General features: G+C 61.6%; 53 protein-coding genes, 1 tRNA gene and 2 pseudogenes (2 of these 56 only partly in view). 34 read left to right on the top strand and 22 right to left on the bottom strand.

Annotated features, from left to right (window positions below):
- From SSA02_RS05100 to SSA02_RS05135, 9 genes are all read right to left on the bottom strand, one after another.
- Positions 1–1,639, bottom strand: the 5' portion of a protein-coding gene (locus SSA02_RS05100; protein WP_147092869.1) for a terminase large subunit. It extends 62 nt beyond the left edge of the window; only the first 1,639 of its 1,701 coding nucleotides appear in the window; the start codon lies at positions 1,637–1,639; its stop codon lies off the left edge, out of view.
- Position 1,640: 1 nt separating this feature from the next.
- On the bottom strand, positions 1,641–1,991 hold the full coding sequence (locus tag SSA02_RS05105; protein WP_147092870.1) for a hypothetical protein: 351 nt from the start codon (positions 1,989–1,991) through the stop codon (positions 1,641–1,643).
- A 117-nt stretch (positions 1,992–2,108) separates the two neighbouring features.
- Positions 2,109–2,435, bottom strand: coding sequence for an HNH endonuclease signature motif containing protein (locus tag SSA02_RS05110; RefSeq protein ID WP_147092871.1), 327 nt, complete (start codon positions 2,433–2,435; stop codon positions 2,109–2,111).
- Between the two features lie 114 nt (positions 2,436–2,549).
- A complete protein-coding gene (locus SSA02_RS05115; RefSeq protein ID WP_147092872.1) occupies positions 2,550–2,993 on the bottom strand; it encodes a DUF6362 family protein in 444 nt (147 codons plus the stop codon).
- Between the two features lie 295 nt (positions 2,994–3,288).
- A complete protein-coding gene (locus SSA02_RS05120; protein WP_147092873.1) occupies positions 3,289–5,139 on the bottom strand; it encodes an ATP-binding protein in 1,851 nt (616 codons plus the stop codon).
- Entirely contained in the window at positions 5,126–6,151 is a 1,026-nt protein-coding gene (locus tag SSA02_RS05125) for a DUF7146 domain-containing protein (protein WP_147092874.1), read from the bottom strand. Before SSA02_RS05125 ends, SSA02_RS05120 begins: the two co-directional genes overlap by 14 nt.
- 1 nt (position 6,152) lies before the next feature.
- A complete protein-coding gene (locus SSA02_RS05130) occupies positions 6,153–6,323 on the bottom strand; it encodes a helix-turn-helix domain-containing protein (protein WP_186807684.1) in 171 nt (56 codons plus the stop codon).
- Entirely contained in the window at positions 6,323–6,652 is a 330-nt protein-coding gene (locus SSA02_RS12700; RefSeq protein WP_186807685.1) for a hypothetical protein, read from the bottom strand. The genes SSA02_RS05130 and SSA02_RS12700 overlap by 1 nt, the downstream gene beginning before the upstream one ends.
- Before the next feature lie 3 nt (positions 6,653–6,655).
- Positions 6,656–7,123 (bottom strand): hypothetical protein, encoded by a 468-nt coding sequence (locus SSA02_RS05135; RefSeq protein ID WP_147092876.1) that lies wholly within the window; start codon positions 7,121–7,123, stop codon positions 6,656–6,658.
- Positions 7,124–7,569: 446 nt separating this feature from the next.
- Here SSA02_RS05135 and SSA02_RS05140 point away from each other — a divergent pair, with 446 nt between their 5' ends.
- The 6 genes from SSA02_RS05140 (at position 7,570) to SSA02_RS05165 (ending at position 10,537) form a co-directional block, all read left to right on the top strand.
- Entirely contained in the window at positions 7,570–7,965 is a 396-nt protein-coding gene (locus SSA02_RS05140; RefSeq protein ID WP_186807686.1) for a helix-turn-helix domain-containing protein, read from the top strand.
- A gap of 303 nt (positions 7,966–8,268) precedes the next feature.
- On the top strand, positions 8,269–8,523 hold the full coding sequence (locus SSA02_RS05145; RefSeq protein ID WP_147092878.1) for a hypothetical protein: 255 nt from the start codon (positions 8,269–8,271) through the stop codon (positions 8,521–8,523).
- 112 nt (positions 8,524–8,635) lie between these two features.
- Positions 8,636–8,953 (top strand): hypothetical protein, encoded by a 318-nt coding sequence (locus tag SSA02_RS05150; protein ID WP_147092879.1) that lies wholly within the window; start codon positions 8,636–8,638, stop codon positions 8,951–8,953.
- Entirely contained in the window at positions 8,950–9,264 is a 315-nt protein-coding gene (locus SSA02_RS05155) for a hypothetical protein (protein WP_147092880.1), read from the top strand. The genes SSA02_RS05150 and SSA02_RS05155 overlap by 4 nt, the downstream gene beginning before the upstream one ends.
- Positions 9,261–9,527, top strand: coding sequence for a hypothetical protein (locus SSA02_RS05160; protein WP_147092881.1), 267 nt, complete (start codon positions 9,261–9,263; stop codon positions 9,525–9,527). The genes SSA02_RS05155 and SSA02_RS05160 overlap by 4 nt, the downstream gene beginning before the upstream one ends.
- Positions 9,524–10,537, top strand: a complete 1,014-nt coding sequence (locus SSA02_RS05165) for a tyrosine-type recombinase/integrase (RefSeq protein WP_147092882.1) — start codon at positions 9,524–9,526, stop codon at positions 10,535–10,537. The genes SSA02_RS05160 and SSA02_RS05165 overlap by 4 nt, the downstream gene beginning before the upstream one ends.
- A 66-nt stretch (positions 10,538–10,603) precedes the next feature.
- Here SSA02_RS05165 and SSA02_RS05170 read toward each other — a convergent pair.
- The 8 genes from SSA02_RS05170 to hisB all read right to left on the bottom strand — a co-directional run bounded on the left by SSA02_RS05170 (position 10,604) and on the right by hisB (position 15,354).
- Positions 10,604–10,679: transfer RNA gene (locus tag SSA02_RS05170), tRNA-Glu, on the bottom strand.
- Between the two features lie 45 nt (positions 10,680–10,724).
- The gene (locus tag SSA02_RS05175) at positions 10,725–11,114 is read right to left on the bottom strand and encodes a histidine triad nucleotide-binding protein (protein ID WP_147092883.1); all 390 of its coding nucleotides are present in this window, start codon (positions 11,112–11,114) and stop codon (positions 10,725–10,727) included.
- 3 nt (positions 11,115–11,117) lie between these two features.
- Complete coding sequence (locus SSA02_RS05180; RefSeq protein ID WP_147092884.1) at positions 11,118–11,588, bottom strand: phosphoribosyl-ATP diphosphatase; 471 nt, start codon at positions 11,586–11,588, stop codon at positions 11,118–11,120.
- Between the two features lie 59 nt (positions 11,589–11,647).
- Positions 11,648–12,409 carry an imidazole glycerol phosphate synthase subunit HisF gene (gene hisF, locus SSA02_RS05185; RefSeq protein WP_147092885.1) on the bottom strand — a complete coding sequence of 254 codons (762 nt, stop codon included), beginning with the start codon at positions 12,407–12,409 and terminating at the stop codon, positions 11,648–11,650.
- Positions 12,409–13,734: a 1-(5-phosphoribosyl)-5-[(5-phosphoribosylamino)methylideneamino]imidazole-4-carboxamide isomerase gene (hisA, locus tag SSA02_RS05190; protein WP_147093375.1), complete on the bottom strand. Its 1,326-nt coding sequence runs from the start codon at positions 13,732–13,734 to the stop codon at positions 12,409–12,411. The genes hisF and hisA overlap by 1 nt, the downstream gene beginning before the upstream one ends.
- Positions 13,735–13,775: 41 nt before the next feature.
- Complete coding sequence (gene hisH / locus SSA02_RS05195) at positions 13,776–14,417, bottom strand: imidazole glycerol phosphate synthase subunit HisH (protein WP_147092886.1); 642 nt, start codon at positions 14,415–14,417, stop codon at positions 13,776–13,778.
- A complete protein-coding gene (locus tag SSA02_RS05200; protein WP_147092887.1) occupies positions 14,414–14,716 on the bottom strand; it encodes a hypothetical protein in 303 nt (100 codons plus the stop codon). The genes hisH and SSA02_RS05200 overlap by 4 nt, the downstream gene beginning before the upstream one ends.
- Before the next feature lie 41 nt (positions 14,717–14,757).
- A complete protein-coding gene (gene hisB, locus SSA02_RS05205; RefSeq protein WP_147092888.1) occupies positions 14,758–15,354 on the bottom strand; it encodes an imidazoleglycerol-phosphate dehydratase HisB in 597 nt (198 codons plus the stop codon).
- 77 nt (positions 15,355–15,431) lie between these two features.
- On the opposite strand from hisB, the gene SSA02_RS05210 reads away from it, so the two are divergent.
- The 5 genes and pseudogenes from SSA02_RS05210 to SSA02_RS13035 all read left to right on the top strand — a co-directional run bounded on the left by SSA02_RS05210 (position 15,432) and on the right by SSA02_RS13035 (position 20,067).
- Positions 15,432–16,040, top strand: coding sequence for a nitroreductase family protein (locus tag SSA02_RS05210; RefSeq protein ID WP_147092889.1), 609 nt, complete (start codon positions 15,432–15,434; stop codon positions 16,038–16,040).
- Positions 16,037–17,305, top strand: a complete 1,269-nt coding sequence (ubiM, locus tag SSA02_RS05215; protein ID WP_147092890.1) for a 5-demethoxyubiquinol-8 5-hydroxylase UbiM — start codon at positions 16,037–16,039, stop codon at positions 17,303–17,305. The genes SSA02_RS05210 and ubiM overlap by 4 nt, the downstream gene beginning before the upstream one ends.
- Before the next feature lie 926 nt (positions 17,306–18,231).
- Positions 18,232–18,522 (top strand): SDR family oxidoreductase, encoded by a 291-nt coding sequence (locus tag SSA02_RS05220; RefSeq protein WP_264884141.1) that lies wholly within the window; start codon positions 18,232–18,234, stop codon positions 18,520–18,522.
- 53 nt (positions 18,523–18,575) lie between these two features.
- A pseudogene (locus tag SSA02_RS12875) lies at positions 18,576–18,744 on the top strand (IS3 family transposase); the annotation flags it as partial.
- Between the two features lie 204 nt (positions 18,745–18,948).
- Positions 18,949–20,067, top strand: coding sequence for an acyltransferase family protein (locus SSA02_RS13035; protein ID WP_186807687.1), 1,119 nt, complete (start codon positions 18,949–18,951; stop codon positions 20,065–20,067).
- 12 nt (positions 20,068–20,079) lie between these two features.
- Here the strand turns inward: SSA02_RS13035 and SSA02_RS05230 are convergent.
- Positions 20,080–21,028 (bottom strand): annotated as a pseudogene (locus tag SSA02_RS05230) (IS630 family transposase).
- A 264-nt stretch (positions 21,029–21,292) separates the two neighbouring features.
- Here SSA02_RS05230 and SSA02_RS05235 point away from each other — a divergent pair.
- Complete coding sequence (locus SSA02_RS05235; protein ID WP_147092892.1) at positions 21,293–22,030, top strand: SDR family oxidoreductase; 738 nt, start codon at positions 21,293–21,295, stop codon at positions 22,028–22,030.
- 256 nt (positions 22,031–22,286) lie between these two features.
- Here SSA02_RS05235 and SSA02_RS05240 read toward each other — a convergent pair whose 3' ends face one another.
- Positions 22,287–24,899: a DUF3772 domain-containing protein gene (locus SSA02_RS05240; protein WP_147092893.1), complete on the bottom strand. Its 2,613-nt coding sequence runs from the start codon at positions 24,897–24,899 to the stop codon at positions 22,287–22,289.
- A 92-nt stretch (positions 24,900–24,991) separates the two neighbouring features.
- Entirely contained in the window at positions 24,992–26,065 is a 1,074-nt protein-coding gene (locus SSA02_RS05245; protein WP_147092894.1) for a quinone-dependent dihydroorotate dehydrogenase, read from the bottom strand.
- Between the two features lie 229 nt (positions 26,066–26,294).
- On the opposite strand from SSA02_RS05245, the gene SSA02_RS05250 reads away from it, so the two are divergent.
- The 7 genes from SSA02_RS05250 (at position 26,295) to SSA02_RS05280 (ending at position 32,844) form a co-directional block, all read left to right on the top strand.
- Complete coding sequence (locus SSA02_RS05250) at positions 26,295–26,591, top strand: hypothetical protein (protein WP_246103648.1); 297 nt, start codon at positions 26,295–26,297, stop codon at positions 26,589–26,591.
- Between the two features lie 384 nt (positions 26,592–26,975).
- Positions 26,976–28,811 (top strand): phosphomethylpyrimidine synthase ThiC, encoded by a 1,836-nt coding sequence (gene thiC / locus SSA02_RS05255; protein WP_147093376.1) that lies wholly within the window; start codon positions 26,976–26,978, stop codon positions 28,809–28,811.
- Positions 28,812–28,889: 78 nt separating this feature from the next.
- Positions 28,890–29,219 carry a DMT family transporter gene (locus SSA02_RS05260; protein ID WP_147092895.1) on the top strand — a complete coding sequence of 110 codons (330 nt, stop codon included), beginning with the start codon at positions 28,890–28,892 and terminating at the stop codon, positions 29,217–29,219.
- A 394-nt stretch (positions 29,220–29,613) separates the two neighbouring features.
- The gene (locus SSA02_RS05265; protein ID WP_147092896.1) at positions 29,614–29,886 is read left to right on the top strand and encodes a hypothetical protein; all 273 of its coding nucleotides are present in this window, start codon (positions 29,614–29,616) and stop codon (positions 29,884–29,886) included.
- Entirely contained in the window at positions 29,886–30,413 is a 528-nt protein-coding gene (locus SSA02_RS05270) for a CvpA family protein (protein WP_147092897.1), read from the top strand. Before SSA02_RS05265 ends, SSA02_RS05270 begins: the two co-directional genes overlap by 1 nt.
- A gap of 55 nt (positions 30,414–30,468) precedes the next feature.
- Positions 30,469–31,896, top strand: a complete 1,428-nt coding sequence (gene purF / locus SSA02_RS05275; RefSeq protein WP_147092898.1) for an amidophosphoribosyltransferase — start codon at positions 30,469–30,471, stop codon at positions 31,894–31,896.
- A 168-nt stretch (positions 31,897–32,064) separates the two neighbouring features.
- Positions 32,065–32,844: an acetoin reductase gene (locus SSA02_RS05280; RefSeq protein WP_147092899.1), complete on the top strand. Its 780-nt coding sequence runs from the start codon at positions 32,065–32,067 to the stop codon at positions 32,842–32,844.
- A gap of 9 nt (positions 32,845–32,853) precedes the next feature.
- On the opposite strand, the gene SSA02_RS05285 is transcribed toward SSA02_RS05280, so the two are convergent.
- Positions 32,854–33,567 carry a TetR/AcrR family transcriptional regulator gene (locus SSA02_RS05285; RefSeq protein ID WP_147092900.1) on the bottom strand — a complete coding sequence of 238 codons (714 nt, stop codon included), beginning with the start codon at positions 33,565–33,567 and terminating at the stop codon, positions 32,854–32,856.
- Positions 33,568–33,778: 211 nt separating this feature from the next.
- Between SSA02_RS05285 and SSA02_RS05290 the strand changes: the two genes are divergently transcribed.
- The 9 genes from SSA02_RS05290 (at position 33,779) to SSA02_RS05330 (ending at position 49,527) form a co-directional block, all read left to right on the top strand.
- Complete coding sequence (locus SSA02_RS05290; RefSeq protein WP_147092901.1) at positions 33,779–34,942, top strand: efflux RND transporter periplasmic adaptor subunit; 1,164 nt, start codon at positions 33,779–33,781, stop codon at positions 34,940–34,942.
- A 10-nt stretch (positions 34,943–34,952) separates the two neighbouring features.
- Positions 34,953–38,108, top strand: coding sequence for an efflux RND transporter permease subunit (locus SSA02_RS05295; protein WP_147092902.1), 3,156 nt, complete (start codon positions 34,953–34,955; stop codon positions 38,106–38,108).
- Positions 38,105–39,649 (top strand): efflux transporter outer membrane subunit, encoded by a 1,545-nt coding sequence (locus SSA02_RS05300; protein WP_246103649.1) that lies wholly within the window; start codon positions 38,105–38,107, stop codon positions 39,647–39,649. The genes SSA02_RS05295 and SSA02_RS05300 overlap by 4 nt, the downstream gene beginning before the upstream one ends.
- A gap of 34 nt (positions 39,650–39,683) precedes the next feature.
- Positions 39,684–40,046 carry a hypothetical protein gene (locus tag SSA02_RS05305; RefSeq protein ID WP_147092903.1) on the top strand — a complete coding sequence of 121 codons (363 nt, stop codon included), beginning with the start codon at positions 39,684–39,686 and terminating at the stop codon, positions 40,044–40,046.
- Between the two features lie 124 nt (positions 40,047–40,170).
- The gene (locus SSA02_RS05310; RefSeq protein ID WP_147092904.1) at positions 40,171–41,457 is read left to right on the top strand and encodes a TolC family protein; all 1,287 of its coding nucleotides are present in this window, start codon (positions 40,171–40,173) and stop codon (positions 41,455–41,457) included.
- Positions 41,454–42,632, top strand: a complete 1,179-nt coding sequence (locus SSA02_RS05315; protein ID WP_147092905.1) for an efflux RND transporter periplasmic adaptor subunit — start codon at positions 41,454–41,456, stop codon at positions 42,630–42,632. The genes SSA02_RS05310 and SSA02_RS05315 overlap by 4 nt, the downstream gene beginning before the upstream one ends.
- A gap of 2 nt (positions 42,633–42,634) precedes the next feature.
- On the top strand, positions 42,635–45,844 hold the full coding sequence (locus SSA02_RS05320; protein WP_147092906.1) for an efflux RND transporter permease subunit: 3,210 nt from the start codon (positions 42,635–42,637) through the stop codon (positions 45,842–45,844).
- A 157-nt stretch (positions 45,845–46,001) separates the two neighbouring features.
- Positions 46,002–47,057 carry an NAD(P)-dependent alcohol dehydrogenase gene (locus tag SSA02_RS05325; RefSeq protein ID WP_147092907.1) on the top strand — a complete coding sequence of 352 codons (1,056 nt, stop codon included), beginning with the start codon at positions 46,002–46,004 and terminating at the stop codon, positions 47,055–47,057.
- 190 nt (positions 47,058–47,247) lie between these two features.
- Complete coding sequence (locus SSA02_RS05330; RefSeq protein WP_147092908.1) at positions 47,248–49,527, top strand: glycosyltransferase; 2,280 nt, start codon at positions 47,248–47,250, stop codon at positions 49,525–49,527.
- A 16-nt stretch (positions 49,528–49,543) separates the two neighbouring features.
- Here SSA02_RS05330 and SSA02_RS05335 read toward each other — a convergent pair whose 3' ends face one another.
- Positions 49,544–50,353, bottom strand: a complete 810-nt coding sequence (locus SSA02_RS05335) for a DeoR/GlpR family DNA-binding transcription regulator (protein WP_147092909.1) — start codon at positions 50,351–50,353, stop codon at positions 49,544–49,546.
- 282 nt (positions 50,354–50,635) lie between these two features.
- Here SSA02_RS05335 and SSA02_RS05340 point away from each other — a divergent pair, with 282 nt between their 5' ends.
- The 6 genes from SSA02_RS05340 to SSA02_RS05365 all read left to right on the top strand — a co-directional run.
- Positions 50,636–52,213: an FGGY-family carbohydrate kinase gene (locus SSA02_RS05340; RefSeq protein WP_147092910.1), complete on the top strand. Its 1,578-nt coding sequence runs from the start codon at positions 50,636–50,638 to the stop codon at positions 52,211–52,213.
- 134 nt (positions 52,214–52,347) lie between these two features.
- A complete protein-coding gene (locus SSA02_RS05345) occupies positions 52,348–54,015 on the top strand; it encodes a glycerol-3-phosphate dehydrogenase/oxidase (protein WP_147092911.1) in 1,668 nt (555 codons plus the stop codon).
- 259 nt (positions 54,016–54,274) lie between these two features.
- Positions 54,275–55,039, top strand: a complete 765-nt coding sequence (locus SSA02_RS05350) for a triose-phosphate isomerase (protein ID WP_147092912.1) — start codon at positions 54,275–54,277, stop codon at positions 55,037–55,039.
- The gene (locus tag SSA02_RS05355) at positions 55,036–55,863 is read left to right on the top strand and encodes a DeoR/GlpR family DNA-binding transcription regulator (protein ID WP_147092913.1); all 828 of its coding nucleotides are present in this window, start codon (positions 55,036–55,038) and stop codon (positions 55,861–55,863) included. The genes SSA02_RS05350 and SSA02_RS05355 overlap by 4 nt, the downstream gene beginning before the upstream one ends.
- Positions 55,864–55,885: 22 nt before the next feature.
- Positions 55,886–56,353: a D-erythrulose-4-phosphate isomerase gene (gene derI, locus SSA02_RS05360; RefSeq protein WP_147092915.1), complete on the top strand. Its 468-nt coding sequence runs from the start codon at positions 55,886–55,888 to the stop codon at positions 56,351–56,353.
- Between the two features lie 31 nt (positions 56,354–56,384).
- Positions 56,385–56,986: the 5' portion of a substrate-binding domain-containing protein gene (locus SSA02_RS05365; RefSeq protein ID WP_147092917.1), read on the top strand. It continues 325 nt past the right edge of the window; only the first 602 of its 927 coding nucleotides appear in the window; it begins with the start codon at positions 56,385–56,387; its stop codon lies beyond the right edge, outside the window.

Below are 56,986 nucleotides of genomic sequence, written 5' to 3' on the forward strand. Positions count from 1 at the left end.
GGTTACGGCTCATCAGCGTGACGGCATTGAGCAGCGCCATCAGCGGGTCGATCTTGAGATAACCCGACGCCTGTTTGGTGATGATGATGGCATTGCCCCTGGGCTCCACCTTCGCGTTCGAGACGGCCCAGGCCATGATCGGCCTTGCCCCGTGGCAGAGCGTGCCATCTGCAAGCTTGCGCTCGGCGGTCTTGATGGCGCCCGAGAGCGTCCAGCCCTGCGAGATGCCCACCACGCGCTCATGCGCGATGCCGATCTGGGCCAGTGCATCGACAATGGCACCCACGCCCATCGGGTCGAGCCCCACGATCGCGAGCTTGCCGCTCCGGTCGATCGTGCCGAGGACCGCCACCAGCGCGTCGATATCGGTGCCGGGCGCGGCCGTGATGACGAGATCGCCCTGCGTTTCGAAGTCGCGCAGCTGGCTGGCCTCGCGCTTGCGCAGCGCCAGCACGCCCTCGAACACCCAGCTTTTCTGCCAGTGCAGCCACTGGCCGGTTATACGGTCGCGCCCGAGAACTGCGAGCGACAGCAGATCGTCGAGCCCGCCGCCGTCGATGCCCGCCACGATCACCTCGCAGCGTTCGATCAGGGCCTCGAGGGTGAGCGTGTCGTCGCCTGCGCCCTGCCAGTAATCGGCACCGACCCAGCGATCGGAGCGCAAGGCCAGGCCGATCTCGACATTGAGATGCTGCGAGGCCCAGCTGGCCAGCTCGCCCACGCCTTTCTCGCGTGCGTCCTCATACTCGCGCCTGAGGCGATCCAGCGTGATCGACCGGCCCAGATTGGGCAGGACCATCGGCCAGTATTGCGGGTCTTCCCAGGGCGCGGCCTCGCCGGGCAGTTTCGAGGGCTGCTGGATATCGGGCGGTAATTCGTACAGGACCGGCAGAACCGGCTGATGGCGTTTGCCGTCGCGGATCTCGCGGGCACGGATCAGGTCCTGCGCGAACACGCCCCTTGGCGGCCCGTCGCTCTGGGTGGTGATGATGGCGAGGAACGCCTCGGGCTGAGAGATCATGCCGCCGCGTATCTGGCGCATGACGCTGCCCGCATCGTTGCGCATGGCGATGACATGCTGCTCATCCACCAGCACGCCTGCGGGCTTTACGCCGGTCATGACGTCCGGGCTGAACGCCTTGACCTGCAGGGTCGCCCCGCTCGAGCGGAAGGTCAGACGCTTGAGATGCGTTTGCGCGTGAAACCGCCTCATCAGCGTGCGGTCGTTCTGCACCATGCCGAGCGCCTGGCTGAAGGCAAGCTCCGCAATTTCCTTGGTTGGCGCGACGATCAGGAATTCGGCGTTCGGGCGTTCGTTGACGATCACGGCCGTCAGCATCAGCCCGGCGCCGTTCGTGGTCTTGCTGTTCTTTTTCGGCACCAGGAGGAACAGCTCCTGGATGGCGCGCACACCCGTGTCAGGATCGAGCGCGCCGAACAGGGCAGAGACGATTTCGCGAAACCAGTCGCCGCAGGCTTCCGCCATGGCGGGCGTGCCGGGCACGTCGGGGATGCGCAATCGGTCGAAGCAGCGCACGGCCCGCGCCGCAAGTTCGGGATCGACCGGCTCCAGATCAGGCAGAAGGGACTGGCCGGCACGCAGGCGCGCCTCCCAGTCCTTCCGGCTCAGATCCAGCATGTCAGTTCCTTCTGTTCATCGGGGGCAGATCGTCACCCCAGCCGTTATCGAGACCGGGCAGGGCGGGTTGATCCTCGCGCGGGGCCGCGAGGCGGGCATGGGCGTAGGGGAGCGCGGCCTTGGCGGCGTCGGCGCGGATGGCGGCGGCCAGACCGCGATTGCGGTAGATATGCGTGAGGAAGGTCAGGGGCGAGCAGGTCTCGAGATCCTTCAGGGTCATGCCGCTCAGGGCATCCCGATCGGGCGCGAGCGCGGAGGGGTCGACCACGAGCGGACCGTTCCAGTCCACCTGCTTCCTGTTCCGGCTGCCCTTTTTGCGTCCGGCGCCGGGACGTGCGCCACCGTGGGCCATTTCTGCCCCCTTTCCTTGATAACTTGATTTCCTTGATAGACCGGAAAATCTGCCGCTGAGCCCTGCGCGGTTGGGGGGGGCAGGATCCGGCCGGACTTTCGACCTGCCCCCTCGGGGTCAGCGGGTCGGGGTTTCGCGAGTGCGGGCAGCCCGGACGCGGGCGGTCTTGGCGCTATGGCAGGAGCCGCAGAGCAGCCGGACGTTACCCGGATCGAGCGGCGCGCCGCCGTCTTTCAGTTCATGGATATGATCGCCGAAGATCCGGCAGCCCGTGCGGCCGCAGGCCTGGCAGCGTCGGCCACGCTGGGCCAGAAGGCGGGACATGAGGCCACGCCATTCGGATGAGAGATAGATGGTTTTTGTCTGCTTGGGCGGCGCCATCGCGATACCGGTTTCGACGCTGCGAACCGCTGGCGTGAGACATTGCAACCGCTTGAATGCCATTGGTCATCACCCCGCGAAACAGGCGTAAAAAAAGACGCCTGCCCGAACGGGTAAGCGTCTCGCGACAATGCCATGTTCAATACTGCAAAAACCGGCAAAAGCGGCATAAAAAATTCACGTCGACGCAATTTTTTTTGCAATCACCTCGCAGGCCTCACGGTGCATGCGTTTCACGGTCCTTTCGAATCGGCCCAGCTGGGCCGCGATCTTACCCCAGCTCCAGCGGTTGCAGCCTGATATGGGATGCACGATCAGCCTCATGTTGATCACCCGGCGCAGCCTGATCTGCGAGGCATCGATCAGGGAAAGCCAGCCAAGAGCGATATCCATGCGCCGGATCTGCTCGGCAGTAGGGGGCGGCATGAAGGCTTCCATCTCGCGGAACCAGTCGAGATCCTCCGGGTCGAACACGACGTCGGGCCATTTGACGCAATGCGTGCTCGGCCTGGTGCCCGTGGCGGGAAGGGCTGCGAGCGTATCCGCTGCCTCCGCGAGCCACTCCGCAACCTGATCGGCAATGTCCCGGGAGTGATCGAACAGGACGTATTCCGGGGTCATCTCATTCTCCTCCGGGCCGCTGGAGCCCACTGGCTACCGGATTGGCTACCGGGCTACGGGATTGGCTACAGGATTATATATATTTATCAGTAGTTTATAGTAGTGGTAGCCATGGTAGCCACGGTAGCCAGTATTCAAGACGCAAGAGACACGTCTCCTCTGGTGGGGAATGCGTCTATACAGGTGCAGGAAGTGGCTACGGCGGCTACGGGAGCTACGGCGTTGTTTTTATTGCTCTTTTATGGCTACCGGCTGGCTACCATTGGCTACGGGATTATGTTGAAATCTCAGTGGGTTAGACATCTTCACCCACTCCGAAGCCCAATTCGGCCGCTGTAACCCACACACAGCGGGCTGGAGTCATCGAGCCGATCTTGACCTTGCGCTTGGGACTGCGGGCCGATTCAAGACGTCGCAGTTCATAGAGCCAGCGTTGACCGGCGAATGGCGTATCATCGAACAGTCTGGTCAGCATGGCATTCCCCTGGGAAAACCAGAGTCCTGCGCCCTCGGCCTCGCGAGGATACGCCACGCCATTGCGCGCCTTGATCTCGTTCGGCCTGATAACCCGAATGCCGTATTGCCCGAGCACTTCGTCCGCAACAGAGCGCGAGAGCGGATCGATATCCGGCCTCTGTCCACTGTCATTTTCGAGAAGGCGCTCGATAAGGTCAGCTATAGATTTCCTTTCGGTCGATCGTTGCACCATGACAAGCTGCGTCATCAGGTGATTGATCATGCGGGTCGGAGCATCTTGCGTCGTAACGTCCTCCGCGTCACGCACAAATTCTGATAAAGCGCCAATGCCTATTTGTGCGCCCCGCTCATCCGGCACCGAATCCTCTGTCATGACCCACCAGCCCGCAAGGATCGCGCCCAGCTGATCCATCTCGCGGGGCTGGCAGCCGCTCTCGAGCAGGGCGGTGCGGAACGTGGCGAGCGCGACGCGGTAGCGTTCCCATCCGGCGAGGGCCCGTCCCCAGAGTGCGGCGCCGTGCTCGCGCGCCCAGGTGGCGAGATCGCGATGCTCGGCCGAATGGTCGGCCCCTTCCTCCGCCTTGGCGAGATCGATGATCGTAAAACGGCCCAGATGCTGCGCCTGCATGTCGGGCGGGTTGATCGAGGCCATGATGATCGAGCCGACCACCTCGATACTCCGGGCCACGCCATCCTTGCCGCCGCGCACGCCTTTCGTGCCTTCGCCGCCGGTGGAGGAGAGCACGAGATCCAGCAGCGCACGCGCGCCGCGCTGATCCTCGCGATCGGACGCCTCATCGATAAAGGCGGGCATAGCGCGCCCGTCGAGCCTCTGCTCCAGCCCGGCCTTCGACGTGTCATTGACGAACACATGCAAGGGCGAGGCCGCCTGCAACACGCGCAACAGCGACGATTTGCCGGATCCGGCCCCGCCGATCAGAAACCCGGCTGGCCGCCACGGGATGGACGCCCCGTAATAGGCACAGGCCAGCAGCCCGAGCACCGCAATCTCGCCGCCCGGCGTGCGGAAGTTCCAGAGCCTCCGGATACCATCCAGCAGATAACGCCCTTCCTCCGGGCCGCTGGGGCGTGCAGGCCGGGGCGATGGGGGTGCTGCGGCCCATACCTGGTTTCCGGTGCGCGTTCCTGCCTGTTCCAGCCGGTCGCCTATCATCACGGCATCGCCACAGTGAACCACCGGAAGGCCGTTTTCAGCGGGCCATACGCCGGGTTTGCGAATCATGATGTGAGACCCGAAAAGCCCGGCCCGGGCGCATTCGGCCTGCAGGTAACTGGCTACGGAGTTGATACGGAAATCCACCACCTTTTCCTCGGTGGTTTCCTGCCCGTCCTGATCCTTCGTCTTGCATTGCGCCTTTTTGGGGAAGGTCGCACGCAACCAGCCATCATTCCCTGCGAACAACCCGAGCAGATCATGACGCGAACCGACCTGCCTTGCAGTCAGCACACGCAGCTGGCCCACGCGGTCGAGGAAGAAATAGGAACCATCGAGATGACCCAGAGCGGTCACGGGGCAGGGCTCGTTTTTCTCCGGCGCGGCCGGTGGCTCGCCGCCGCCCCTGCGTCCGCCATCCGGCCGCCCGCCGTCGATTACCTGAAACGCCCGATCGGCGCGCAGCACCGCGTCGCGGATATCACTGGATTGCATCGTTGAAATCCTTCCCGCGAGGGGGCTTTGCCACCCGCACTTCGCGACCTTTGGAAAGGTGAAAGTCGATTGCCCGGTCGAGCCCGCGCCTTGCGGCTTCGTGTTCGTCACGATCGGCCAGGAGCGTGACCTTGCGCAGCTGCTCCGGCAGCCAGATGGCCGCCATGTTGCTCAGGCTTCCGGCTGCGAGGACGCGAAATTCAGGGCAGCACACGGCCACCGAAAGACAGGTCTCGATCCCTTCGCCGATCAGCACGGTTTCATCCGGGCTGGCCTTGGCAAGCGTCGCGCCCGTGTCGCCCTTGCGCAGGCGTATGGCAGCACCCGTGCAGGACCCGCGTATTTTCTTGGCGACATCGAGCCGCGCCTTGACCCAGCGGCCTTCGCTGTCCCGGGCAAGCCAGGTCTGATGCGTGGCGACATGCGCGCCTGTGGCATCGGTAAAGGCAGCCAGCATGGCAGGCAGCTCGCGCTGAACCTCATTGCAGTAATGGGCGGGGGCAAAGCGTATCGAGCGCGTGAAACGCCCGAGCGGGGCGACGTCGATGCCGCGATTGCGTATATAGGCGAGCACCGGCGAACCCTCGGTGACGGGCTCGGCCCTGAGCCACATGGCCAGCGCCTTCTTGCGCCCGTTCTGTTCGTCCTTCACCGCGTCGCGCTGGATCTTCTCCGCCGCCAGATGCGCCTGTCGTATGGCGACAGGGCCGAGATCGCCCAGCCCGAGCCAGCCATGCGCCCAGCGATACGCCTCTTTCGTATTTCCACCCGTCAGGCACGCCGCCACCAGATCGAGCGCATCGCCAAACTCACCCGAGCGATGATCGACCCAGCCTCCCGGATTCTTGCCGGTCAGATGCACGGAAAACGCGGTGCCCTTGCCGCCCGACAGGGAATCGCACCGCCAGTCTGCGCCCATGCGCTGCCCGAACGGGAGCAGCTCGCGCACCAGCTGGTCGATACGCTGGGTCAGCAGGGTTGAGATCTCGGCCGCGCCGATCTGCATGGTCATGTCATGCCGCCTTTCTCTCAGGCGATGGCATGGCGAGGCGGTGCAGCGCATAGCGCACCGTCCGTTCCGAAATGCCCAGGGCGCGGGCGATGTGCGATGCGCTGGCGCCACGCTGCCGCAGCACCGAAATGGCGGGGTCTATCCGCCTCCGGTCGAACGCGGGCCGGGCCATCAGCAGCGCTCCCGGCAAGGCCGGCACAAGCGTAGCCAACGCCCTTTTGCGGTAAACCGCGCTCCGCAATACAGGCATTTGCGGTCGACCCGTTCGATCGCCTCATGCCGCGGCGATCGCGCGCGGGTGCGGCTCGGAGGCCGATCGCCGAAGCAGGCCACGAAACGCCTGAGATGACAGGCTGGCAAGTGCTCCCAGCCCATGACCGTGCATGGATCGAGAGAGAGCCTTGCCGCGATTTTTTTCGCTCCGCCACGCTGCGCCCTCATGCGGCGCATGAGCACGGTGGCCGCTTCGCGTTCCGGCGTCATGACAGGGGGGCGGGGCATGTCTCAGCCCTCCCCATCGGCGCGGAACGCGAGCGCCTGCATCTTCTGCAGGGCGTCGGTCGAGATGCGGATCAGATGCGACAGGCGCTGCGACAGATCTTGCGCCTCGGAGCGGTCTATCCTGCCATCTGCCAGAGCCCGCAAGGCTGCCGACAGGGTTTCGCTGGCCGAGGCGGCCACGTCCCCCATGGCCGTCGCGGCGCAACCCTCGCCGAACGCGATGGGTAGCAGGGCGAAACCCGTGATCGAGGCCATGGCGGCCAGAATCACCGGCTGTTGGGCAGAGATATCGAGCGCCACCGCGACGTCGATCGGCGCGATATGGGCCGAGTTGCGGTTCTGATATTCGGATATCTGCGTCTTGCCGACGCGCGTGCAGGAGGCGGCTGCCTCAACCCCACCCACCAGCCGCACGGCCGCTTGCGTGGCCGTTTTCAGGCATGCCACATGATCCCTGTGCCGGTCAGTCATCTGCCTCGCCTCCGGAAACGCGGGGAGTCGGGAAGTTCGTTTTTCTGGTGGGACGCATTGGCGTAGGTCTCTCTGTGTCCGGGACGGCGAGAAAACTCGGGTTCTGACGATTTCGCGGAACGTTTCCGCAAGCGCGCGAAGCGCCCGCCTGCTAGTTCGGTGGCGACTGCTTGTGAGGTTCAGCCCCTCGCTCTGTTGGGTTCGCCCCCAAGCTCTCGAGCATCTCCAGCGTCACAGCGACGCCCCTCCTGTCGCCTAGCCGCATGAGTTTGGGCCATAGGCGTGCGGGAATGGTTCTTCCGGGGCGCGTCCAGTTGTGGACACGCTTCCAGTTCAATTCGAGATTTTCGGCCACTGATTGCACGCCTCCGAGGCGGTCAATCAGACAACGTGAGGTTTCCATGGGAGTCTTATATCGTCGTAACGACGATGATTGCAAGCGTCGTATGCTTGATGGCTTGTGTGAAGAGCGTTGCCATAATAACGCGATGGCACACGCAAAATCACCTAAATCGACCGAGCTCAAGGACGCGGTGCGCGAGAGGCTCGTCGCCGCGATCAGCGCTTATGGCATCTCCCAAGCCGACCTTGCACGCAAGCTCAATGTCTCATCACAGCAAGTAAACGGATATGTTAAAGGGAAAAACTATCCGGACGAGTTTTTTATCGTCCGCTTTTGCGATTTGACTGGCTGCACCCTCGACTGGCTTTATCGGGGCTTGATGTCATCTGCCATGCCGGTTGAGCTTGCTGTTCACATAGCACTCGAAAATCCCACGCTGATGCAGCGGGACAGTAAGGGGATGGCGCAGACTTCTGACCTGGTTTCGGTGGAATTCTGAATCCGCGCATGACATCACACTCTTTTTCTTTGTTAATATTTCACAAATGGTCACACAAACAGCCTCCTACCACAATATTTTATTCATTAAGCAATTGCTTCATAGAAATACTTCGTACGACAGGCGCTCTCTCGATCAGGGCGGCCAGAGGCAAGGCGCCTTTTGAAACGGTCTCAGGCCTGTGCCTCTAGGGATCACCAAGATTCGCGCGACACAGAAAGTCGTCGTAACGACGACTATTTTCGTTGATGTATCGTCGTAACGACGATATAACTCTTCTTGTTAGACGCAAGGATCAACAAAATGACAACGAAAAACTGTAACTCCTCTTATCCCGACGCTCTTTCCGCCGCTCGCGGCGCTATCGCAGATATCTGCCGTGATCGTTCGCTCACGCCGCAAGAGCAGCTGGACCTCCTCGGAGCCCTCTGCGCCGAATTCGGCTTCGAGCAGGCCGATCGCGTCACCGGTTGGAAATACCGCAGCTTCGGCATTCTGAATGCCATCTATGTTTCGGGCACTGGTCACCTGCACGATCTGGTTGGCAGCGGCGACTGATCCCGCGCCACCCGAAAGCGATCGGGGTCTCTCTCCCGGGCCCCGATCGCTTTCGCTTCATCGTCGCGACGTCCCGTGTCCTTCAAGAACTCCGCCGAAGGAGCCCCGAAGCATGACTCTCACCCCCAGCCAGCTCGCCGCCATGACAGAGCGTGCATTCTGGATCGCTATCGCGCCAATGCCGCAAGCCGATCAGCTGCATGCACTGACCCTGTTTCGCGACTGGCGCTTCGCCGCGACCCGCGCAGCCGATGGCCGCCCCCTGCAATGCGCAGCCCCATGGAAGCGCGTTGCCGCCGCAAAAGCCGCAGAGTTGCAGGGCCATCTTGCCCGCCACACCCAGCCAATCACGCCGCCCCCTTACGCTGCTCAGGTGAACGCCCTGCGCGCTTTGGCCATATCGGCATTCCACAGAGGGGCAATCCAATGACCAGCCGTGCCGAAACGAAGCGCCGCGCGTTTGCAGCCGCATCGGCGGAAATCGAGGCAACCTGCAATCGTCTGGCCTTTTCACGTCAGGATTATCTTGAACTGCTGGCCGAGCTCACTGCGGTGGCGGCCTTCAACAGTCTGGAAACGCTGCCGGGCTGGGAGTATCGCGCCCGCCTGACAATGGAAGCCATAGTGGAAGAAGCACGCGCCCGGTTGCGCGCCCTGCTGGTTGCGCAGATCGAGCGGGGTGGCTTTCGTGCCAGCTTCGGGACTGGGGCAGGAAAGGGCAGGGAGGTCCCGCCGTCATGAGATACGCGACCGCACTCAATATCGCACCGCGCCTCCTGAGCACCGATCAGGCCATAACCTATCTGGGCGGGATGATCGGCCGGGAGACATTCATGCAGCACGTTGCGCCGCATTGCCGCCGGATCATCCTGTCGCCGCGCAATTTCGGGTGGCTGCGCGAGGATCTCGATCGCTATCTCGACCATCTCGCCGGCATAGAGCGCAAACCGGACATTCTCCCCAGGCCGGAACCGAACATGCTCGAGGCGATCCTTCCGCCATGATCTTGAGGCTGCGTTACATCCAGCGCGTGAGGGACAGGAGGGGCAAAACGCGCCTGTATTTCCGCCGCCCGGGGCACAGGTCGAAAAGGCTGCCAGACGAGAGCGACCCGGGATTTCTGGCAGCGTATAACGAGGCGCTCGCCGCGGCGAAGCCCGAGATACTGCGCCCCAGAGAGCCGCCGCGCACGCTGGCGGGGTTGATCGATTTCTGGATGCGCAGCGCGCGTTACACGGCTCTCGCGGAAACAACACGCGCGACATACCGCCGTATCCTGCTGGATATACAGAAACAGGATTACGCGAATGCGTTCGTGACGGATTTCCAGCCGGTTTACGTCCGGCGCATTCTTGCCCGGCATATCGCAACCCCGGCAGCGGCCAATAACCGGCTCAAGATCCTGCGCGTGCTGTTCGATCATGCCGTGAGCGAAGGCTGGCGCCCCGACAACCCGGCCAGCGCCGTGAAGCGCCACAAGGAAAAGGCAGAAGGCGCCGTCACATGGTCCGAGGAGCAGATTGCCCGATACGAGGCACGATGGCCCCAGGGCAGCGTCCAGCGGCTGGCGCTCGCACTTCTCGTCTATACGGGACAGAGGCGGAGCGATGTGGTGCGCATGAGCGGCGCGGACCGCCGGGGCGATCTGCTGGAGGTGCGGCAGCAAAAGACAGGAGCCCGCCTCCTGATCCCGATCCATCCTCACCTCGCGCAGGAGCTCGACGCCGCACCGGCAAGCGGCACCTTCCTGCAAACTCCCGGAGGCAAGGCATATACCGCAAACGGGTTCTATATGCGCTTTCGCGACTGGCGCGCCGCGGCGGAGCTACCGGAAGGGCTCAGCCCGCACGGTCTGCGAAAGGCCGCCGCCAGAAGGCTGGCCGAGGCGGGCTGCACAACCCACCAGATAGCCGCCATCACGGGCCACGCGACTCTCGCGGAAGTTGAACGATACACGCGCGCTGTGGACCAGGAAAAACTGGCCCGCTCGGCAATCGAAAGGATCAAACTGTAAAATGAACCCGGAAAACTGTAAAACTTCGCGCAAAAATGGCGGATTACTGCGGTTTTCTGGAAGAAATGGCGTCCCATAGGGGATTCGAACCCCTGTTGCCGCCGTGAGAGGGCGGTGTCCTAGGCCTCTAGACGAATGGGACGAGGCGAGGTGCGTTCTATGATATCGATCGCACCTCGGCAAGAGGTTATTTTGCGTTTGGACGAATTAATTTCGTTCCGAGCGGTTCGCCGGCCAGAAGGTGGAGGTGATAATGCGCAACCTCCTGACCCGCATCGGCACCGGTATTGCTGATCACCCTGTACCCCGAGCCAGTCACTCCGAGACGGGTTGCGACATGCGCGATTGCGCGGGAAAGACCGGCCTGTTCCGCTTCACTTGCCCGCTCGCCAAAATCCGTCGCGCAGATATAGGAGCCCCTGGGAATGATCAGGACATGTATCCGCGCCTGAGGCGCGATGTCGGGAAAGGCGAGGGCATATTCGTCCTCATAGACTTTCACGACCGGGATTTCTCCGCGCAGGATACGTGCAAAGATATTATCGGGATCATAGGGGGCGTTCGGATCGACAGCCATGTCTCAAACGCTCCCTTCCGGGTTACGCGATGCCTTTTCCTGGACGCCGCTCATGCTCTGCCGACGACGCAACTCGGACCATACCTCTTCAGGCGTGATCCCGGCATCGACCCACATCACGATCAGATGATAAAGTACGTCGGCGCTCTCGCTTACCAGCTCGCCCGGCTTGCCCGCGACGGCCTCGATAAGGCATTCGACCGCCTCCTCACCGAATTTCTGCGCGATCTTCTTCCTGCCGCGAGAGAGCAGGCGTGCAGAGTGGCTCAAGGCCGGATCGGTGCCTCGACGGGACTGAACCGTTTCGAACAGACGGTCCAGCACCTGTGCGCCCGCAGGCGCAATCTCCGGAGCAGGAACCGGGAGCGCTTTTTTCTTGCTGGCCCCCTTTTTGGTTGCTCCGTCCTTTGCGGCCCGCTTCTTGGGGGTCGCGTCCTCGGTCTTGCGTGATCCGCGCTTTGCCGAAACTGCCATGATTCTTCCGATCTTCCCTAACTAGAGCGAGCTTGCCAACATGCCGTATGTCGCCGGGGTCACGCGCCGCTGCGAACCGGCAACCTGGCATTTTCGAGCGCGGCCTTCACCCCTGCAATCCCGAATGTCCCGAAATGAAAGACGCTCGCCGCGAGAAGGCCGCTCGCGCCCGATTGTGCGCCCTCGACGAAATGCTGCAGCGTTCCCACCCCGCCGGATGCCACAACAGGGATCGTAACGTCTCCGCAAACGGCGCGAAGCAACGCCAGGTCGAAACCCTCTCCCGTCCCGTCACGATCCATGCTGGTAAGGAGGATTTCACCCGCCCCTCGCGCCTGCATTTCCCTGGCCCAGGACACCGCGTCGATCCCGGTAGGCTCACGCCCCCCTTTGGTAAAGACCTCCCAGCCACCGCGCCCGTTCGACCGGGCATCGATCGCCACGACAACGCATTGGCTGCCAAAGCGGTTGGCGGCTTCGTTGATAAGCCCGGGATTGGAGACGGCAGCCGAGTTGACTGCGCATTTATCGGCCCCGGCCAGCAGAAGACGCCGCATATCGTCCGGCGTACGAACCCCTCCGCCGACGGTCAGTGGGAGAAAAACGCGTTCCGCCGTACGTCTTACGACCTCGAGAATCGTATCCCGGTTTTCGACGCTTGCGGTGATATCGAGAAAGGTCAGTTCATCGGCACCGGCAGCATCGTACACGATGGCCTGCTCGACCGGGTCGCCCGCGTCACGGAGCGAGACGAAGTTGACCCCTTTGACGACCCGACCATCCTTGACGTCCAGACACGGGATGACACGCAGTTTGAGCATCAGGCACCTTCAACGATGCTGAGGGCCTCCGACAGGGAAATCCGGCCATCGTACAAGGCACGCCCGACGATCACGCCCTCGAGCCCCGGAACCTCCAGTGCAACGCGGCGGAAGGCGCGAAGATGCTCTGCGGTGCCGACTCCTCCGCTTGCGATGACCGGAATATGCAGCCGCCGCGCAAGATCGGCGGTCTGCTCCAGATCGAGCCCCTCCAGCATGCCGTCCCGCGTGATTTCCGTGAAAATGATCGCTGCGACGCCCGCATCCTGCATGCGCAAGGCAAGGTCACGGGCGTTGAGTTCGGAAATCTCCGCCCAACCCTCCGTCGCGACCCGTCCCTGACGCGCGTCGATTCCGGCGACGATCCGTCCCGGAAACGCCCGGGCCGCTTCCTTGACCAGTTGAGGATCCTTCACCGCGATCGATCCCAGTATGACCCGCGCCAGCCCGGCCTCAAGCCATTTTTCGATGGCCGAGAGATCGCGAATACCGCCGCCGAGCTGGACCGGAAGATCAGTCGCGCCGAGAATCGCCTCGACGGCCGCGCCGTTTGCGGAGCGTCCTGCGAAAGCGCCGTTGAGATCGACCACATGAAGATGCGAACAGCCCGCCTGTGCGAACTCCCGGGCCTGGCCGGCAGGATCCTCGGAATAGACGGTCGCCTCGTCCATCTCGCCACGGCGCAGACGCACGCAGGCTCCATCCTTGAGGTCGATCGCGGGATAAAGCGTCAGTTTCCGGGAGGCGGGGGCGGGGAGGTCGACCAAATCGGAACTCTCTTTTTCTTCTTTGGAATATGGTTTGACCGAACTCCCCGAAAAACCGGGGGCCGGAGTCTCGATGCCGGGAGGCTGATCCAGACGCATCGTCATGAACAGACCGCGAATCACGCCGTCATGATTGCGCGCGTAGAATGGATGGATCCCCCATTCCACGAATCCGAGAGACCGGAACATCGCAATGGCCGATTTCTGGGTCTCGGGCACTTCGCAGTTCAGAACGCGACATCCGAGCCCTCTTGCTGCGGCGATCACGGCGTCGGCAAGAACGAACCCGAGCCCGCGGCCACGCATGTAAGGCGCGACGAAGTAGCCTCGTATCTGCGCCGTCTGTGCCTGGGCCTCGTTGTTTCGCGAGGGACGGACGAGCTGGGCGCAACCCTGTATCTGCCCTGTCTCGTCGCGCACCACGAAAAAACGCGTTTCCGGAACGAGGAGCAGTCCGTTGAAGTAACGCTCGAGCACAGCCCGTCCCGGAGGCGTGAGCCATCCGAGTCCGCCCCCGTCCAGAATTGCCGCCGTCGTGATCTCGCACAACGCCGCCATATCCGTTTCGTCAAGTCGCGAAAGACGCTCTGCGCGGTGATTCACGGTGACCAGCTCAGGAAATTGGCCATGATCCGAAGCCCTGTCTTCTGGCTTTTCTCGACATGAAACTGCGTGCCGCAACGATTGCCGCGAGCGACGATGGCCGGGACCAGATCGCCATAATCGGCGGTCGCGACGATATCGTCCGGGTCCCATCCCGTCAGGGCATAGGAGTGAACGAAATAACCGTGATCGCCCGGAGCGAGCCCCTGGGTGAGCGGATGCGCCCCGACGGTGAAATCGAGCGCATTCCATCCCATATGCGGGAGGCTGAGCCCCTGCGCCCGCGCATGCTCCATCAATGCGATGCTTCCCTTGATCCAGCCCAGACCCGAAGTGCAGCCATGCTCGAGCCCCTGTTCCGCCATGAGCTGCATACCCACGCAGATACCGAGGAAGGGAGTTCCCCGATCGGTCGCCTCGACAAGCGCCTCGCGCAGACCGCCCCGAAGGCCGGCAGCACAATGCGAAAACGCGCCCTGACCGGGAAGGATGATATGGTCGGCGCCGAGAACCACCTCGGGGGCGCCGGTGATCGTGACCTCGGCTTCAAGATCGAGACCGTTCACGACATGACGGGCGGTCTGGGCGGCAGAGGCGAGATTGCCTCCGTCATAATCGACGACGACGATCTTCCTCATGCCTGTTTCCCTCCCGCGCGATCGCTTGCGCGCAGCATGGCCTCGGCAGCGGAACGACCAAGCCACACGCCACAGGCCCTGTTTCCCTGGAGGCGCGACTCCCAGGCGATCAGCTCGCCTCCGAACAGGGCGAGCGTGCCATTCAGCAACGCCAGGCAAGGCAGCATCGGCACCGGAGCGAAACGCACGATTGCAGCCGCAAGACAGGCCGTGAGCGAGAAGGAGATCCAGCTTCGCGAAAGCAGGAGCCCGAGCGGACCGAGCACGAGCAGGCGCCAGTGGAAGCCCTGCTTGATCATCTGCAGATCGTCATTCGCCCGGCGGAAGCCCTGAAAGCAGATCACAGGACCCCCTTGGTCGACGGAACGACCCCCACGGCGCGCGGATCGGGTGCCACCGCCATGCGCAAAGCGCGTGCGAAGGCCTTGAACCCGCTCTCTGCTATATGGTGGGCGTTCCGACCCGCCTTGCAGGTCATGTGCAGGGCGAGCGAAGCCGCCATGGCGAAGGCCCGGTAGAACTCCTCGAAAAGCTCCGTATCCATCTCGCCGATCCGCTCGCGCTCGAACGTCACGTTCCAGGCGAGATAGGGACGTCCCGAGAGATCGATGACGACCTCGCTCAACGCCTCGTCAAGCGGTACCAGAGCGTGTCCGAAGCGCGTCACGCCGCGCTTGTCTCCCAGCGCCTGGGCGAAGGCCTTGCCTAGGGCGATACCGATATCCTCGACCGTGTGATGGCCATCCACGTGAAGATCGCCCTGACAGCGAATCTCGAGGTCGAAACCGCCATGCCTGGCCAGGGCCGTAAGCATGTGGTCGAAAAAGCCGATCCCGCTATCGAGCTCGGCCTGTCCGCTCCCGTCGAGATCGATGGAGACGAGGATATCGGTTTCACCGGTCTTGCGGTGAACGCTGGACTGTCTGGCGTCTGTCATGCTTTCTCCATAACCTAATCCCCGCGATTACGCGATGGCCTCTTGGCGAGACCGGGAGAACTTGCCATCTATCCGACATGACAAGCGCTCCTTCGGCTCCCTCCGCTCTCGACGTCCTGCTCTCCCGGGCCTCAACCGACCATCTGGTCGCGCCAGCCCCCGACAAGGCCCAGATCGCCCGCATCCTTTCCGCAGGCATCCGGGCGCCGGATCACGGGAAGATCAGGCCATGGCGTTATGTCGTGATCAAGGGAAAGCATCGCGCGGCCTTCGCCGAACTCGTCGTCAGGGCCATGATCGCCGCAGATCCCGAGGTTCCGGAGAAAAAGATCCAGAAACGTCGCGAGCGTTTCTCCGAGATGCCCATGATCATTGCCCTTGTCATGGCTCTGCGGCCGGAGGGGAAAATCCCTCTCGACGAACAGAAGCTTTCGGTCGGAGCGGGTGCGATGAACGTGCTCAACGCCCTCCATGCGGAAGGATTCGGCGGTTTCTGGGTCTCGAGCGATTTTGCGGGAGAGGAGGTCTTCCGGGCAGGTCTCGGTCTCGAAGGGGCGCAGACGCTTGCAGGATTTCTCTTCGTCGGAACGCCGGAAAAACCTGTAACAGGCAGCAAGCGCCCGGATATCGAGGATTACATGGCCATCTGGAAGGGAGAGCCAGTCGCATTCGGAGCAGACCGGTGAGCCGCACCTACGATATCACCATCGCCGGTGCCGGCCCTGCCGGGCTCGCCTGCGCCTTGTCCCTTGCCGGGGAAGGCAGACGCGTCGCCCTCATCGATCCGGCGCCGGAGCCGGTGCTGGCCGAGCCGTCTTTCGACGGGAGGGAAATCGCCCTGACGCATCACGCACGCGACTGGCTGGAGCGTCATGGTGTCTGGGATCACATACCGGGAAACAGTGTTTCGCCCCTGCGGACGGCGCGCATCGAATCCGGGCAGGATGCGCCCGCGCATCCTGGCGGGGCACTCCTCTTCACGTCCCGGAATCAGGGCAGGGAGGCCCCGGACGGAGAAGCACCGGGCGGAGGAGCACTGGAGGGAGAAGCGCTCGAGGGAGAAGCGCTGGGCCATCTCGTTCCCAACCATCTGATCCGGGCGGCGCTCTATCGACGCTGCCTTACGGAATCGCGAATCACGCTCATGGCAGGACGAGGCGTCATCGCAAGCTCGGGTAATCGCGACCGGGCCACTGTCCTTCTGACAGACGATACGCTGATCGACAGCGACCTGCTCATCGCGGCCGATGGCCGCTTCTCGCGCATCCGGCAGGCACGCGGTATCGGCGCGATCGTGCATGATTTCGGCAAGGAGATCCTGGTCTGCCGTATGCGCCACCCGGAACCGCATGACGGGGTGGCATTGCAGTGGTTCGATGAGGGACAGACGATCGCGCTCCTTCCCGTCGCCTCGGACGGGCAGCCCGGTTTTCTCTCCTCTCTCGTTCTTACACTGGATCCGGTCGATATCGCGCATCTCAAGGATATGGATGAGGGCGACTTCAGCCGGGAAATCACCCGCCGCACGCAAAACCGGCTCGGTGGGATGATGCTCGAAAGCGCGCGGCGCTCCTATCCACTCAGAACCGTTTATGCCCATCGTTTCGAAACGACCCGTCTCGCCCTGATCGGCGATGCCGCTGTCGGGATGCATCCGATCACCGCTCATGGATTCAATCTCGGCCTCAAGGGGCAGGAGATCCTGTCGGAGGAAATCCGGCAGGGCGATGGCGATCCCGGTCACAGCGATGTTCTGCGTCGTTTCGAGCGGCGCCATCGTCAGGCGACCGCACCGCTCTTCGCGGCGACGAACGGCATCGCGACGCTCTATACGCACGATTCCCGACCGAGCCTCGTGCTCAGGCGGGCGGGCCTCAGGATTGCGGAGCGCATGACGCCCTTCAAGTCGTTCGTGACCGGCTTTCTGATGGATCGCAACGCGGCACACTGAGCGCCTCCGCGTCCCGGGCCTCGCGCCGCCCGATCCGTGCATGCAAGCAACTCCCCGGGGGTGGCGCCTTGCCGTGAAAACCATCCAGACCCGGATCCCGGCCGCGCACATCCTCCGGTGATCCGTCTCTCGACGAATCCATCAGGCATATACCGACCTCGCACGCCGCGGAATGGAAGCGCAGGTGTCGTGCCGGAGAATGTCCGGCCTGCCGCCGGGACGCAGCGTTCATGCCCCGTAACAAGGACGGGTCAGGGATGCATGTTTCCCAAATCGACCTGACCCGGCATCGCCAGACCGTGGCTTACAATACTGCTGTTTTCGTAAGCTTCGCCAAAGGGCTTCAGGTTCGCCCCGGTATTCGGGTCTCTCCCGTAGGTCGCGCCATTCGAAATCCCGATACGCCCTATCCAGGGTAGATCGACAGACGTTTCCGGGCTCTCGTCAGTGGGCGCGGCGTTCGTTTCAGGGACCGGCTGATAGCGTCGAGACCCGTGCACGGAAAGAAATTCATTTACCGATGCACCACGACTATCTCCCGGAAGAGAGCCCTTCGATGCGGAGCCGGAAGAGTGTTGTGCCGGGATAGGTGATCTGTCTCGACCGGAACCACGAGCGATCGACGGATCGCAACACCCAAGCATGATAATGGAAACCGACAGAAGACATAAACTTCTCATCTCGCCCCTCGCCACCAAAACACCCCCGAAACGCTTGCGCTGTTCTTGAGGATGTACTTTGCGATAGCCTAGTGAAAATACGGTATCGCAGCAAAGTGTATATTATCGACCATCCCTGAAGCGTTTTTTTACGCTGAGAGAGTCGAGGGGCCACGATTCCGCGTATAACTCGATAAACCGACGGCGGCGAATGTGCGGGGGCCGATGCTCAAACCGACCGCGCCTTCGCCAGATCTGGCTTCCGGGATGGCTGGCACCGGCCCTTACGATGCAACGAAATGCGCCATCATCGCCATGGCACGCTCCTGGGCCACGGCCATGGCGCCACGCGGAATTCGCGCGGACATACTCGTCCCCGACCCGATCGAGACAAATTTCGAAGCTTTCTCCCTGACGAATCACGCAGAGGGTTGGAGGATTTCGTCGTCAGTCACGTCCCCACGAGGCGTGCGCGGTACGCGGCGGCCTGATGGGTCCGCCGGGAAAAGAGGCGTGCCCGGTCTTTCGAACAGGGGGTTAAGCTATAGGCGGGCCTGAGAGAGGACGGATTTATGGGCAAGATTACGCGGAAGAGGTATTCGGGCGCGTTCAAGTTGCAGGTTGGGATTGCGGCATGGATCGCGCATGACAACGGGCAGTATTCGGCTTTGGCTGGACGCACGCCCGATGAGGCGTATCATGACGCGCCGGCATCCCTTTGGTCCGGGGCTAACCCCGGACCAAAGGGCCAACAGCAACACTGTCAACCTGACAGCATGACAACAACCGGCTATAGCTTATCAGGCCCGCAAAGCTGTCCGAGCGAACGGAGCCACCTCCGTAGGTTAGATGCGCGCAGTCTTGCATCGGACACACCACTTTACGATCCGTTCCTACATCCAGGAAAGGTACAGTGGGAAACTACAGGTATAGATTGAATTTTTGCGATCCTCTTCCGCGGTAATGCCTTCAAGGAAAAATAAGATGGGCAGGAATAACAGGAGTCAATACGTCGACATATTGCGTGGAATCTCAATATTCTTAGTACTAATTCACCATTTTAGCATTGTATATAGGTATGAAGATAATGACTCTATCCTGTCGGCAATATTTCACGCCTCAAGGTATATCTCAAGAAATGGCAACTACGCAGTTACTATGTTTTTTGCTATATCGGGATATCTGATCACATCGAATGCCTATCGGCACTGGGGGGTTTTAAGTAATATTCAAATCAAAACATTTTATATATTCCGTGCCGCACGGATTTTGCCATGTCTCCTCCTTTTGTTGATTGTAGTCAATTTGATGGCGTTCTACGGGTTTGATATTTTTCAGAATCATTCAGAATTTGGCGGTACAGTATCTTGGTGGTTGGTAAACCTAGCATCTTTGACATATTGGATTAACATATTGATGCGTTTTCATGGATGGTTCAATTATGTTCTTTGTGTGCAATGGTCTTTAGCTATCGAAGAGGTTTTTTATATTATCTTCCCTATCTTCTGTGTCCTATTCCGCAGGGAACGAAACTTAATCTTTGTATGGGGAGTTTTCATATCTATCGGTCCTATATGGAGGTTCTTTTATCACGGCTCCGAATATGACGAGCTCAACTCCTATCTATCGTGCTTTGACGGCATAGCTTTTGGTTGCATTGCAGCTGTGATTGATAAATCCATCAATCCAAGACCAGAATTAGCCAAGATGATAATATTAACTTCTTCTTTTTTCATGACCATATTTTATCTGACCCAATGGGTCGGACAAAGTGCTTATTACGGCGTTACATTTATGGCATTTGGAACATCTGTTATTCTAGTTGGACAATCCAGATTGAAACAGAATGTCTGGCGTTTTTGGGTCCCAGTGGCCAATTTAGGGCGAAACAGCTACGAGCTGTATCTGTTCCACTTACTTGTTCTGGCTCTAATCCAGATTGCTTATCCTTCAGGGACGGTAAGTGGAAAAACAGAACTTTTTCTTCTTTCCATCTTTTTGGTTTCTGCGATCTCATTTTCACTTATAGTAAGTCGACTGTATTCGAATCCATTGAATAAGTTTTTCCGAGAAAGATTTCGGGATCGAAGAACCGCAAATTAGAGCGTTTTCCTTTCAATCTGGCTTGTATCCAGCGGCGGTGAAGAAGTTGGCGCATTCTGCGGGCGCGACCTGATCGATGAGTTTGCCGATCCTGTCCCAAAGCCCGTCGCGGGTGCGTTCGGCGGCACGGCGGAGATGGGCCTTGAGTTTGGAAAACGCCATCTCGATCGGGTTGAAGTCCGGGCTGTAAGGCGGCAGAAACCGCAGGCTGGCTCCGGCGGCCTCGATCGCCGCCTGCACGCCCGGCCCCTTGTGCGAGCCGAGATTGTCCATGACGACGATGTCGCCGGGGCGCAGATCCGGCACGAGGACGCGTTCGACATTAGTCAGGAAGCTGCGGCCGTTGATCGGTCCATCCAGCACCATGGGCGCCACGATGCCGGTCAGCCGCAGTCCCGCGATGAACGTTGTGGTCTTCCAGTGCCCGTGCGGCACGGCGGATCGTAATCTCTGGCCCCGCCGACAGCGACCATGACGTCGCGCCATGTTGGTCGAGGCCCAGGTTTCATCAATGAAAACCAGTCGCTCGGGGTCGAGGTCGGGCTGGGTATCGAACCAGTCCTGTCTTCGCGTCAGGACATCCGGACGATCCTGCTCCGCCGCATGGGCGGACTTTTTTTTCCATGTGATCTGGTGGCGCGCGAAGAAGCGCCACAGCGTGCCAATTGCGAAATGGTGGCCATCCTCAGCCAGCTGGTTACGGATTTCGGCAAGGGTCAGGTCGTCCTGCGCCGCGATCAGGGCATAGATCCGGTCGGCCTGTGCTTCGATCCTGTGTGACAGCCGATCCCCACCGCGTGGCCTTGCTGCAGGGCTGCCAGTCGAAGCGGCCCGGGCCCATCAGCGAACGGCGCTCGCAGGGCCGACACCGGCGCTCGGCCGCCTGATGGCAGAACGTGCCCTTCGATACCACCTCAACCACACAGGAACGTAAATCGAGAAATAGCGTACGAGAGGATATCCAGCGCCGGCCTCCATCCCGGCCGTAATCTTGAAGCAGATCACACCCAGATTGGGAATCCCCAATGATTCAATAAGCAAAGAAAACGCTCTAACGCTGTGCAAAAGAATTTTCCTGAGTGCAGCCACGCGATTGTGTGTTTCTCATCTCATGAACACAGAACTTCGAGCGCGCTTCCAAGGAGGAAAGCAAGAAAAGACTGGGCTTATGGCGCTAAAAGGTTAGGATATATTGGAAAATATCTCGTGAGCAGGAGAGAAACGAGTGGCGAGATTTGACGGAAAGCGCGTTTTGATTACGGGTGGAACAAGCGGCATGGGGCTGGCAGGGGCACGCCGGATCGTCTCCGAAGGGGGAGAAGTCATTCTGACCGGTCTGCACGAAGAGAGGCTGCAGGCGGCTCGTGAGGAATTCGGGGATCGAGCCATCGTGGTGAAAATCGACTCTTCTGCCCCTGTGGCAACAGCACTCGACGACATCGTCAGGTCGACCGGCAACTTGAATGGACTGTGGCTCAATGCTGCGTTCGCGACGCTCGGGGCACTTGAGGATATAGGTGCGTCGCAATTCGATAAAATAATGGCGGCAAATGTACGGGGCCCAATGCTCCAACTGGCAGTGCTTTCGCCAAATCTGGCGCCAGGCGCGTCTGTCGTTTTGACCTCCTCCAGCTCGGCCTATGAAGGGGCGGCTGTCACCAGCCTTTACGCTGCAACGAAAGGCGCCATCATCGCCATGGCGCGCTCCTGGGCCACAGCCATGGCGCCACGCGGAATTCGCGTGAACGTACTCGTTCCCGGCCCGATCGAGACAAATTTTCGAAGCTTTCTCCCTGACGAAGCACGTAGAGGGTTTGAGGACTTCGTGATCAATAACGTCCCCATGAGGCGGGCAGGTACGGCTGAAGAGGCCGCTGCCGTCGCGCTCTTTCTTTTATCGGATGACTCATCATATGTGACAGGAAGCCAATACGCAGTCGATGGGGGGCTCATCGGGTATTAGGGGTCGGCCCGTATCCAGCCCAGCCGGAGGCTCGGCCTCTCCCGCATGAGGGTCATTCCGCCCGAGGCCGGAAATGGTCCTCATGCAGGAGAGGGAAGCGCTTGTCCCAGGCGATCCGGTTCCGGATGTCCGGCTTTCCGGATCGCCTTCCTGCCCTCGGCCGGGACAACCCCCCCGGAGCAGCGCCCCCGGGTCATCCCGGCTGCTTTCACCGGGAAGGCGGATCAATCCCCTGGCCATTGAAGTGGCGTCAGCCTCAGCCGCAGCGCCCCAGTTCGATACCGATACTGTGCAGTACACGATAGGCGTCGAGCATGATCGCATTCGTGACGCCACCGACATCCCTCACCGAAGAGACCTTTGCAGAGAGGGCGAGCGTGATGCCCGTATCGGTGATGGCCGAGATCGCCACGCCGGGCGGCGGGTCCTGCATGATGTCCTCACGGCCTTTCATCATTTCCATCAGGGCAAGCTGCGCCTTCGTTGCATCCGCACGCGGAGAAATGGTGACGGTCGCAGATGCGGCGGAGAGAGATGTTCCGAGTGTCGCATTGCGCACGGCAGAGGTGATGAACTGCGAGTTCGGGACGATCATGGTCGATCCGTCTCCAAGCCCGATCTCGGTGGAACGCACGCTGATGCGTTTCACATCGCCCTTTACCGCGCCCAGCTCGATCAGATCGCCGACGCGTATGGGGCGTTCCGCCAGAAGAATGACGCCGGATACGAAATTCTGCACGATCGACTGGAGACCGAACCCGATCCCGACCGAAAGGGCGCTGACGACCCAGGTCAGGTTCTTCACCGTAACTCCAGCCTCGGAGAGAACGAGCAGGAATACGAGGATCCAGGCGACATAGCTGAAGATGTTGAGGATCGAACTCCGCGCGCCGATATCGAGACTGGTCGTGGGGAAGAGCCGGTTCTCGAGCCAGAGCCGGAAGGCACGGATCGCATAATACGCAACGACGAGGATCGCGATGCAGAACACCGCCGTATTGAGCGAGAACTGGATCCCGTTGATCGTCTGACCGATGAACAACCCGCGCACATGATCCGCGATGACCGGAAGCGCCAGGGAACCGCCCGAGAGCAGGACGGCCCCGAAGACGATGATGAGCGCGATGTTGACGATGCCGGAAGACAGAACCCCGAACTGCGCCACGCGGTTCGCATGGACACCGAGCCGCGCCATGCGCCGCGTCACGGGTGAATCGTGCGAGAAACAGCGCGTCGTGAACTCCTTGACGGCCAGCGCCACAAGCAGGAGCGCGGCCAGGCTGACCGAAACCGATACGACCCAGACGACGAGCGCGAAAGCGAAGGCGATATAGCCGATGGCGATCGCGATCCAGCTGATCGCCATCACGAGGCAGCCAAGACCGTAGATGGCGGGAGCCATCCGCGCATCGGTTCCACGAGACAGACGCCGGCACAGCCCAAGGAACAGAAGGGTCACGACCACCACGAAAAGCGCCTCGATCAGCCGCCGCGACGTGACGGGAAACGCGTTCTCCTGGCTGATCAGGATCAGGACACTCTGGGCGAGGACGATCAGGGCGACGCACCAGTCGACACCCCAGAGCGCGCGCGCCGAGCGCTGCGACGCGCCATCGACCGCGGTGACGCGGCTGAGTGTCGGCAGACCCGCCCCGAGAATGAAGCCGCAAAGCGGCATGATCCCGCCAAGCCCTTCCATGAACGCAGGACTGCGCCCTGCGCCAAGGCCGAGCACGGCCGCCATGAGCAGCCACAAGGCGAAGGCGACCAGTCCGCTGATGAGCCCGGCAAGGGTGACGGGAATGAACGAGCGATGCGTCGCGTCGGGAGCGTGTCCGGTGAGGCGCGCGACGATGCGACGCTCGGCCTTTTTCAGGAGGCCGAGGAGGGGGTGGGCAATCAGTGCGGTAAGCGCGAACGCACCCGCAAGAACGGCGATGAGAACGGGCCAGCGATAGAAGACCCCGGAGTAACCGTTATCGACGGGTGGCGCGGCCGTACGACGGATATCGGGCAATTCACCGGCGACGTCGCGCCAGAACGTCACACCCAGAGGGGAGGGCATGCGCTCGGCGAGCAGCGCCTTCTGGGAGGTCACGCCACGGCGCTGGATTTCCATCTGCATCTGCTTCGCCTGAAGCCCGAGCAGACGCCCCTGGGTGACGGTCGACTTGATATCCTGCAAGGCCGCCTGGATACGCTTGCGCTGCGCTGCGATCGCATCGCTTTCTCCCTCCACCGGCTTTGCGCCGATGATGTCGAGATAGCTCTCATAGACAGTCTGGTAGGACGACGCCTGACTCTGCACGGACTGCGCCGTGGCCGAAACCGAATCCGTCTGGTCCGAGAGAGAGGCCATCGCCTCGCTTCCGAGGACGACATCCGTCCGGTTGAGCTGTCCATAGACATAACCGAGCTTGCCTTGCGCGGCCCGTATCTGCCGGTCGAGGGCCGGGGAAAGCGTTTTCCATCCGTAGCCGTCACCGGAAACAGAGGGCAGACCGGGCGATGCTTTCGCCGTCTGCCCGGTCTTCATCGGTAGGGTGTCTTTCGTCTGCCGGGCAGCGCCGGAGCCAGTCGAGCCTGCCCCAGAGGAGGAGGGAGCGGCAGAAGCAGGCACTGAGGCTGGCGCCGGGGCAGCGAGAGACCCGCGCGGGCTTGCATATCCGGCCACGATGAGTGCGAGAAAAAGCGCCCGGAAAAGAGCGACCGGAGAGAACACGCGCCTCGCGCCGGATCGTCCGGGGCCGGTTGGGGTGTCGTGTTCGCGCATGGGGATGAATTCGCAAGTCGTTTCCGGACCTGTCTCGATCGTGCTGTCTATGATCGCCTCCCGTCTTGAGGAATGGTGATGCTGCGGTATCGGCATGCGTGCCTGTTCGTGGATGCAAACGGTCGTAACCGGGGTCCGGTTTTCCCGCCTCGCCCGACCTTGCGCGGGCTTCCGGCCCGTATCCGGCTTCAGGGTGCGAGATCGGCCACCGTCTCGGCCCCGATACGACGCATCTCATGCAGCAGCTCTCTCTTGATCTGCTGCACCAGGGCAGGACCGTGATAGATGAGCGCCGTATAGAGCTGCACCATCGAAGCTCCGGCGCGAAGTCGCTGCAAGACATCGAAGCCGCTCTCGATGCCGCCGCAGGAAATGACGGCAAGACGGCGATCGACCAGAGGCACGATACGATCGAGCATGACGATCGCGCGCTGAGCCAGCGGCCTGCCCGAAAGCCCGCCTGCTTCTGCCGCATGAACCGACCGCAGGGAGGGCGGACGTGCGAGGGTGGTGTTGCTGACGATCAGGCCTGCCGCACCGCCCTCGACTGCTGCCTCCACGATATCGGGCAACGCATCCGGGTCGAGATCCGGGGCCAGTTTGACCGCGAGCGGCGGATGGTCGGGATTGACGTCGAGGATGGCGTCGAGGATCGCACGCAGGCTCGTCGCGCTCTGGAGGTCGCGCAATCCGGGCGTGTTCGGGGAAGAGAGATTGATCGTGATGTAATCTGCCCAGGGCGAAACCTGCGCGACGAGTGCGGGATAATCCTCAAGCGGCCGGGCGCCGGTCTTGTTGATGCCGAGATTGACGCCAATCGGCACCCCGTTCGGGCGGGCGCGACGCGCCTCGAGCGTGCGATAGCGGATGAGGTTGCGGGTGAAGGCCTCGATCCCGCAACCGTTGAAGCCCATGCGATTGATGATCGCGCGATCTTCGCTCAGCCTGAACAGGCGAGGGGCCGGATTGCCGGGCTGGGGGCGTGGCGTCACCGTGCCGCATTCGACATGGCCGAAGCCGAGGCGTGCCAGTGCACCCGGGACGCGGGCGTTCTTGTCGAACCCGGCACCGAGACCGACCGGATTCGGAAAACGCAGCCCCATGCATCGTGTGGCGAGCGCGGGATCGTCTTTACGCGATCCGGGGCGCGATCCGGGAGCCAAGCCGAGCGCGAGCGCCTTTATGGCGGCTTCATGGGCCGTTTCCGGGTCGAGAGAATGGAACAGGGCTGTGCCGAGTCTGGCGAAAGGCGAAAGGGACATGTACGATCCTGAACGATGATGCGCTGCGTTCTCTACACCGAACCGCATCGCTTGGTGAACGTCCCATTCATCCGGTTATCGATCCCGCTCGAAGCCTGCCGGGCCGCTCGCCACGCTTCGCAAGAGTTTCGTTGCAGCAGTTGCCGTTCGTCCCGAAGCTGTGGAAAGACGGGTACGGCCAGTCACGTCATCCTGAAAAAACCCACCCGCCAGCTCCGGAGTGCCGACCATGTGGGACGAACCCTATCTCGAGACCTGTTGTCGCTCGACCCTTCATCGCGTTCTCCTGTGCGAAGGGACAGGCCGCCCCCAGGGGCTGCGCGACCAGCCATGCCTCGAAAGGCTGCAATCCATGGGGTTCGTTACCCTCGAAGCGGATGGCCGCTTTCATATCACCCCGGCCGGACTCAACCGGCACGATCAGGAAATCGGCCAGCTCAAGCCGATGAGCGCCCGTGCCAGTCGTCATCGCGCGGTTCGTCACCGGGCCGATCGCCGCAGCGGGACCGATCGTAACGGGCTCTGACTGCCTTGCGGGGGCTGACCGCCTGAAGCTCCTGCGGGACAGGCGTTGACAGCGAGGCGACAAGCCGCAAGAGTGACCGATACCAGGGGGGGCCTCGACAAGGGGCTGAGAGGCTGATCGCGATGTCATCGCAGCGCAGCGACCCTTTCGTCCCGATACGGGACGGAGAACCTGATCCGGTTCGTACCGGCGTAGGGATTGGTGTGGCAGGCCTCGCTGTTCCCGACGCCCGTCCATCCTGCTCTTGCGCTGTCGGACACCACTCCACGCCGCAAGGGGAGACATGTGATGGACGACTCAACGCTTTCCACCGCTTCGAACACCAGCCTTCAGAACGAAACCACCACCGACACGGCCCCGCAGGGGCGCGGCGCGACGGGAACCATGGCCCGCGACCGGGCGCCCGCTCATGGCCAGGTCACGACCGGGCCGATCGAAGGATCGCGCAAGACGGTTTCCCATCCGCCGGGCAGGGCGGACATAACGGTTCCCTTCCGCGAGATCGACCTCGATCCGAGCGCCAACGAGCCTCCTGTCAGGGTTTACGATACGTCGGGTCCCTATACGATCGCGGGGTATCACGCCGATGTGGCCCGCGGCCTGCCCGATCTGCGCAAGCCCTGGCTCTCCGGGCGCGGTTTCCGCCAGGTGACCGAGAAGCGGGCCGTGAAACCGGAAGATAACGGCTATGCCAGCGAATCCCAGGCAGTGCCGCATTGTCCCGCGCCACATGAGGTTCTGGACGGTGATGCCGCTCCCCTCGTGACCCAGTATGAATTCGCCCGGGCGGGCATCATCACCGAGGAGATGATCTTCGTCGCCCATCGCGAAAATCTGGGCCGGAGCGCGATGGTCGAGGGTGCGGAAGCCCGCCGGGCCGATGGAGAGGATTTCGGAGCCGAGATCCCGGCATTCATCACACCCGAATTCGTGCGGTCCGAAATTGCCGCCGGCCGGGCCATCATACCGGCCAATATCAATCATCCCGAACTCGAACCAATGATCATCGGCCGGAATTTCCTGGTGAAGATCAACGCCAATATCGGCAATTCGGCGGTGACCTCCTCGGCCGCGGAAGAGGTGGAGAAACTCGTCTGGTCCATCCGCTGGGGTGCGGATACGGTGATGGACCTTTCCACTGGGCGAAACATCCACAACATACGCGACTGGATCCTGCGCAACGCCCCCGTGCCGATCGGTACCGTCCCGCTCTATCAGGCGCTCGAGAAGGTGGGCGGCATCGCCGAGAAACTCACGTGGGAAATCTACCGCGATACGCTCATCGAGCAGGCGGAGCAGGGGGTCGATTACTTCACGATCCATGCCGGGGTTCGGCTCGCTCATGTGCCCCTGACGGCAAGTCGCACGACCGGGATCGTCTCGCGCGGCGGCTCGATCATGGCGGCCTGGTGCCTCGCGCATCACCGCGAGAACTTTCTCTACGAACATTTCGAGGATATCTGCGACATCATGCGTCGCTACGATATCTCCTTCTCCCTCGGAGACGGATTGCGGCCCGGTTCGATCGCGGATGCCAACGATGCCGCCCAGTTCGCGGAACTCGAGACCCTGGGCGAGCTCGCCCGCGTCGCCTGGTCGAAGGGCTGTCAGGTCATGATCGAAGGGCCGGGACATGTCCCGATGCACAAGATCAGGGTCAACATGACCAAGCAGCTGAAGGAGTGCGGTGAAGCGCCGTTCTATACGCTCGGCCCGCTGACGACCGATATCGCACCCGGCTACGATCACATTACCTCCGGCATAGGGGCTGCGATGATCGGCTGGTACGGCTGCGCGATGCTCTGCTACGTGACCCCGAAGGAGCATCTCGGCCTGCCGGACCGCTCTGACGTCAAAGTCGGGGTGATCACCTACAAGATCGCGGCCCATGCCGCGGATCTTGCGAAAGGCCATCCTGCTGCGCAGATCCGGGACGACGCGATCTCGCGCGCGCGCTTCGAGTTCCGCTGGCAGGATCAGTTCAATCTCGCGCTCGATCCCGACACGGCACGCAGCTATCATGACGAGACCCTTCCGAAGGAGGCTCACAAGACCGCGCATTTCTGTTCCATGTGCGGTCCGAAATTCTGCTCCATGAAGATCAGCCACGATATCCGCAAGAATGCCGAGCGCGAGGAGGGGATGGCGCGCATGAAGACCAGCTTCCGGGACAAGGGCGGCAAGGTCTATATCGAGGCGGAGGATATCGAGCGGGTCTGAGTTCTTTACGTCGCAGGGCCGAAGCTGTAGGGAAGCGGCTCCCGCCGCCTTCGGCCCGGCCCTGCACTGGTTGACGTGATGACGTATCTCTTTCTCGCCATTGCCATCGTGACCGAAGTTTTCGCGACGACAATGCTCAAGATGTCGGACAGCTTTACCCGGCCCCTCCCGGGTCTGCTCAGCGTGTGCGGCTATTCCCTGTCCTTTTTCGCGCTGTCCTTCGCGCTTCGGGTCATGTCCACCGGTGTCGCCTATGCAATCTGGTCCGGAGTGGGGATCGTGCTTATCTCGGCAATCAGCTGGGTGGTTTTCCGGCAGGCTCTGGATGCACCGGCCATGATCGGGCTCGGTCTCATCATCGCCGGTGTCGTCGTGGTCAATCTTTTCTCTCATACGGTTTCGCATTGACCCGCCTGACGGATCGCCCGGACGGCCCGGCGCGACATCGCGGCCCGAGGGTTCGCCTCCTATTCTCTGATTAAAAATCGTTAAATTAACGAATCACTCAGCAGAACTGTTGACCATGCTCGCGACGTATCCATATGCCGTCAGTATGAAGGACAGTTCGGTGAAGCCGCATATACTCGACCGTCTCCCCGAACGCAGACAACCGGACCAGGCGCTGCGCAAACCGGCGGCGTCGGGCGAAAACCGCGATCCCACAACGGACGGGAAAGACGCTTCTGTCCGGAATGCGTCGGGCGCGAAGGGGCACGTGAGGGGGGACGCAAACCCGGCGGATCCCGGACCCGATACGTCTGCGCGCCAAGCATCAACGCAACAGACATCACTGCAACAGGATTTGGCGCAGCAGGCATTGGCGCATGAGGCGATACGCTGTACGACACTCTATGTGAGCGACCAGCCCGATCTTCTGGTCACGCATAGTGCGGCCTTTCTCGACGCGCTGGTCGATCTCTGGGTTGCGCGGGAGATCGATGTGTCCGATATCTGGCGCGAAATCGATCATCGTACTCAGCTCGGGAACCTGCTCACGCAGCTCAACAAAGACATGCCAGCGCCTCAGGCAAAACCGCGAAAATTCTGGCGTCCCTCATCGACCAAACTGCCCTGATGAGCGAAAACGTGGATATCGTCGCGCTCGTCGTTCTGGGCGCGTCCGCCCTCTGGGGTGGCGCCCGGGGTTTCGCGAGGGAAATCTTCAGTCTGATCTCCTGGGTCGGGGCGTTTCTGCTCGCCGCCCGCGTCGCTCCGCTGATGACGCCATGGTTCGAGGCGCATTTGCATGAATCCCACGCCGGAACCGCCCTTTCCTATGTCGTGGCCTTCATCGTTCTGCTGCTGGTGCTTTCCTCCATCGGATTGCGCTTTGCCGCCGCCCTGCGCGGCATTCTCGATGGCGGGATCGACCGACTTCTCGGCCTGGTCTTCGGGCTGGCGCGCGGTTACATCCTCCTCGTCGTGCTCTTTCTCGCGCTGGTTTCCACCATGGGACACATGATCGCGCGCGAGGCGATCGCAGGGAGCAGGGTCGCTCCCTATATCGAGAGCGGAGTGCAGCTCCTGCAGGAGTTCGCCCCGCGACTTTCGCAACTTCGTCTTGCCTTGCCGCCCGCAACAGGTCATGACGCTGCGTTCTGATCGCCTTCGTCCCTGTACGCCCTTGCGTCCTCATCTCCAGGAGCGCCGCCCGACCATGACTTCCACCACCAGAGAGACCTCCGGCCGCCCCTATGAGGAATGCGGCGTCGTCGGCATTTGGGGCGCACCCGATGCGGCGGCGCTCGCCGCGCTCGGGCTGCATGCCCTCCAGCATCGCGGTCAGGAAGCCGCCGGCATCGTCACCCATGACGGCGAACGCTTCTGGCAGCACAAGGGCCTCGGCCTCGTCGGCGACGTGTTCAGCGATGCGCGCATGATGGGAACCCTCAAGGGCAAGTCGGCCATCGGTCATAACCGCTACGCTACGACTGGCGGCACATTGTTGCGCAATGTCCAGCCTCTCTATGCGGATTTCGAGTTCGGCGGCCTCGCCGTGGCTCATAACGGCAATCTGACCAATGCCGCGACGCTCCGGCGCGCTCTGGTCAAACGCGGCTGCCTTTTCCAGTCCACCACGGATACCGAGGTCTTCGTTCATCTGATCGCGATCTCGCTCTACGCCACGGTGCTCGAGCGCCTCGTCGATGCGGCAAAGCAGGTCAAGGGCGCCTATTCGGTGGTCGCGCTGACGCCCGATTTCCTGATCGGACTACGCGATCCCCTCGGCGTCCGTCCGCTCATCCTGGGGCGTGTTGCCGATGGTGGCTGGATGCTCGCGAGCGAGACCTGCGCGCTCGATATTGTCGGCGCGGAGTTCGTACGGAATGTCGAGCCGGGAGAGATGGTCATCATCGACGATGAGGGCATCCGCTCGCTGCGCCCCTTCGGCAAGACGAGCCCGCGCTTTTGCGTGTTCGAGTACATCTATTTCGCCCGCCCCGATTCCATCCTCGAAGACCATTCCGTCTATGAGGCCCGCAAGCAGATCGGCGTCGAGCTCGCGCGCGAAAGCGGGGTCGAGGCCGACGTCATCGTTCCGGTGCCCGATTCCGGTGTTCCCTCGGCCATGGGATATGCGGCAGAAAGCGGGATCCCCTTCGAGATGGGGATCATCCGCAATCATTATGTCGGCCGGACCTTCATCGAGCCCACGGACCAGATCAGAAATCTGGGCGTCCGGATGAAGCATTCGGCGAATGCGCCGGCGCTCAGGGGGAAACGCGTGGTTCTGGTGGATGACTCGATCGTTCGGGGCACCACGTCGCGCAAGATCGTCGATATGGTTCGCGCGGCAGGCGCGACCGAGGTCCATATGCGGATCAGCTCTCCACCGACGCGGCATCCGTGCTTCTACGGGATCGATACCCCCGAGGAGAGCCAGCTTCTCGCCGCGACGCACTCGGTCGCGCAGATGGCCGAAGCCATCGGCGTCGATTCGCTCGCCTTCATCTCGTTCGACGGGCTTTATCGCGCGCTCGGTCATGACGACCGCGCCGATGCCGAAGGACGCTATTGCGACGCCTGCTTCACCGGCGATTACCCGATCGAACTCGTCGACAAGGAAGGCCATCTCGTCTCCTGACCGCAGGCATGGCGCCACCGGTCGCACGCCTTGCCTTGCCTGACCCGGAGGGCAGGCAAGGCGCTGCGCTCACGCTGTTATGATGGGATCCCCGCTGGACGGGCCCATTCCGGTTGGAGAACACTCCCCGCACCTGGCTTCGGAGGGCAGAAAGGGGAGGGCGTTCTGATGAAACTCCAAGGAAAGACCGTTCTGGTCACAGGTGCCGCGCAGGGTATAGGGCGCGGCATAGCGCTGCGCCTTGCACGCGACGGAGCGAATATCGCCCTCCTCGACCTCAACAGGGAAAAGCTCGAAACGGTCCGTGAGGAGACGGAGGCTCTGGGCCGCAAGGCATGTGTCATCACGGCCGATGTCAGCAAACGCGACGAAATCCGTGCCGCCGTCGATCGGGCCGAGAGCGCGCTCGGCGGTTTCGATGTCATGATCAACAATGCGGGCATCGCTCAGGTAAACCCGATCGCGTCGGTCACGGAAAGCGAGGTCGATCGCATCCTCGACGTGAATATCAAGAGTGTGATCTGGGGGATGCAGGCGGCAGCTGCGAAATTCATCGCGCGCGGACACAAGGGAAAGATCATCAATGCCTGTTCCATCGCGGGACATGAGGGTTTCGCGATGCTCGGTGTCTATTCGGCCACGAAATTCGCCGTGCGCGGTCTCACGCAAGCCGCAGCCCGCGAATATGCGGGCGCCGGCATCACGGTGAATGCCTATTGCCCCGGGATCGTCGGCACGGATATGTGGCTCGAGATCGACGCCCGTTTCGCAGAGCTGACCGGAAGCGGGAAGGGCGAGACCTACAGGAAATATGTCGATGGGATCGCCCTCGGACGCGCCCAGACAGCCGATGACGTCGCGGCCCTCGTCGCCTTCCTCAGCAGTGAGGAGTCCGATTACATCACGGGTCAGTCCATCCTCACCGATGGCGGTCTCGTCTATCGGTGAAGCCTTGCTTCAGGACTGCGCAACCGCTGCGCAGCACGACCCGGCCTGTCCCGCTCCGACAAGAAAACTGCGAACGGCGCGCGGGATATAGTCCGGGTTGTCCCGCCAGTAATTCACGGGCCTGCAATGGGTGAGCTCGCACAGCATCAGCGTGGCGAGCGCGCTGCCATAGAGCATGTCCGACGCCTCTTCGATATCGTCGACCCGGATCCTGCCCTCGTCCCTCAGCCGGGTGAGCCAGATCTTGAGAGGAAAAGGCTCGCTCGCACTGGAAAAGAACTCCCGTACGAAGCGGCTGACTTCCGGGTTGCGCGAAACCTCCGCGATCACGACACGGATGAGATTGAGGCGCTTTTCCTCCATCATGGCATCGCGGAGGGCCTCCAGACCGAAGATGAGCTGCGCCTCGACCGTTTCGCCCTGAAGCCTGAGATCGCGCAGCTCGGACAGCAGGAGCCTGTCCTTGAGCAGGAGCTCGACCATCTCCTGCTTGGACGCGAACATATGGTAGAGCGTCTTTTTCGACATGTTGGAACAGCGCGCGATGCGGTCCATGGAAGCTCCGCTGTAACCGTGCTGCTGGAGCACGATCTCCGCGGCATCGAAAATCCGCTCGCGCCGCTCCTCTTCCGCAAGAACGGGCGGACGCCCGCATTGACGCCGCGCGTCGCAGGGACGCTCCCCCTTCCGGGTGGATGGGGGGAAGGATTCTCTAGTTGACATCGTATTGCGAAAAACCGCTCTTGAACTTCATCCGATCCGTTGACCGGATTTCGGAAACCGTATAGTTCCCTACGCATAAGAAACTCAAGGGTTTCCGAAAGTCTTTTTCGGATTGCCTGTCCCCGTAGCTTTCGGGCTCAACCCAGTCGTCAGTTTGGATAGCGCCAGCATGCGAGTTCGCCCCTCCCATTTTCTGCATTCCCGGTGGAGTATGAGAAGCACGACCAGTCTTTCGCTCAAGGTCATTCCCCTGGCCCTGCTCACGCTCGATCTCGGCGGCTGCAAACACGAAAACAAGGCGCAGCAACCTCCGCCGCAGCAGGTCGGGGTCGTGACGATTCATCCCCACGCGCTCAAGACGAGCACATCCCTGCCGGGACGGGTCGAGGCCTTCGAACAGGCGCAGATCCGGCCGCAGGTCGGCGGACTCATACTAAAGCGCTGTTTCGAGCAGGGAACCGACGTCAAGGCCGGGCAGCTCCTTTATGTGATCAATCCGGCGCCCTTCAAGGCAAGCTACGATCAGGCCCGTGCGCAGCTGCTTCATGCCAGGGCTGCGTCCCTGAGCATCAAGGCGCAGCTCGAACGCTATCGTCCTCTGGCCGCGGCTCATGCTGTCAGCAAACAGGACTATGACAATACCCTTTCTTCCGCACGACAGGCGGAAGCGGATATCGCCCAGGCCCAGGCCAATCTGGACAGCGCCAAGGTCAATCTCGACTGGACACAGGTGCGTTCGCCCATCGACGGCCGTATCGGACGCATGCTCGTGACCCCGGGCACGCTGGTCACGGCTGGGCAGACGACGGCGATCGCGACGGTGACACGGATGGACCCGATCTATGTCGACGTGAATCTCGCAACCAGCGACATGCTCCGTCTGAGACGGGAAATGGCCAGCGGCAAGCTGGAGAAGGTCGAGGGCAATGCCGCCTCTGTCGGGCTTACGCTCGAGGATGGCAGTCATTACGACATCCCCGGCAAGCTGAGGCTGACCGAGGTCACCGTCGACCCAGCGACCGGCACGATGGTCGTGCGCGCCGAGTTCCCCAATCCCGACAAGCTCCTGATGCCCGGCATGTATGTTCATGCAGAGATCGCCGAGGGCGTCGATCCCAAGGCGGTGACGATTCCCCAGCAGGCGCTGCAGAGGGATTCGAAGGGCGATCCCTTCGTCTACACGGTGGACAAGGACGACAAGGTTGCGGTTCGCATGGTCCAGCTCGATCATGCGGTCGGAAGCGAGTGGGTGCTTTTCAGCGGATTGAACGAGGGTGACCGGGTCATCTTCAACGGCATCCAGAAGGCCCACCCGGGCGCGAAGGTCAAACCGGTCGAGAAGACCGAAGACGCCAAGCCCGCGCACGCAGGATAAGAGTTTCTCCATGTCTCGTTTTTTCATCGACAGGCCGATCTTCGCGTGGGTCATAGGCCTGATCATCATGCTTGTGGGCGGCGTCGCCATCTTCAGCATGCCGATCGCGCAATATCCGTCGATCGCTCCGCCGCAGATCGCCATCACGGTCGATTATCCGGGGGCTTCGGCCGAGACCGTGAACAACACGACCGTGCGGCCGATCCTGCAGCAGATGTACGGTCTCGATCATCTCGAATATCTCTCTGCCTCCTCCTACGGCAGCGGGCATATGGAGATCGATCTGACCTTCGCCCAGGGCACGAATCCCGACATCGCCCAGGTCCAGGTGCAGAACAAGCTGCAGCTGGCCCAGCCGCGCCTGCCGACGGAAGTCGTCAATCAGGGGCTGAGCGTGACCAAGGCGGTCAAGAACTTCATGCTCGTGATCGCCTTCATCTCCACCGATAACAGCATGTCGGGTCAGGACATCTCCGACTATGTCGCCTCGAACATCTCCGATCCGCTCTCGCGGGTTTCGGGCGTGGGCGATCACACGCTGTTCGGCTCCGAATATGCGATGCGCATCTGGATGGACCCTGGAAAACTCTACAAATACGCGCTGAATGTCAGCGACGTGCAGTCAGCGATCCAGCAGCAGAACATCCAGGTTTCCTCCGGCGAACTCGGCGGCCTCCCTGCCACCAAGGAAATCGGTTTCGATGCGACGATCATCGGTCCGACGCGTCTCAGCGAGCCGGAACAGTTCGAGAAAATCGTGCTCAAGGTGCAGCCGGACGGATCGCAGGTGCATCTCCGCGATGTCGCCCGGGTGGAACTTGGCGCGCAGAACTACAACCTGACGTCGTTCTATAACAATCTGCCGACGGTCGGTATGGCGCTCAAGCTTGCGCCCGGAGCCAACCAGCTCACGACCGAGAGCGCGGTCCGCGCCAAGATTGCCGAACTCGAGAAATTCTATCCCCAGGGCCTCAAGACCGTCTATCCGCTCGATACGGAGCCCTTCATCACCCTGTCGATCAAGGAAGTCGTCATCACCCTGCTCGAGGCGATCGCGCTCGTCTTCGTCGTGATGCTGATCTTCCTGCAGAATTTCCGCGCAACGCTCATCCCGACGATCGCCGTGCCCGTCGTGCTTCTGGGCACGTTCGGCGTGCTCTCCGCATTCGGCTATTCGATCAACACGCTGACCATGCTCGCCATGGTGCTCGCGGTCGGGCTTCTCGTCGACGATGCGATCGTCGTGGTCGAGAACGTCGAGCGCGTCATGAGCGAGAAACACCTCTCGCCCAAGGAAGCGTCACGCCAGTCGATGGACGAGATCTCCGGTGCGCTCGTGGGTATCGTTCTGGTGCTGACGGCGGTCTTCCTGCCAATGGCGGCATTCAGCGGCTCGACCGGCGTCATCTACCGTCAGTTCTCGATCACGATCTGCGCGGCGATGTGGCTGTCGGTCCTCGTCGCGATGGTCATGACGCCGGCGCTTTGCGGCTCGATGCTCAAGCCCACCCACAAGAAACACGAGCGCGGCCCGATCGCCTGGTTCAATCGCTCCTTCGATCGACTGACCCACGGATATCTGCGCGGGGTCAAGTTCCTCGTCCGTGGGCGGGTGATCAGCATGATCCTGTTTCTCGCCTTCACGGCGGGGGCGGTCTTCCTGTTCGCCCGTGTGCCCACCGGCTTCCTTCCCGATGAGGATCAGGGAATCATCTTCGGTCAGGTCACGATGCATCCCGGAGCCACGGCAGCCCAGACTGCTGCCGTCAATCGCAAGATTTCCGATTACGTCATGAACACCTACGGAGATATCGCGGAATCGGTGTTCTCGATGAACGGGTTCAACTTCGCGGGGCAGGGGCAGAGCGCCGGCGCGTTCTTCGTGCGCCTCAAACCCTGGGACGAACGCCCGGGCTATGAAAACACCACCATGTCCGTCGCCGGCAAGATCATGAAGCATTTCTGGATGGACCCGGACGCCATCATCTATGCGATCAATCCTCCGGCCGTCATGGAGCTCGGCAATGCGACCGGTTTCGACGTCGAGCTGCAGGATGCGGGCCATCTCGGACACAAGGCCCTGCTTGACGCGCGGAACAAGGTGCTTTCGGAAGCGGCGAAAAACCCGCATCTCCAGGCGGTTCGTCCCATGGGTCTGGAAGATCAGCCCCAGTTCCATCTCGATATCGATCGCGAACGCGCCAATGCGCAAGGCGTGACCAATGCCGAGATCAACACCACCATCCAGGGTGCATTCGGTTCCATCTACGTCAACCAGTTCATGCGCAGCGACCGCGTCAAGCAGGTCTATATCGAGGGCGAGGCCAGCGCACGCATGACGCCGGAAGACCTGAACAAATGGTATATCCGGAACACCACAGGAACCATGGTGCCCTTCAATTCCTTCGCGACCGGAAACTGGATCGTCGGTCCCCAGAAGGTCGAGGATTATAACGGCCTCAATGCGTTCGAGCTCCAGGGACAGCCGGCACCGGGAACGAGTTCCGGCGAGGCGATGAAGGAGATGGAAAAGATCATGAATGCCCTGCCGAAAGGCATCGGATATTCATGGACCGGGCTGTCCTTCGAGCAGGTCGCATCGAGCGGCTCGACGGGGCCGCTCTACGCTCTCGCCGCCATCGTCATCCTTCTCTGTCTGGCGGCCTTGTACGAGAGCTGGGCGATTCCGCTTGCCGTGCTCATGGTTCTTCCGCTCGGGGTTCTGGGCGCAATCGGTGCCACGCTCCTGCGCGGTCTCGACAATGACGTGTATTTCCAGGTCGGCCTCCTCACCACGGTGGGCCTGTCGGTCAAGAATGCCATCCTCATCGTGGAATTCGCCAAGGAGTTCTTCGAACATGGCGACAGCCTCGAGGACGCCGTTCTCAAGGCCGGTCGCGAGCGTCTGCGCCCGATCCTGATGACCTCCATCGCCTTTGTCTGCGGTGTCTTTCCGCTTGCCATCGCGACCGGTGCAGGCTCGGCCGCCCGTGTGGCCATCGGAACATGCGTGGTGGGCGGCATGGTTTCGGCAACGTTGCTGGCCGTCTATTTCGTTCCCGTCTTCTTCGTCGTGATCCTGCGTCTGTTCCGCGTCACCCGCGTGAAGGATCGCAAGGACCCCTATGAAAAGACCGCCCCAGCATCCGAGGGAGAAGGCGCATGAAGATCCTCAAGCGCACGCGGCTCGCAGGAGGCCTGATGGCCTTCACGATGCTCGCATCCTGCAACCTCGCTCCGAAATATCATCGCCCCGCCCAGCCGGTGCAGAATGCCTATCCTGCCAATTCCGGCGTCACGCGCCCCCTGCGGGGTCAGGCTGCGGCGGATATAGGCTGGGAGCATTTCTTCACCGATGCCCGCTTGCGCGCCCTGATCGATCTCGCCTTGCGCAACAACCGGGATCTGCGCAGTCAGGCTGCCGCGATCATGGAGGCGCAGGGCAGCTACGAGGTGCAACATGCGTCGCTCTTCCCGCCGATCGGCGTGACGGGTCAGTCGCAATATTTCGCCCCCTCGGAAACGGCCGGCTATTCCTTCGCGCCGGGTCTGGGGCGCAATGTGTCGCTCCTGCGCTTCTACAATCTCGGGATCGGCTTCTCGTCCTATGAGATCGATCTGTTCGGACGGATCCGCAATCTCTCGCGCCAGCAGGCGGAAGAGATGCTCGGCTCGAGGCTGAATGCCCAATCCGTCCTGATCAGCACGGTCTCGCAGGTTGCCAACACCTATCTGCAATGGCTCGCCGATCGCGAGCTGGTCCGGGTAACGCAGGATACCCTGTCTTCGCAGCAGGACACGCTGCGCCTGACCCGCCTCAAATACGAGCACGGCGAAGCCGACGCCCTGACCCTGCATCAGGCCGAGACGCAGGTGGAGCAGGCCGCCAACAACAAGGCGCAGTACGAGCGGCAGATGGCGCAGGACGAGCATCAGCTTCAGCTTCTCGTCGGCGCCCCGCTTCCGGACACGCTCCCGGCTCCGGCGCCTTTCGGCGCGCAGACGATGCTTGCGAATCTGCCTGCCGGGCTGCCTTCCGACCTCATCGCACGCCGGCCCGACATCCAGGCAGCCGAGCATAATCTCAAGGCGGCAAACGCCAATATCGGCGCAGCGCGTGCGGCGTTCTTCCCGCGTGTGATGCTCACGGCTCAGGAAGGGGTAAGCAGCCTCCAGTTCCGCCATCTCTTTACGCCGGGCGCTCAAACCTGGTCGGCCTCGCCCAATATCACCCTGCCTATCTTCACATGGGGGCAGAACGCCGGAAATCTCAGGATCTCCAAGGCACGGCGTGCGCAGCAGATCGCGACGTACGAAAAAGCGGTCCAGACCGCCTTCAAGGAGGTCTCCGACGCGCTGACCGCACGCGAGACCTATCTCGCTCAGGATACGCATCTGAATGCGCTGGTGCATTCATCCCGTCAGGCCTACGATCTTGCGCGCATGCGCTACGATTCTGGCATCGATCCCTATCTGACGACCCTGACGCAGCAGCGCAGCCTCTATGAGGCGCAGCAGGGGCTGATCGTGGTGCAGCTGGCTCGATACCAGAATCTCGTGACGCTCTACCGGGCGCTCGGCGGTGGCTGGAGTGCAAGGGATGTCGTTGCCGATGCTGCCGGAAAGGCGCAGGGACCGGAGGGCACCCGCACGTCATCCGGACAATCCGGCATGGATGGAGCCTCCCTTGGCGCACGCAAGGGATAGGCGGCCCAGCCGACAGGAGAAGGAGCACATCGTCATGAGAAAGCTATCGCGTCACATCCGCCCGGCAACGCTCGGCCTCGCGGCATTCGGCCTTTCGACGCTCTGGACACTCGCGCTTTCGACGCCGGGTCTCGCCCAGGAGGAGGACGAGGAAAAGAAGAAGCCGGACATGCATCAGCTTGCACGGTCATCGGCCCTGCCGAAAGCGGAGGCGGATTTCAGCATGTTCCGCTACCGTCCGCCGGGCGACAAGGTGATCGAACAGGCCGATGCCCATCGTCTGCTCTTCAAGCGACCGGACGGAACCCCCGACGGTTATGCGCAACGTCGGGGCAATGCCGTCATCTATTACGATCGTAACGGAAAAGTATCTCACGTCCAGCCTCTGGATGAGTGAGTTCCTGAGGAACGCAAGGGCGGAATCGCCTTTGCGTTTCTGTCTTGTAACACTATTTTTTAATTTAGCGTTCAGCCAAGTTTTGTAGCGGTTCTCCTCCGATGAGCCCCTAAGATCGCCGACCATGTCAGTGATTCCCCGAAGGCGCGCATCGCAGCGCCTCCTTCCGAAGCGCCTATCCTCCCGTGTCAGGGAAAGGCACGTCCTTGCCTGTGCGCTCGGACTCGGCCTGTGCCTGATCCCGGCCGCCGCGCGTGCCGGAAGCTTCCACGACGCCTTGCGTGCCGCCTGGGTCAGGGATCCGAGCAACCGGTCCTTCTCGATCGACGCGAAGGCCTCCCACGCGAATGCGGGCGCTGCGGAATCCTGGTTTCCGGGCGGACCGATCGTCTCGGGCGAATATCTCGACGATCACTTCATCGGCAGCAATCTCGGCTACACGACCTATCAGGGCGCCATAAGCGTACCGCTCTGGTTGCCGGGACAGGGAACGGCAACCATGCGAAGCGCGCTCGCCGACGAGGCCGTGTCGCGCGCCCGGATCAACGTCCAGCGTCTTCTGGTTGCGGTCAGGGTTCTCGATCTCGCGAGTTCGGCCACGCTCCTGCAGAAGAAGATCGGCAATCTGCGCGCGACGAGCACCATTCTCCAGCGCGTGGTGCATAGCGCACAGGACGGGCTGAGGGCCGGGGAGATCGCGTCCTCCGATTTCGATGCCGTCGTGGGCGAGAAGGGCGATGTCGACTCCCGCATCGCCGAGGCGGAACAGGCCCTGGAGAGTACGCGGGCCGAGCTCGAAGCCCTGACGGGATCGGACGATATTCCCGATATCCTGTCGCTCGACGGGCGTATTCTGGGGACACAGCGTCTCGCCCTCGATCCCTCCCGTGATCCGCGTCTCATCATGGCGTCCGCGCTCGTGAAAAGTGCTAAGGCATCCTACAATCTGGCGCGGCATTCCTACATGCCGAACCCCACGCTCGGCGTTCAGGTGACCAAGCAGGGGCAGTACGGCAGCCCGTGGGATACGCAGGTCGGTGCCCAGTTCTCCGTGGCACTGCCGAGCGAGGCGCGCAACACGCCCATCGTCATGAAAGAGGTCAAGGCGATGGGTGCGGCAGAACGCGACGCCACCCTCGCCAAACGCAAGGTGACCGTTGAATACCGCCAGACCCGGGCGCGACTCAGCTCGGCTCTGGTGATGCTGAAACATACCAACACCGCCCGTCAGGCGCTCGATCAGCGCGCGGCGGATCTCGAACGCGCATGGCGTGTCGGCGAGGCGCCCGTCATCGAATATCTCCGCGCGAGACGATCCGCCCTCGAATCGGGCCAGAGAGCCGCCGAAGCCGATGTGATCTGGCACGCCGCCATGATCCGAATGAGCCTGATGGCAGGAAATTATCCATGAAGCGCACTCTTCTGCCGATCGGCATGCTCCTCCTCGGTATGGCCTCTCCCGCTCTGGCTTCTCCCGCTCTGGCCGCATCCGGCTGGCCCGATCACCCGATCGCAATCTCCCGTGAGGCCCTCAAACGCGAGGCGATCCACGTCGCCGTCGCCAAAGCGGGCGCGCTTCCTCCCCATATCGACGTGCCGGCCTATATCGATCAGGACGACAGGCGCAGCGCCCGGATCCATCCGGTGGGGCAGGGCAGGGTACAATCCGTGCTCGTGACGCCGGGCGAGATCGTCAAGCGCGGTCAGGTCCTGTTCACCTATGACGATTTCAGCCTCAGCGATGAGCGTCAGCGTCTGCTCTCGGCAGAAGCGGCCCTGCAGCAGCAGAAGGCCCTGAGGGACGACGCCAGCCTGTCCTATCACCGCGCCCGTACGTTGCAGGGTGGCGCCGTATCCAGAGGCGAGGCACAGCGCCGTCTGTCGAGATTGCGGGATGCAGAGGGCGCCGTGAAGCGCAGCGAAGCGCTCGTTCAGAACGAACGCGAACGTCTCGCCCGCTTCAGTTCGAGTTCGGAGCGCACACAGGGCCTGCATTCGGCCGTCATCTCGCCCATAGACGGCATCGTCGACAAGATCACCGTGAGCGTGGGAGAGGAAGTGTCCAATCGCAGCAAGGCGGCGGTAGAAATCGACAATCTCTCCCATGTCTGGGTGGTGTCCCAGGTCGGTGAGCAACAGGCTGCGCATCTCACGCGCGGTGGACGCCAGCTCACCTGGCCCGCGCCGGATGTCGCCCCCATCGAATCACGGATCGAGCTGATCGAGGGGAGTGTCGATCCGATGACGCGCCATGTTCTGGTGCGCAGTCTGGTCGCGAACAGGCACGGCCAGCTCCGGCCCGAGATGCTCGTGAAAACGCGTCTTTTCTCATCGCGCAAGGTTTCCGGCGCGATCGTTCCCGATACGGCGATACAAACGATCGGCTCGCAGGATTGCGTGTTCGTCCGGCGCGACGAGACGCATTACGAGGCCAGAAAGATCGTCAAGGGCCCCGATCTCGACGGAGAGATCGTGATCACCGAGGGACTCAAGCCGGGCGAGACGGTGGTTACGAATGGCAGTTTCGTGCTCAAATCCCAGGCGCTTCTGACCCCGCCGACCACGGAAGCCGGGGGCGGCAGGTAACCATGCAGTTCATGCTCAAGCTGCTGAAGGGCCGCGCCGCGATTCTCGGCGCCGTGGTCCTTCTCATGATCGCCGGTATTGCCGATCTGCGAACCCTTTCGGTCGAGCCCGTACCCGACATTTCCCCCCGGCAGGTTCTGGTTTCGGTGCAGGCTCCGGGCCTTCCGACCGAGGAGGTCGAGCGCCTCGTCACCTTTCCCATAGAGACGGTGATGTCGGGGCTCGTCGGCGTCACGTCGATGCGCTCGGTTTCGCGCACGGGCGTCGCGGTGCTGTATCTCCAGTTCGATGACGGGACCGACATCTATCGCGCCCGTGAACTGGTCGCGCAGCGGCTCGACACAGCACGCGCAGCTGTAACCGTGCGAGGGCTTTCGATCAGTATGGGCCCCATGGCGACAGGCATGGGCGAGATCATGCAGATCCAGATCCACGGAAAAGGCCGCTCCCTCGCCGCGCTGAACCGGATCATGACCTGGAACGTCGTTCCCAGGCTGCGTCTGATCCCCGGTGTGATCGACGTCAACATAAACGGCGGCGCATCCCAGACCTTCGAGGTCGCTCTCAATCCGATGGCGTTGCGACAATATCGCGTCTCCGTTTCGGATGTGTTCCGCGCCGTCGATCAGGACAACGAGGCAGCGGGCGGCGCGTGGATCGAGCATAATGACGAGCAGCACGTCATAGTCGGGCGGTCTCTCATCGACAGTCTGGCGGAGCTCGGCGACGTTCAGGTGCGCAGTATGCCCAATGGCGGCGTCGTCCATGTCCGGGATGTGGGAAGCGTGCATGAGGGGCGTCTGCCGAGGCTGGGCGGCGTCACCCGCGACGGGCAGGGCGAGATCGTCAATGCGGTGATCCTGCTCCGGCAGGGCGCCAATGCGGAGGCGACTCTGGACCGGATCCGCAAGGCTCTGCCTCAGATCGTGCACAGCCTGCCCGAGGGTGTCACGATCGAACCCTATTACAGCCGCGCGACGCTGACGGATGTCACGATCCACACGGTGAAGGAAAACCTCCTTCTGGGCGCGCTGCTGGTGCTTGTCGTGCTTCTCGTGGTCATCGGCGACTGGCGGGCATCGCTCGTCATCATCTCGGTCATTCCGTTTTCGCTCGTCGCCGCGATGGTGGGCATGAACCATCTGGGAATATCGGCGAATCTCCTCAGTCTCGGCGCGATCGATTTCGGCATGGTCGTCGACAGTGCTCTCGTGATCGTCGAAAGCGTTCTGGCGAGCCAGGCAGCGGCCTCCGTTCCCCTGACCCATCGTATAGCGGCGACCGTCGCGTCCGTCGCAAGACCCGTGATCTTCGCGATCCTGATCATCATCATGGTCTATCTTCCGGTGCTCACGCTGGAGGGGATCGAGGGACGCATGTTCCGCCCGATGGCGCAGACGGTGATTCTCGCCCTGATCGCCTCTCTGGTTTACGCCCTGGTCTGCGTCCCGGCCTTCGCTGCACTGATCATGCGCATCAAGCCGCATACCCATGCCCAGGATGGGGCGCATGACGGGGCGCACGAAGAGGCACATGAAGCGAGCGGGGGAGAAACAGCCGCAGAGAACAAGGCCGCCCCGGGCAAAGGCCCGGAAGGCTCCGGGGCTGCGCATCCGCTCACGGGAACGGAGCACGACACGGCCTTCATCCGGTTCCTCCGCCGTGGCTTCGAGCCTGCCTCGCGCTGGTGCATGGCGCGCGGTCGTCTGGTCGTCGGGATCGCGCTTGCCGTGCTGGTCGTCTCGGTCGGACTGACCACGCGCCTCGGCGGCGAGTTCATCCCCCAGTTGCAGGAAGGCGACCTGATCGTCACCTCCACCCGGCTTCCCGGCATTTCGCTCGATGCATCGCTCAGGGCCGTCCAGCGGATCGAACGGACTTTGCGCGCCTTCCCCGATGTGCGCCTCGTCGTCAGCAATACCGGCACCTCGGCCATTCCGACCGATCCGCAGGGCGGCGAGCAGTCGGACACCTATGTGCTGCTCAAGCCGCGTTCGGAATGGAAGACGGCGTCCACCCAGGAAGGACTCGTCACGGCATTCAACAAGGCATTGCTTCGCGACAATCCGGGATCGCTCTACAACTGGAGCCAGCCGATCCAGATGCGCATGGACGATCTGCAGTCCGGGGTGCGCTCGCAGATCGCGATCGGGATCTACGGCCCGAAGATCGACACGCTCATGAAACTCGCCGCGGAGACGGCTGAGGTCGTCGCTGCGGTTCCGGGCGCCGCCGACGTGGCGCCCCAGGATGTCGGGACCATTCCCTATCTCCATATCGATGTCGACCGCACGGCGGCAGCACGCCTCGATGTCGACACGGCCGAAGTCCTCGACGTCGTCGAGTCAGTGGGCGGACATGTCGGCCCACCCGTCTCGCTGCAGGATGCGCTGATCCCGACAGAGGTCCGTATCGCACCGGGCGGGCGAGAGGATATGGACGATATCAGGATGCTTCCCGTCGTCACCCGTGGCGATCATGTCGTCAGGCTCGAGCAGGTTGCCGACATCACCACGCGGGACGGCCCCGCCGCGATCCGCCGGAACCAGGGCGAACGGCGCATGATGGTCCAGGCCAATGTCCGCGGACGCGACCTGAGTTCCTTCGTTCAGGCGGCCCAGAGCGCCGTGCAGAAAAAGATCGCGTTGCCGCCGGGCTATCGCATCGAGTGGAGCGGCCAGTTCAAGAACCTCCAGACTGCCGTGGCCCGGCTCGAGATCGTGGTGCCGATCACGCTCGTCCTCATCTTCTGCCTGCTGGTTCTCGCACTGGGCGACGTCTGGCTCGCAGGGCTGGTTTTCGTCAATCTACCCTTTGCGGCAACGGGCGGCATCATGGCCTTGTGGATACGCGGCATGCCATTCAGCATCTCCGCGGGAATCGGCTTCATCGCCCTGTTCGGCGTGGCCACGCTGAACGGCGTCGTTCTGATCTCCTATATCCGGGACAAGCGCCTCGCGGGGCTGGACGCCGTCTCTGCCGCCGTGACTTCGGCCAGGGAACGCTTTCGCCCCGTGATGGCGACGGCCACGGTCGCCTGTCTCGGGTTTTTCCCCATGGCGTTCTCGATGAGTGAAGGCGCGGAGGTGGAAAAACCGCTCGCGACCGTCGTGATCGGGGGGCTCATCTCCTGTACGGCGCTCACCTTGCTCGTTTTGCCGACTCTTTATATCAAACTGTCTCAATGGAGAGAGCGCACCGCCAGTCTTTGACCGCCCCCGGGAGATCCGGATATTTCCGGGCAAACCCGGGGAGGGGTATCGCGTTTTTCTCTCCTGACCGCATCCGGACCGTCTCGCCCGCTGCTCCGCACCGCCGAGGGACGGATCCCGCGATGTTTCCAGACTTTCCCTCTCCAGGAGACCACCGATGCTGTCCTGTACAGGTTATGCCGCCCGCAGCGCTTCCGACCCGCTCGCTCCCTTCAGTTTCGAACGTCGCGACACCGGGCCTGACGACGTGCGGATCGAGATCCTCTATTGCGGTGTCTGCCACTCCGACATCCATCAGGCGCGCAATGAATGGGGCAACACCCTCTATCCCTGCGTCCCCGGTCACGAGATCGTCGGTCGCGTCAGCGAAGTCGGCACCAATGTGTCCCGGTTCCGGCAGGGCGATGTCGTCGGCGTCGGTTGCATGGTCGATTCCTGCAGGGAATGCAAAAGCTGCCGCGACGGCTACGAGCAATATTGCGAGCAGGGCTTCGTAGGCACCTATAATGGCGAGGATCGCCAGGGCAGGGGGATTACCCTGGGCGGCTATTCGAAATCTGTCGTCGTCGATCAGGCCTTCGTTCTCAAGGTTCCGGACGGGCTCGACCTCGCCGCCGTCGCCCCCCTGCTCTGCGCGGGTATCACGACATATTCGCCGCTCCGCCACTGGAAAGTCGGCCCCGGCCAGCGCGTCGGTATCGTGGGTCTCGGGGGGCTCGGTCATATGGGCGTCAAATTCGCCCGTGCCTTCGGAGCCGAAGTCGTCCTGTTCACCACCTCCCGCGGCAAGATCGAGGACGGATTGCGCCTCGGCGCCCACGAGGTCGTGCTCTCCACCGACAAGGAGGCGATGGCGCGCGAAACGGGACGCTTCGATTTCATCCTCGATGCGGTTTCCGCCCAGCACGACATCAACAGCTATCTTGCGCTGCTCAAGAGAGACGGCACGCTGGTGCAGGTGGGGGCGCCCGAAGATCCGCTCCCCGTCTCGGTGTTCAGTCTCCTGATGAAGCGTCGCAATTTCGCGGGATCGCTGATCGGCGGCATTCCTGAAACCCAGGAAATGCTCGATTTCTGCGGAGCCCACGGCATCACGGCCGATGTCGAGATGATCGCGATGGACGAGATCGAGACCGCCTATGCGCGCATGCTGCGCTCGGACGTCAAATACCGCTTCGTGATCGACATGAACACCCTGGCGGCGTCGGCCTGACCGGGAGGCTCTGCCATGCCGCGTCCACTCCGGGTGTGGCAGAGCCTCGTACTGCCACTCGCTTCATTCGGACCTGCGTTTGCTTTGGCGCGTAGCGACAGTGGCCTTGTCCACAGCGGCGAAATAGCGGAGATGAAGACACTACGCGGTATTTTTCCGTCAGGTTTAGAGCGAGGAACTCTCTATTTTGTTGGGATTGTTCAAAAAGGCAACCATACGCGTCGAAGCGAGCGCATCCGACGCCTCGGAAGATCTTGAAACCCTGGCGAAAGCCGTCATAAGACGCGACTGGACGATCCTCGGGGATAAACGAGATCGCGCGTCCCAAGAGGCGCCCTGGCTGAGCATGCCCGCTGCGCTTGCGCGCCTGCTTCGTCGGTTTTTAGAGGAAGCAGATAGAAATCGGGACGCAGGTAATACGCCAGACGCCGCGTTACTGTATGAGGCAGCTTATACACTCTCTCCATCCCGTATGGATCTATATGTTCAGTGCGGGAACATGCTTAAAGATTCGGGCGATCTGGAGAGAGCCGAACGCGTTTATCGCGACGTGATCAGCAAATTTCCTGATGAAGCCGAGGCCTATCTTCAACTCGGCCATACGTTCAAAATCTCTGGTCGGAGAAACGCGGCTCTGGATGCCTATCGCGCTGCGTTAAAGCGCGACCCTGGGAATAATGATGCCCATGACGAACTCATACTTCTCGGCGATTCCTTCAGCCAGCACGCGGCAGCGCAGCATATAGGCTTCACACGGACATTGATAGCCTCCCTCGACGTTGCCCGCAAACTGGAAGCAATCGGCGAGGAGTTGAGATCGTGCAAGGGAATCATGAACCTCAACTATCCGTTCACGGCAATTCCCCGGGAAGACTTCTCGTCCCATCGCGAGATGTTCGTCGCCGAAAACGAGACAAAAATAGAAAATGACGACTTCGCGATCGTCTTGCCACAGTTCGACGTAGAGCCAGACCTTCTCCAACTTCAAATCGACGCATTGGCACGTATCTCCGATCCGTTCCGCCTTGTAACTATCGGCGCCACTCCAGCGGTTCGTGAGAACTGGGATCGCCCAGCCCGGTTGCGACGGAAGGTCGTTCACATCGACACGTTCGCCGGCCTCGAAAATCACATCGAGCGCGAGAACGTGCTCTTTCTTTCCTCCCGCGACATCCCCACCACCAACTCATTGCGCTGGTTCAAGATTGCGATAGAGTCCGGTGCCGATTTCGCCTATTGCGACGAGATCCGTCATGAAGGTGTGGCATCCCGTGGCACGGCTCGATCGCGGATATCGCTGCTTTCCAAACCATGCTTCGATGAAATCTGGAACGAACAGGTCAACTATCTGGGAAGCGCTTTTTGTGTGAAGAACGCATTGTTCGCAGGGACGCCTCTCCCGATTGATACAACGCCACAGGCTTACCTATCACGTGCTCGGAAAGTCGCTCACATTCCTTACCCGTTAATCGAAAGCTACCGTGAGCTTTCTGACAAATCCCCGTCAGGAAGCAATGAACTCCCCACTCGTTTTGCCAGCCTAAGCAGGGATCATGACATTCATGTCGTGATATGTACCCATAATAACGCAGCCTCATGTCGTGACATGATAGCGAGCTTGCGTGACAAGGCCCGTGCATGCGAACGGGTGAAGATAACGGTCGTCGACAACAGGACGAGCCGACCCAACGACCTCGCCATCCTCGAGAGTCTCGAAGACATTGCAGAATTGAACGTCGTGCGAGACCCGCATGCATTCAACTGGTCGCATATGAATAACGAAGCCGCCTCCCTGAGCGACTCGCATATTGTCGTCTTCTGCAATGACGATATGGAAATGCTTTCAGAGGGCTGGGACGACATGTTGAGCCAACTTCTCGACGACGACGAAGTGGGCATGGTCGGCGCAAAATTGCTTTACGCCGACGACACGATTCAGCACGGTGGCATATTGCTTGGGTGGCAAGGATCGGTGATCCATGACGGCCTCTATGAACCGATGGACAGCATGGAGCAATTCGCACGCTGGCAGTGCACAAGAGAATGCGAGGCTGTAACCGGAGCGTTTCTTGCGATGCGACTATCTCTCTTTCAGGATCTAGGCTGTTTCAACGCCGAACATCTCGCCATTTCCTATAGTGACGTCGATCTCTCTTTGCGTGTCTCAAAATCTGGTTACAAAGTCCTTTGGACACCGGCCATACGACTCCGCCACGATGAATCGGTCAGCCGCGGTCTCGACCATCTTGACTCTATGCGTCAGGCACGAGCAGCCTCGGAACGGAGATGCTTTGAGCGGATATGGGGTGAGTCGAGACTGAGCAGGGATCGGACTGTAAATCCGGTCTGGGCCGATGTGACGCTTCCTTTCCGGCTCTTGAGGCCGGTAAACCATGAGACCGCGATCCAACATATCCGATACTCGATGTCACTCAACAAGAGGAGCGCTGACGGTCAGTCCGCGCCGTGATTGCAAGAGACCCTCTTCAGCAGGTTTCGATCGGGATCCCGGCGGCTTCGAGATCCTGCCGGATTTCCGGTCGGATCTGCGTGTCGGTAAGGATACGGCTGAAATCGTGCAGCGAGGTCAGGCGATGCAATCCTCCCTGCCGGAACTTCGTGCTATCCACGAGAAGGACGCTCTGATCGGCAATCGCCATCAGGGCGCGCTTGACCTTGACCACATCCTGATCGTTCTGGAATGCCGTGTCTCCCGAGATGACCGAGGTGGACATGAACATGATATTGCCGCGCAGCGATCGTGCGGCCTGCTCGCATACGAGGCCGAAGAAAGCGTTTCGTGAATTGCTGTAATCGCCGCCGAGGCAGATGATCTTGATACCGGGGAACGGTGCCAGAGCCTGAACGACCCCCACGGCGTTGGTGATGACGGTCAGAGGCGCCCGGGCCGGGAGGAGGGGAAGCATTTCCGCAACGGTCGTGGAATCATCGAGTATGACCACCTGGCCGGGTTCGATCATCGATACGGCACGCTGGATGATCGCCTTCTTGAGATTGGCTGCCCTGTGCTGACGATAGGCGACGTTTTTCTCGGTACGCGCCCGGTTCTTCAGCGTAATACCGCCATGGATCTTGTCGATGAGCCCCTGACTCGCGAGCGCATGAGCGTCCCTGTGGATCGTCATCCGGCTGACCTCGAAATGCTCCGACAGGAATTCGATACTGGCATTCCCCTGTTCGAACAGGAGGTCGAGAATCTGCTGCTGGCGGGTTTTGAGGTTCTGACGCTTGATCCCGGTCTCGGACAGGGATGCCGATTTCAGATCACCACTCATATGCGCGAACTGCCTTTGACAGGTTAGGCTTTGATCCTCGGATCGAAGCGGATCGGAAGGTAACATAACAAAAATATCACAAACATCTCACACTAGCAAGATGCTCTCACGCCGGGACTGCGCGTAGACTACCCGTTATGCATCGTCTCTGCGCTGTCCTGCACAGACAGAGACAAATAATTCGTATCATATATCGCACTCAATTGTGATTTCTATCACAGTAATTGCCATTCTAGAAACAGGAAACCGACGGCTTGGCGTGACCGACTGAGGACAACGATTATGAGTGGGCATTATCTCCTTGGCATTGACTGCGGCTCGTCGACGGCCAAATCCGTGATATTCACGCCTGATGGCAGGATCGAAGGGGTAGGGCAGGCACGCGTCGCCCAGATCACGACGACTCCCCATCATGTCGAGCGCGACATGGCTGCGACCTGGGAGATCGTTGCAGGAACGGTGCGCGCAGCTCTCGCAGATGCCGGTATCGAGGGGAGCGCGATCGCCGGCGTCGGGGTCACCGCGCATGGTGACGGTCTCTTTCTGCTCGACCGTTCGGGACAACCGCTCGGCCACGGAATCATGTCTCTCGACAGCCGTGCGCGCCAGATCCACGAATCCTGGCGCGACACGGGCCTTCTCGACCGTGTCATGCCCTGCTCCGGGCAACGACCCTATCCCTATTCCGCAACCGCGCTTCTGGCCTGGATCAGGGATCATGAGCCCGCGCGTTACGACGCCATCGGCACTGCGTTCTTTGCCAAGGACTGGATACGCCTCTGCCTGACCGGAGAGATCGCAACGGATCTGACCGAGGCAAGCACGGCCTTCACGGATGTGCACAGCCAGGAATACAGCCGGGAAATCCTCGATATGCTCGGCCTGGATGGCATTGCCCACGCCTTGCCGGATCTGCTCGATTCCTGTGCGCAAGCCGGGGGCGTCAGCGCGGAGGCCGCGCGGCTTACCGGGCTCGCGGTCGGCACGCCGGTTTCGGCCGGTCTTCACGACGTCACGGCGGCAGCGGTCGGGCTCGGTCAGATCCGCGCGGGCGACATGACCGTAACGGCCGGTACTTTCTCCATCAACGAGGTTCTTCGCGACCGCCCCGTGACGGGCAGGACCTGGTCCTGCAGGGCCGGGTACCGACGCGGATTGTGGAACTGCATGGCGATCTCTCCGGCTTCAGCGAGCAATCTGGAGTGGATGGCCGGATTGACGGCGCCCGGGGATCCGGACTGCGCCGCCAGATTGATCGACGGGGCAATCGCGCGTTTTTCGGGCGCGCGTTTTTCAGGCGAACGTTCCCGGCATGTTCTTCCGCTCTATCATCCCTATCTGTTCGGCTCGCCATTCGAGGCGCCTGCGACCGCCTCTTTTCTCGGTCTGCAATCCTGGCATGACCCCATCGACCTGTTCCAGGCCATGATCGAGGGAACGATCTTCAATCACCGTCAGCATGTCGAGGATCTGCTGCAAACCGGCCCCGTACTGCGTCTCGGTATATCCGGAGGGGGAAGCAGAAGGCCGGAGATCGGACAGCTTTTCGCCGACATACTGGGGCGTCCGGTTATGACCTCTCCGGTGCGCGAAGCAGGCGCCCTGGGGGCCGCCCTGACCGCGGGGGTGGCGAGCGGCGTTCACGCGTCGCTCGAGAGCGCAGTCGCCGCGCTCGATATCGAACCGCGTCAATTTACCCCCGCCCCCCGCATGACCTGCTTCCATGACAGGCAATATGCCCGTTACAGGGCCGTTGCGGAGGCACTCGCGCCTTTCTGGCCGGGCCTGATCGATGCGTCCCAGGTCGATACACCCCAGATCGATATGCCCCCGGTTGGCGTATCCCCGGTGGTGGCGTGATCCATCCCCGCAACAACCATCCCCGCGACGAGACACAGCCTTACGTCGCGCCTGGTCCTCTTACGCTGCCGAACAGCGTTATCATCCCGCCGCCTGTTCTGCAGGCGCTTTCATACGCGAACGGATAATACCCGATGACTCATTCCGCTCCCTGCCTCGACTCCGCACATTTCGACGTGACCATCATCGGTGCCGGGATAAACGGCGCCGGTCTGTTCCGGGAGCTGGCTTTGCAGGGACTCAATGTCCTGCTGATCGACCGCGGGGATATCTGCGCCGGGGCGTCCGCCGCACCCTCGCGCCTCATCCACGGCGGAATCAAATATCTCGAGACGGGGGAGTTCCGCCTCGTGGCGCAATCCACCCTGGAGCGCAACCTGCTTCTGCGCAATGCACCGCATGTGGTCAAACCGCTTCCCACGATCATCCCGATCCATTCCTGGCTCGGCGGGATCCTGCCTTCGATCAAGCGCTTCCTGCGCCTCAAGGCGAAACTGGCCGACAGGGGCATAGCGATCACCGAAATCGGGATGCAGATCTACGACTTCCTCGGGCGACGTGCCCGCGTCATGCCACGCCATACGCTTTCGATCGGACGGAAGATGCGCAGAGCCTGGCCGCATATGAGCCACAAGGTCATCGCGACGGGCCGCTATTTCGACGCCGCCATTACACAACCGGAACGACTGGGATTCGAATGCGTGGAAGACGCGCTGCGGCTCAATCTCGGTTGCGCCGTCAGGACCTACACGACGGTTGCCGGTTTCGAAGCGGGAAAACTGATCCTGCGGGATGCGCTGGACGGCACGACAACAACCGTCACCACCGATCTGGTCGTGAATGCTGGCGGCGCATGGATCGACCGGATCAACGCGGATCTGGGGCTGCATACCCGTTATATCGGGGGCACGAAGGGTTCGCATCTCGTGCTCGATCATCCCGGTCTCCTGCGTGAGCTTGCGGGGCAGATGGTCTATTTCGGCACACCCGACGGACGGATCTGTCTCGCCTATCCCTTCATGGGACACGTGCTGGTGGGCTCGACCGATATCCCCGTGAACGACCCCGACAGCGCAACATGCTCCGAAGACGAACAGCGCTACATGCTCGACATGCTCGGTCAGCTCTTTCCCGGGTTCCGCTTCACCGATCGTGACGTGATCTATCGCTATTGCGGCGTGCGACCGCTTCCTGCGTCCAATGCCGACGATCCGGGAGCGATCAGCCGCGACCATGTCGTGCATGCCGATCGGGCGCAGGGCAAGCCGGTGCTGTCTCTCGTGGGAGGAAAATGGACGACGTTCCGCGGGCTGTCGGAGGAGGTCGCCGACGATATCCTCAACCGCCTCGGTCGCAAACGCAGGCTGTCTTCCCGTGAGCGCGCGATCGGCGGCGGCGCGGGCTATCCGGCCGAACGCGCGCGTTCGGCCTATATCCGGACGCTCTCGACGCGGCACGACATCAGCGTCGCTCGCGCAGCTACGCTGTTCGAGCGTTACGGCACGACAGCGGAGCGCATTGCCGCATCCTGCGGACGCTCGGAAGACGCGCCTCTTGCCAGCCTTCCCGACTACACACGTAACGAGCTGATCTGTCTGGCGCGTGACGAACTCGTTCGCACCGTGGATGACCTCGTTTACCGACGCACGCCCATCGCGCTCTCGGGTGCGCTGAACCGGGAGGTCCTGTCCGAGATCTGCGACATCCTGGCCGCCCCGCTCGGCTGGGACACGACAGAGCGGGACAGACAGGAAAACGCCTGCTGGCAGGTCGCCCGGACGCAGCACGGCCTGCATTCCTGATCCATGTCCGTCCCCCGCCGGACCGGCGGGGGACGTATCGCAGTTTGTGTTTCATATATCATTGCATGATAACATTTCATATCATGTCAAAAATCGCGGAAAACCGCGCGAAATCCAGAGTCTCCGGCTTCGACTTCTGTCTAAATCATATCAATGTGAACTAACTGAGTGAGATTATATCCTTGTCATTGTTATTCTCTGAGATAGTATCACATCGTTAGCGTTAGATTTTCCGTTTCGCTCGATCTCGGGGACAAAGATGTCAAGAAAACCGCTCTGGGTAGGAACCAGCTGGAAAATGAACAAGGGCCCCAGCGCCGCCCGGGCGGCCGCCGAGGCCCTCGCTGCGATCGATGTTCCTGACGGGATACACCCTTTCGTCATTCCGCCCTTCACCTCGCTCGAAGCCGTTGCGGGACTGCTCGAAGCGACCCGATGGCAGGTCGGCGCCCAGAACATGCACTGGGAGGACGAAGGTGCCTGGACCGGCGAGATATCGCCTCCGATGGTCAGGGAGTGCGGCGCAACACTGATCGAGCTGGGCCACTCCGAACGGCGCGAGCATTTCGGCGAAACGGATGTGACCGTCAATCTCAAGGTCAAGGCTGCCCTGCATCACGGATTGTCGCCGCTGATCTGCATCGGCGACAGTGCGGAGGAATATGCCTCGGGTGCGACACACGACACCCTCGCGAGGCAGGTCCGCATGGCGCTTCACGAGCTTCCTGCAGCCTCGATCGGCGCCATCCGTCTCGCTTACGAGCCGGTCTGGGCGATCGGTGCGCAGGGGCGGGCTGCAGAATCGGATTTCGTCGCTGCGGCTCATGCGAGATTGCGCTCTGTCCTTGCGGAACTCGCAGGGGTCGATATCGCGAGACGGGTTCCGATCCTCTATGGCGGAAGCGTCTCGCTCGAGAACGCGTCCGGCTATACCGCGCTCGCGGATGTCGATGGCGTGTTCATCGGTCGCTCGGCCTGGAGCCCCGCCGGGCTGGAGGCGATCATCCGGTCGGTGGCATCATGAGCGGCGGCATCGGAATCGAGAGCAAGGCCGTATCGGCGCGTCGCCGCGAGATACTGGATTACGTTCTCGAAAACGGTGGCGCCCAGATCGAGGAACTCGTCGAGCGTTTCTCCACCAGCCGCATGACGATCCATCGCGACCTCCACGCTCTGTCGGAGCAGGGGCTGGTCCGCAAGGTGCATGGTGGCGTGACCATGCTCGCCAGCGGCGTCATGGAGACGAGCGTCGTTCACCGGATGCGGCGGGCCTCGCGGGAGAAACATGCCATAGCGCGTGTCGCGGCGTCCTTCATCAAGGCGGGCGATATCATCGCTCTGGACGATTCCACCACATCGCGCGTGCTGTCGGAGCAGCTCCCCTCTGCGATGCCGCTCACGGTGCTGACCAACAGCATGGGCATAGCTACCCAAATTGCCGGTGCCAGGGATGTCAATCTGATCTGCCTGGGCGGAAAATATCACCCGCGTTTCGACGCCTTCCTCGGCATTCTGTGCGAGCAGAGCTCGAAATCGCTGCGGGCGAATACATTGTTCATGTCGGTCTCGGCCGTTCGCGATCTCGGCGCCTATCATCAGGAGCAGGAAATCGTGAAATGCAAGATGGCGCTCATGGAAATCGTCGATCGTCGGATCCTCATGATCGACAGCCACAAATTCGACGTCACGGCGCTCAACCGTCTCGCGAATCTCTCCGATTTCGACGTGGTGATCACCGATTCCGGTGTTTCCGATCGTCAGAAAACCAAGATGCTCGATGCGGGTATCAATCTTCACGTCGCAGCGCTCGACGAGGAGACCTCCGCATCGCGTGCCTCCTCCCACTGAATTCAAGGAAAAGAGACGAACGATGAAAATTGCAGTTGGTGGCGACAGCGCCGGCGAAGGCCTCGCCCAGCAGATCGTGGCCCATCTCAAGGCAAAGGGTTTTTACGTAACCGATCTGTCGAAGCCGGAAAGCGGAACCGGCGAGCTCTATTCCGAGCTCAGCGAGCGCGTGGGACGCGCCATTCTGGCCGGCACCTATGAGCGCGGTATCCTGTGCTGCGGCACGGGGATCGGGGTTGCGATTTCCGCGAACAAGATCCCCGGTATCCGTGCGGCGCAGACCCACGACACCTATTCCGCCGAGCGCGCGGCGCTGTCGAACAACGCCCATATCATCACCATGGGCGCGCGCGTGATCGGCGTCGAGCTTGCGAAAGCCATCGCCGAGGCATGGCTGGCCAAGGAATTCGATCCGGCAAGCGCATCGTCGCGCAATGTCGACGGTATCGACGCCCTGGACCGGAAGTATTCGCCCAATTCATGTTCCTGATGGATTAACCTGACCATAAGGGTCTCATCCGATGAAAAAAGCCCTGCTTGCCGCCGCTACTCTCCTCTGTGCTCCCCTGTCAGCCCAGGCTGCCACGGATACGGGTCCCATGCGCTTCGTCATGATCCCGAAGGCCGTTCATCCCTGGTTCGACAAGGCCAATAACGGCGCCCAGGCCGCCGCCGCTCTTCTGAGCAAGGCGACCGGTCGCCAGATCACCGTGGAGTATCGTGCGCCGCAAACCGCCGATGTCTCGACCCAGAACGACATCATCGAGCGGGCGATCGCCACCCATCCCGACGGACTCATTCTCGATCTTCTCGACGAGAAGGGCAATCGCGCGACGATGCAGGAGGCGGTCGAGGAGAAGATCCCGATGACCGTGTTCGATTCCCTCCCGCCGGAAGGAATGAACATCACGGCTGTCGGCGCTGATTTCTGCGAGCAGGGAACCCTTGCGGCCGAGCGTCTCGCGAAGCTGATCGGCAACAAGGGCGAGGTCGCCATCATGATGGGCGTCCCCACCGCGCCCAATCACGCGCTGCGCGCGCGCTGCGAGCTCAAGGTCTTTTCGAAATATCCCGATATCAAGGTCGTCGCGACCGGGATCGACAATGACAGCATCGAGACGGC

It is taken from the genome of Swaminathania salitolerans (assembly GCF_007988945.1).
GTDB classification, from domain to species: Bacteria; Pseudomonadota; Alphaproteobacteria; order Acetobacterales; family Acetobacteraceae; genus Swaminathania; species Swaminathania salitolerans.

What these genes read in the sequence shown, in the direction of transcription:
- SSA02_RS05105 (WP_147092870.1), bottom strand. Translation starts at nt 1,991, where the DNA reads ATGGCCCACGGTGGCGCACGTCCCGGCGCCGGACGCAAAAAGGGCAGC.
- SSA02_RS05110 (WP_147092871.1), bottom strand. Translation starts at nt 2,435, where the DNA reads ATGGCATTCAAGCGGTTGCAATGTCTCACGCCAGCGGTTCGCAGCGTC.
- SSA02_RS05115 (WP_147092872.1), bottom strand. Translation starts at nt 2,993, where the DNA reads ATGACCCCGGAATACGTCCTGTTCGATCACTCCCGGGACATTGCCGAT.
- SSA02_RS05120 (WP_147092873.1), bottom strand. Translation starts at nt 5,139, where the DNA reads ATGCAATCCAGTGATATCCGCGACGCGGTGCTGCGCGCCGATCGGGCG.
- SSA02_RS05125 (WP_147092874.1), bottom strand. Translation starts at nt 6,151, where the DNA reads ATGACCATGCAGATCGGCGCGGCCGAGATCTCAACCCTGCTGACCCAG.
- SSA02_RS05130 (WP_186807684.1), bottom strand. Translation starts at nt 6,323, where the DNA reads ATGGCCCGGCCCGCGTTCGACCGGAGGCGGATAGACCCCGCCATTTCG.
- SSA02_RS12700 (WP_186807685.1), bottom strand. Translation starts at nt 6,652, where the DNA reads ATGCCCCGCCCCCCTGTCATGACGCCGGAACGCGAAGCGGCCACCGTG.
- SSA02_RS05135 (WP_147092876.1), bottom strand. Translation starts at nt 7,123, where the DNA reads ATGACTGACCGGCACAGGGATCATGTGGCATGCCTGAAAACGGCCACG.
- SSA02_RS05140 (WP_186807686.1), top strand. Translation starts at nt 7,570, where the DNA reads ATGCTTGATGGCTTGTGTGAAGAGCGTTGCCATAATAACGCGATGGCA.
- SSA02_RS05145 (WP_147092878.1), top strand. Translation starts at nt 8,269, where the DNA reads ATGACAACGAAAAACTGTAACTCCTCTTATCCCGACGCTCTTTCCGCC.
- SSA02_RS05150 (WP_147092879.1), top strand. Translation starts at nt 8,636, where the DNA reads ATGACTCTCACCCCCAGCCAGCTCGCCGCCATGACAGAGCGTGCATTC.
- SSA02_RS05155 (WP_147092880.1), top strand. Translation starts at nt 8,950, where the DNA reads ATGACCAGCCGTGCCGAAACGAAGCGCCGCGCGTTTGCAGCCGCATCG.
- SSA02_RS05160 (WP_147092881.1), top strand. Translation starts at nt 9,261, where the DNA reads ATGAGATACGCGACCGCACTCAATATCGCACCGCGCCTCCTGAGCACC.
- SSA02_RS05165 (WP_147092882.1), top strand. Translation starts at nt 9,524, where the DNA reads ATGATCTTGAGGCTGCGTTACATCCAGCGCGTGAGGGACAGGAGGGGC.
- SSA02_RS05175 (WP_147092883.1), bottom strand. Translation starts at nt 11,114, where the DNA reads ATGGCTGTCGATCCGAACGCCCCCTATGATCCCGATAATATCTTTGCA.
- SSA02_RS05180 (WP_147092884.1), bottom strand. Translation starts at nt 11,588, where the DNA reads ATGGCAGTTTCGGCAAAGCGCGGATCACGCAAGACCGAGGACGCGACC.
- hisF (WP_147092885.1), bottom strand. Translation starts at nt 12,409, where the DNA reads ATGCTCAAACTGCGTGTCATCCCGTGTCTGGACGTCAAGGATGGTCGG.
- hisA (WP_147093375.1), bottom strand. Translation starts at nt 13,734, where the DNA reads ATGGCGGCGTTGTGCGAGATCACGACGGCGGCAATTCTGGACGGGGGC.
- hisH (WP_147092886.1), bottom strand. Translation starts at nt 14,417, where the DNA reads ATGAGGAAGATCGTCGTCGTCGATTATGACGGAGGCAATCTCGCCTCT.
- SSA02_RS05200 (WP_147092887.1), bottom strand. Translation starts at nt 14,716, where the DNA reads ATGATCAAGCAGGGCTTCCACTGGCGCCTGCTCGTGCTCGGTCCGCTC.
- hisB (WP_147092888.1), bottom strand. Translation starts at nt 15,354, where the DNA reads ATGACAGACGCCAGACAGTCCAGCGTTCACCGCAAGACCGGTGAAACC.
- SSA02_RS05210 (WP_147092889.1), top strand. Translation starts at nt 15,432, where the DNA reads ATGACAAGCGCTCCTTCGGCTCCCTCCGCTCTCGACGTCCTGCTCTCC.
- SSA02_RS05220 (WP_264884141.1), top strand. Translation starts at nt 18,232, where the DNA reads ATGGCTGGCACCGGCCCTTACGATGCAACGAAATGCGCCATCATCGCC.
- SSA02_RS13035 (WP_186807687.1), top strand. Translation starts at nt 18,949, where the DNA reads ATGGGCAGGAATAACAGGAGTCAATACGTCGACATATTGCGTGGAATC.
- SSA02_RS05240 (WP_147092893.1), bottom strand. Translation starts at nt 24,899, where the DNA reads ATGCCGATACCGCAGCATCACCATTCCTCAAGACGGGAGGCGATCATA.
- SSA02_RS05245 (WP_147092894.1), bottom strand. Translation starts at nt 26,065, where the DNA reads ATGTCCCTTTCGCCTTTCGCCAGACTCGGCACAGCCCTGTTCCATTCT.
- SSA02_RS05250 (WP_246103648.1), top strand. Translation starts at nt 26,295, where the DNA reads ATGTGGGACGAACCCTATCTCGAGACCTGTTGTCGCTCGACCCTTCAT.
- thiC (WP_147093376.1), top strand. Translation starts at nt 26,976, where the DNA reads ATGGCCCGCGACCGGGCGCCCGCTCATGGCCAGGTCACGACCGGGCCG.
- SSA02_RS05260 (WP_147092895.1), top strand. Translation starts at nt 28,890, where the DNA reads ATGACGTATCTCTTTCTCGCCATTGCCATCGTGACCGAAGTTTTCGCG.
- SSA02_RS05270 (WP_147092897.1), top strand. Translation starts at nt 29,886, where the DNA reads ATGAGCGAAAACGTGGATATCGTCGCGCTCGTCGTTCTGGGCGCGTCC.
- purF (WP_147092898.1), top strand. Translation starts at nt 30,469, where the DNA reads ATGACTTCCACCACCAGAGAGACCTCCGGCCGCCCCTATGAGGAATGC.
- SSA02_RS05280 (WP_147092899.1), top strand. Translation starts at nt 32,065, where the DNA reads ATGAAACTCCAAGGAAAGACCGTTCTGGTCACAGGTGCCGCGCAGGGT.
- SSA02_RS05285 (WP_147092900.1), bottom strand. Translation starts at nt 33,567, where the DNA reads ATGTCAACTAGAGAATCCTTCCCCCCATCCACCCGGAAGGGGGAGCGT.
- SSA02_RS05290 (WP_147092901.1), top strand. Translation starts at nt 33,779, where the DNA reads ATGAGAAGCACGACCAGTCTTTCGCTCAAGGTCATTCCCCTGGCCCTG.
- SSA02_RS05295 (WP_147092902.1), top strand. Translation starts at nt 34,953, where the DNA reads ATGTCTCGTTTTTTCATCGACAGGCCGATCTTCGCGTGGGTCATAGGC.
- SSA02_RS05300 (WP_246103649.1), top strand. Translation starts at nt 38,105, where the DNA reads ATGAAGATCCTCAAGCGCACGCGGCTCGCAGGAGGCCTGATGGCCTTC.
- SSA02_RS05305 (WP_147092903.1), top strand. Translation starts at nt 39,684, where the DNA reads ATGAGAAAGCTATCGCGTCACATCCGCCCGGCAACGCTCGGCCTCGCG.
- SSA02_RS05310 (WP_147092904.1), top strand. Translation starts at nt 40,171, where the DNA reads ATGTCAGTGATTCCCCGAAGGCGCGCATCGCAGCGCCTCCTTCCGAAG.
- SSA02_RS05315 (WP_147092905.1), top strand. Translation starts at nt 41,454, where the DNA reads ATGAAGCGCACTCTTCTGCCGATCGGCATGCTCCTCCTCGGTATGGCC.
- SSA02_RS05320 (WP_147092906.1), top strand. Translation starts at nt 42,635, where the DNA reads ATGCAGTTCATGCTCAAGCTGCTGAAGGGCCGCGCCGCGATTCTCGGC.
- SSA02_RS05325 (WP_147092907.1), top strand. Translation starts at nt 46,002, where the DNA reads ATGCTGTCCTGTACAGGTTATGCCGCCCGCAGCGCTTCCGACCCGCTC.
- SSA02_RS05335 (WP_147092909.1), bottom strand. Translation starts at nt 50,353, where the DNA reads ATGAGTGGTGATCTGAAATCGGCATCCCTGTCCGAGACCGGGATCAAG.
- SSA02_RS05340 (WP_147092910.1), top strand. Translation starts at nt 50,636, where the DNA reads ATGAGTGGGCATTATCTCCTTGGCATTGACTGCGGCTCGTCGACGGCC.
- SSA02_RS05345 (WP_147092911.1), top strand. Translation starts at nt 52,348, where the DNA reads ATGACTCATTCCGCTCCCTGCCTCGACTCCGCACATTTCGACGTGACC.
- SSA02_RS05350 (WP_147092912.1), top strand. Translation starts at nt 54,275, where the DNA reads ATGTCAAGAAAACCGCTCTGGGTAGGAACCAGCTGGAAAATGAACAAG.
- SSA02_RS05355 (WP_147092913.1), top strand. Translation starts at nt 55,036, where the DNA reads ATGAGCGGCGGCATCGGAATCGAGAGCAAGGCCGTATCGGCGCGTCGC.
- derI (WP_147092915.1), top strand. Translation starts at nt 55,886, where the DNA reads ATGAAAATTGCAGTTGGTGGCGACAGCGCCGGCGAAGGCCTCGCCCAG.